Annotated in this window: 48 protein-coding genes and 1 tRNA gene; 27 read left to right on the top strand and 22 right to left on the bottom strand. The window is 40.5% G+C overall.

Annotated elements, in window-relative coordinates:
* The first annotated feature begins 137 nt into the window (after positions 1–137).
* Positions 138–449: an RNA-binding protein gene (locus RMZ95_RS14185; protein WP_322672219.1), complete on the top strand. Its 312-nt coding sequence runs from the start codon at positions 138–140 to the stop codon at positions 447–449.
* 84 nt (positions 450–533) lie between these two features.
* On the opposite strand, the gene RMZ95_RS14180 is transcribed toward RMZ95_RS14185, so the two are convergent.
* The 9 genes from RMZ95_RS14180 to RMZ95_RS14140 all read right to left on the bottom strand — a co-directional run bounded on the left by RMZ95_RS14180 (position 534) and on the right by RMZ95_RS14140 (position 7,417).
* Positions 534–935 carry a DUF4440 domain-containing protein gene (locus RMZ95_RS14180; protein WP_322684767.1) on the bottom strand — a complete coding sequence of 134 codons (402 nt, stop codon included), beginning with the start codon at positions 933–935 and terminating at the stop codon, positions 534–536.
* 193 nt (positions 936–1,128) lie between these two features.
* Positions 1,129–1,305: a hypothetical protein gene (locus RMZ95_RS14175; RefSeq protein WP_322672217.1), complete on the bottom strand. Its 177-nt coding sequence runs from the start codon at positions 1,303–1,305 to the stop codon at positions 1,129–1,131.
* Between the two features lie 314 nt (positions 1,306–1,619).
* The gene (locus tag RMZ95_RS14170) at positions 1,620–2,378 is read right to left on the bottom strand and encodes a YebC/PmpR family DNA-binding transcriptional regulator (RefSeq protein ID WP_322684768.1); all 759 of its coding nucleotides are present in this window, start codon (positions 2,376–2,378) and stop codon (positions 1,620–1,622) included.
* A 156-nt stretch (positions 2,379–2,534) separates the two neighbouring features.
* The gene (locus RMZ95_RS14165; RefSeq protein WP_322684769.1) at positions 2,535–4,103 is read right to left on the bottom strand and encodes a metallophosphoesterase; all 1,569 of its coding nucleotides are present in this window, start codon (positions 4,101–4,103) and stop codon (positions 2,535–2,537) included.
* 239 nt (positions 4,104–4,342) lie between these two features.
* Positions 4,343–4,768 (bottom strand): type II toxin-antitoxin system VapC family toxin, encoded by a 426-nt coding sequence (locus RMZ95_RS14160; protein WP_322684770.1) that lies wholly within the window; start codon positions 4,766–4,768, stop codon positions 4,343–4,345.
* Positions 4,769–4,775: 7 nt separating this feature from the next.
* Positions 4,776–4,991, bottom strand: a complete 216-nt coding sequence (locus RMZ95_RS14155) for a hypothetical protein (protein ID WP_322684771.1) — start codon at positions 4,989–4,991, stop codon at positions 4,776–4,778.
* Between the two features lie 127 nt (positions 4,992–5,118).
* Positions 5,119–6,333, bottom strand: a complete 1,215-nt coding sequence (locus RMZ95_RS14150) for a damage-control phosphatase ARMT1 family protein (protein WP_322684798.1) — start codon at positions 6,331–6,333, stop codon at positions 5,119–5,121.
* A gap of 203 nt (positions 6,334–6,536) precedes the next feature.
* Positions 6,537–6,938, bottom strand: coding sequence for a hypothetical protein (locus tag RMZ95_RS14145; RefSeq protein WP_322672212.1), 402 nt, complete (start codon positions 6,936–6,938; stop codon positions 6,537–6,539).
* A 254-nt stretch (positions 6,939–7,192) separates the two neighbouring features.
* Positions 7,193–7,417, bottom strand: coding sequence for a hypothetical protein (locus RMZ95_RS14140; protein WP_322672211.1), 225 nt, complete (start codon positions 7,415–7,417; stop codon positions 7,193–7,195).
* A gap of 579 nt (positions 7,418–7,996) precedes the next feature.
* Here RMZ95_RS14140 and RMZ95_RS14135 point away from each other — a divergent pair.
* Positions 7,997–8,281 (top strand): DUF427 domain-containing protein, encoded by a 285-nt coding sequence (locus tag RMZ95_RS14135; RefSeq protein ID WP_322672210.1) that lies wholly within the window; start codon positions 7,997–7,999, stop codon positions 8,279–8,281.
* A gap of 141 nt (positions 8,282–8,422) precedes the next feature.
* Here RMZ95_RS14135 and RMZ95_RS14130 read toward each other — a convergent pair whose 3' ends face one another.
* The 8 genes from RMZ95_RS14130 to alr all read right to left on the bottom strand — a co-directional run bounded on the left by RMZ95_RS14130 (position 8,423) and on the right by alr (position 20,271).
* Positions 8,423–9,352, bottom strand: coding sequence for a hypothetical protein (locus RMZ95_RS14130; protein WP_322684772.1), 930 nt, complete (start codon positions 9,350–9,352; stop codon positions 8,423–8,425).
* A 555-nt stretch (positions 9,353–9,907) separates the two neighbouring features.
* On the bottom strand, positions 9,908–12,928 hold the full coding sequence (locus RMZ95_RS14125) for a hybrid sensor histidine kinase/response regulator (protein WP_322684773.1): 3,021 nt from the start codon (positions 12,926–12,928) through the stop codon (positions 9,908–9,910).
* Between the two features lie 199 nt (positions 12,929–13,127).
* Positions 13,128–15,935 carry a methyl-accepting chemotaxis protein gene (locus tag RMZ95_RS14120; RefSeq protein ID WP_322684774.1) on the bottom strand — a complete coding sequence of 936 codons (2,808 nt, stop codon included), beginning with the start codon at positions 15,933–15,935 and terminating at the stop codon, positions 13,128–13,130.
* 61 nt (positions 15,936–15,996) lie between these two features.
* Positions 15,997–16,494, bottom strand: a complete 498-nt coding sequence (locus RMZ95_RS14115) for a chemotaxis protein CheW (RefSeq protein ID WP_322672204.1) — start codon at positions 16,492–16,494, stop codon at positions 15,997–15,999.
* On the bottom strand, positions 16,487–16,876 hold the full coding sequence (locus RMZ95_RS14110) for a response regulator (RefSeq protein WP_322672203.1): 390 nt from the start codon (positions 16,874–16,876) through the stop codon (positions 16,487–16,489). Before RMZ95_RS14110 ends, RMZ95_RS14115 begins: the two co-directional genes overlap by 8 nt.
* Before the next feature lie 62 nt (positions 16,877–16,938).
* On the bottom strand, positions 16,939–18,006 hold the full coding sequence (locus RMZ95_RS14105; RefSeq protein WP_322684775.1) for a response regulator: 1,068 nt from the start codon (positions 18,004–18,006) through the stop codon (positions 16,939–16,941).
* A gap of 882 nt (positions 18,007–18,888) precedes the next feature.
* Positions 18,889–18,970: transfer RNA gene (locus tag RMZ95_RS14100), tRNA-Leu, on the bottom strand.
* A 113-nt stretch (positions 18,971–19,083) separates the two neighbouring features.
* Positions 19,084–20,271, bottom strand: coding sequence for an alanine racemase (alr, locus tag RMZ95_RS14095; RefSeq protein WP_322684776.1), 1,188 nt, complete (start codon positions 20,269–20,271; stop codon positions 19,084–19,086).
* Between the two features lie 438 nt (positions 20,272–20,709).
* On the opposite strand from alr, the gene RMZ95_RS14090 reads away from it, so the two are divergent.
* The 13 genes from RMZ95_RS14090 (at position 20,710) to RMZ95_RS14030 (ending at position 31,622) form a co-directional block, all read left to right on the top strand.
* Positions 20,710–21,207 (top strand): HNH endonuclease, encoded by a 498-nt coding sequence (locus tag RMZ95_RS14090; protein WP_094349059.1) that lies wholly within the window; start codon positions 20,710–20,712, stop codon positions 21,205–21,207.
* A gap of 684 nt (positions 21,208–21,891) precedes the next feature.
* Complete coding sequence (locus RMZ95_RS14085; protein ID WP_322672200.1) at positions 21,892–23,175, top strand: bifunctional oligoribonuclease/PAP phosphatase NrnA; 1,284 nt, start codon at positions 21,892–21,894, stop codon at positions 23,173–23,175.
* 238 nt (positions 23,176–23,413) lie between these two features.
* A complete protein-coding gene (locus tag RMZ95_RS14080; RefSeq protein WP_322684777.1) occupies positions 23,414–23,884 on the top strand; it encodes a DUF29 domain-containing protein in 471 nt (156 codons plus the stop codon).
* A gap of 105 nt (positions 23,885–23,989) precedes the next feature.
* Complete coding sequence (locus RMZ95_RS14075) at positions 23,990–24,400, top strand: RusA family crossover junction endodeoxyribonuclease (RefSeq protein ID WP_322672198.1); 411 nt, start codon at positions 23,990–23,992, stop codon at positions 24,398–24,400.
* Positions 24,397–25,443 (top strand): hypothetical protein, encoded by a 1,047-nt coding sequence (locus tag RMZ95_RS14070; RefSeq protein ID WP_322684778.1) that lies wholly within the window; start codon positions 24,397–24,399, stop codon positions 25,441–25,443. Before RMZ95_RS14075 ends, RMZ95_RS14070 begins: the two co-directional genes overlap by 4 nt.
* Positions 25,440–25,700 carry a hypothetical protein gene (locus RMZ95_RS14065; protein WP_322672196.1) on the top strand — a complete coding sequence of 87 codons (261 nt, stop codon included), beginning with the start codon at positions 25,440–25,442 and terminating at the stop codon, positions 25,698–25,700. Before RMZ95_RS14070 ends, RMZ95_RS14065 begins: the two co-directional genes overlap by 4 nt.
* A gap of 53 nt (positions 25,701–25,753) precedes the next feature.
* Positions 25,754–26,248, top strand: coding sequence for a phosphohistidine phosphatase SixA (sixA, locus tag RMZ95_RS14060; protein ID WP_322684779.1), 495 nt, complete (start codon positions 25,754–25,756; stop codon positions 26,246–26,248).
* Positions 26,249–26,357: 109 nt separating this feature from the next.
* Positions 26,358–27,494: a citrate synthase gene (locus tag RMZ95_RS14055; protein WP_322672194.1), complete on the top strand. Its 1,137-nt coding sequence runs from the start codon at positions 26,358–26,360 to the stop codon at positions 27,492–27,494.
* 303 nt (positions 27,495–27,797) lie between these two features.
* Positions 27,798–28,916 (top strand): NADH-quinone oxidoreductase subunit NuoH, encoded by a 1,119-nt coding sequence (gene nuoH, locus RMZ95_RS14050; protein ID WP_194045704.1) that lies wholly within the window; start codon positions 27,798–27,800, stop codon positions 28,914–28,916.
* A gap of 102 nt (positions 28,917–29,018) precedes the next feature.
* Entirely contained in the window at positions 29,019–29,603 is a 585-nt protein-coding gene (gene ndhI, locus RMZ95_RS14045; RefSeq protein ID WP_322684780.1) for an NAD(P)H-quinone oxidoreductase subunit I, read from the top strand.
* Positions 29,604–29,714: 111 nt separating this feature from the next.
* Complete coding sequence (locus tag RMZ95_RS14040; protein ID WP_322672193.1) at positions 29,715–30,329, top strand: NADH-quinone oxidoreductase subunit J; 615 nt, start codon at positions 29,715–29,717, stop codon at positions 30,327–30,329.
* A 60-nt stretch (positions 30,330–30,389) separates the two neighbouring features.
* Entirely contained in the window at positions 30,390–30,695 is a 306-nt protein-coding gene (gene nuoK / locus RMZ95_RS14035; protein WP_006199065.1) for an NADH-quinone oxidoreductase subunit NuoK, read from the top strand.
* Positions 30,696–30,701: 6 nt separating this feature from the next.
* Positions 30,702–31,622 (top strand): NAD(+) kinase, encoded by a 921-nt coding sequence (locus RMZ95_RS14030; RefSeq protein ID WP_322672192.1) that lies wholly within the window; start codon positions 30,702–30,704, stop codon positions 31,620–31,622.
* Between the two features lie 180 nt (positions 31,623–31,802).
* Here the strand turns inward: RMZ95_RS14030 and RMZ95_RS14025 are convergent, their stop codons facing one another.
* Entirely contained in the window at positions 31,803–33,572 is a 1,770-nt protein-coding gene (locus RMZ95_RS14025; protein WP_322684781.1) for a pentapeptide repeat-containing protein, read from the bottom strand.
* 544 nt (positions 33,573–34,116) lie between these two features.
* Between RMZ95_RS14025 and RMZ95_RS14020 the strand changes: the two genes are divergently transcribed.
* The 3 genes from RMZ95_RS14020 to RMZ95_RS14010 all read left to right on the top strand — a co-directional run bounded on the left by RMZ95_RS14020 (position 34,117) and on the right by RMZ95_RS14010 (position 37,986).
* Positions 34,117–37,137 carry a zinc-dependent metalloprotease gene (locus RMZ95_RS14020; RefSeq protein WP_322684782.1) on the top strand — a complete coding sequence of 1,007 codons (3,021 nt, stop codon included), beginning with the start codon at positions 34,117–34,119 and terminating at the stop codon, positions 37,135–37,137.
* Positions 37,138–37,243: 106 nt separating this feature from the next.
* Positions 37,244–37,663, top strand: a complete 420-nt coding sequence (locus tag RMZ95_RS14015) for a XisH family protein (protein WP_322684783.1) — start codon at positions 37,244–37,246, stop codon at positions 37,661–37,663.
* Positions 37,651–37,986, top strand: coding sequence for a XisI protein (locus tag RMZ95_RS14010; RefSeq protein WP_322672188.1), 336 nt, complete (start codon positions 37,651–37,653; stop codon positions 37,984–37,986). The genes RMZ95_RS14015 and RMZ95_RS14010 overlap by 13 nt, the downstream gene beginning before the upstream one ends.
* Before the next feature lie 185 nt (positions 37,987–38,171).
* Here the strand turns inward: RMZ95_RS14010 and RMZ95_RS14005 are convergent, their stop codons facing one another.
* A complete protein-coding gene (locus RMZ95_RS14005; protein WP_322684784.1) occupies positions 38,172–38,906 on the bottom strand; it encodes a DUF1995 family protein in 735 nt (244 codons plus the stop codon).
* 296 nt (positions 38,907–39,202) lie between these two features.
* On the opposite strand from RMZ95_RS14005, the gene RMZ95_RS14000 reads away from it, so the two are divergent.
* The 5 genes from RMZ95_RS14000 to RMZ95_RS13980 all read left to right on the top strand — a co-directional run bounded on the left by RMZ95_RS14000 (position 39,203) and on the right by RMZ95_RS13980 (position 45,882).
* Positions 39,203–40,015 carry a DUF2382 domain-containing protein gene (locus RMZ95_RS14000; RefSeq protein WP_322684785.1) on the top strand — a complete coding sequence of 271 codons (813 nt, stop codon included), beginning with the start codon at positions 39,203–39,205 and terminating at the stop codon, positions 40,013–40,015.
* 430 nt (positions 40,016–40,445) lie between these two features.
* Positions 40,446–41,351 (top strand): DUF2382 domain-containing protein, encoded by a 906-nt coding sequence (locus RMZ95_RS13995; protein WP_322684786.1) that lies wholly within the window; start codon positions 40,446–40,448, stop codon positions 41,349–41,351.
* A gap of 370 nt (positions 41,352–41,721) precedes the next feature.
* Entirely contained in the window at positions 41,722–42,612 is an 891-nt protein-coding gene (locus RMZ95_RS13990) for a YsnF/AvaK domain-containing protein (protein ID WP_322684787.1), read from the top strand.
* A 181-nt stretch (positions 42,613–42,793) separates the two neighbouring features.
* Positions 42,794–43,708: an ion channel gene (locus RMZ95_RS13985; protein ID WP_322684788.1), complete on the top strand. Its 915-nt coding sequence runs from the start codon at positions 42,794–42,796 to the stop codon at positions 43,706–43,708.
* A 458-nt stretch (positions 43,709–44,166) separates the two neighbouring features.
* The gene (locus tag RMZ95_RS13980; RefSeq protein ID WP_322684789.1) at positions 44,167–45,882 is read left to right on the top strand and encodes an alpha/beta hydrolase; all 1,716 of its coding nucleotides are present in this window, start codon (positions 44,167–44,169) and stop codon (positions 45,880–45,882) included.
* 222 nt (positions 45,883–46,104) lie between these two features.
* On the opposite strand, the gene RMZ95_RS13975 is transcribed toward RMZ95_RS13980, so the two are convergent.
* Entirely contained in the window at positions 46,105–47,436 is a 1,332-nt protein-coding gene (locus tag RMZ95_RS13975; RefSeq protein WP_322684790.1) for an HlyD family efflux transporter periplasmic adaptor subunit, read from the bottom strand.
* Between the two features lie 1,171 nt (positions 47,437–48,607).
* On the opposite strand from RMZ95_RS13975, the gene RMZ95_RS13970 reads away from it, so the two are divergent.
* The gene (locus tag RMZ95_RS13970) at positions 48,608–48,793 is read left to right on the top strand and encodes a hypothetical protein (RefSeq protein ID WP_322684791.1); all 186 of its coding nucleotides are present in this window, start codon (positions 48,608–48,610) and stop codon (positions 48,791–48,793) included.
* 578 nt (positions 48,794–49,371) lie between these two features.
* The gene (locus tag RMZ95_RS13965) at positions 49,372–51,516 is read left to right on the top strand and encodes a peptidase domain-containing ABC transporter (RefSeq protein WP_322684792.1); all 2,145 of its coding nucleotides are present in this window, start codon (positions 49,372–49,374) and stop codon (positions 51,514–51,516) included.
* A gap of 128 nt (positions 51,517–51,644) precedes the next feature.
* On the opposite strand, the gene RMZ95_RS13960 is transcribed toward RMZ95_RS13965, so the two are convergent.
* Positions 51,645–51,911 carry a hypothetical protein gene (locus RMZ95_RS13960; protein WP_409882640.1) on the bottom strand — a complete coding sequence of 89 codons (267 nt, stop codon included), beginning with the start codon at positions 51,909–51,911 and terminating at the stop codon, positions 51,645–51,647.
* A 927-nt stretch (positions 51,912–52,838) separates the two neighbouring features.
* Here RMZ95_RS13960 and RMZ95_RS13955 point away from each other — a divergent pair.
* On the top strand, positions 52,839–53,660 hold the full coding sequence (locus RMZ95_RS13955; protein WP_322684794.1) for an SDR family NAD(P)-dependent oxidoreductase: 822 nt from the start codon (positions 52,839–52,841) through the stop codon (positions 53,658–53,660).
* Between the two features lie 196 nt (positions 53,661–53,856).
* On the opposite strand, the gene RMZ95_RS13950 is transcribed toward RMZ95_RS13955, so the two are convergent.
* Entirely contained in the window at positions 53,857–55,074 is a 1,218-nt protein-coding gene (locus RMZ95_RS13950; RefSeq protein ID WP_322684795.1) for a ScyD/ScyE family protein, read from the bottom strand.
* 437 nt (positions 55,075–55,511) lie between these two features.
* Here RMZ95_RS13950 and RMZ95_RS13945 point away from each other — a divergent pair, with 437 nt between their 5' ends.
* Complete coding sequence (locus tag RMZ95_RS13945) at positions 55,512–57,011, top strand: glycosyl hydrolase family 57 (protein ID WP_322684796.1); 1,500 nt, start codon at positions 55,512–55,514, stop codon at positions 57,009–57,011.
* Positions 57,012–57,671: the final 660 nt, after the last annotated feature.

Genomic DNA, 57,671 nt, shown 5'->3' with positions numbered 1-57,671 from the left:
GTCATCATGGCAAGTGAAATGAGAATTAATTCGGCGACAGTGTTTGTTTTTAGTATTGACAGGCTTTTTCCTTTTGGTATTACAGACTTCTCTCCGAAATCTAAATCTCTACAAACTTATGATTTTGGAGACATTTGATGTCAATTTACGTTGGTAACCTCTCCTATGATGTTACACAAGATGCGCTGAGTGCTGTATTTGCAGAATATGGTGCTGTAAAGCGCGTTCAACTACCCACTGACCGTGAAACAGGTCGTTTACGCGGCTTTGCTTTTGTGGAAATGAGTTCAGAAGATGAAGAAGCGAAAGCTATTGAAGCTCTTGATGGTGCTGAATGGCTTGGTCGCGACCTCAAAGTAAATAAAGCCAAGCCCAAAGAAGACAGAAGTGGTGGTTCCTTTGGGAACCGTGGTGGCGGCGGTTACAACCGTAGCAACAACCGCTACTAAGGTTAATTGAATTTAGAAAAGGCTCAGGCAGGAATGCTTGAGCCTTTTTTATGCAAAACTTTGACTCTAAATAATTTTGGCCAGTTACTCATCATACTGCACTGATGATTCTCTAACTAAAGTGCCTTGATGAAAGATCATTTTCCATCGATCGTTGTTTAATTTCCAGATGGAACTTCGCAACGAATGAACAGGTTGTTTCCCAGATATATGTCTGACTATACGATAAGTTACTAAAACAACCCCTGTGACTAAAACTAATGTTTTGAATTCTGTTATCAATCTTTGAGTCAGAGGTTGGATGGATTCATTCTGCAAGCTCTCGATAATTTGCTGTTTATTAAAAACACGCCCTGAGCTTCCGAATTCAATGAACTCGTCAGCAAGTAAATCCATGATATCTGTCGCTGACTTTCGGACATCGGGTTGAAGCAAACGCTCCTCCAACTCACGAAAAAGTGATTCTTCTAAATAATCTGCTTTCATATATGTTTTGAAGACTAAATTGAATGGTAGCAGATAGGATTAGGCGATCGCACCCTTGAGCAAGTTAATAAAAAAAAACCGCTGATTGGTAGGGATTCCAGCGGGGTTAAATAATACAGTTATCTTTTCAGAGAAATCAACACTAAACTTGATTACAGAACTACTAGAAACTTTTACGACTAATAGTAACTATTTATAAGTGTTTATGAACTAGTTTTTTAGCATGATGCTTGTGATGTTTAGTATGATGAACTTTAGCAGATTTTACGCTAGTATGATGGATAGTTTTAGCTTGAGCTTGAGATGCAAAAGCGGTTACAGGTGCAGCAAAAATTAGAGCCAAAAGTAAAGCTTTAGCGAACTTATTCACTTGAAAAATCCTCATTAGGTAATCAACAATTTAACTATCCAATAGAGGTATGTCATAAGTTTGTAATTGAGATGAACCTTTCATGTCTATTTTTACATTCGTCAAATGTAGGATTTACTCGGTTAAAGCAAGAGACGCGATGAATCGCCGTCTCTACAAGCTAGAATTTTCATCAAAAAAGCTTAATTGAATCCTATGGGCTGACATGGAATACTTAGCTAAAAAATACTTGCTGGTATTTCAATCTTAAATGTAACAATCTGGACATCATCCAAATAGCTGTAATTTAGCTATGATACTTGGATTAATTTTGATTAAGAAATGGTAATAGACATCAATTCTTCTGATATTTCAAAGTTAGCTGTGACATTTTGCACGTCATCCAAGCCTTCTAGAGTATCAATTAACTTGAAAAGCGATCGCGCCCGATCGGGATCGGTAACTTCTACACTATTACTAGGAATCCAGCGCAATTCGGCATCAGTTACTTTAAAGCCTTGATTTTTGAGTGTCTGACTAAGAGTTTCTAAATTTCCAATATCAGTAAACACCTCAGCCATCTCATCTTCAGTCATCTCATAAGACTGGGCACCGCCTTCGAGTGATGCTTCTAAAAGCTGTTCTTCGTCAAGTACACCCTGCACAACACAAACGCCTTTTTGTTCAAACATCCAGCTAACGCAACCTGTTTCACCAAGATTGCCACCATTTTTACTAAAAGCTACACGCAAGTCAGCAGCAGTGCGATTGCGATTATCTGTGAGGGCTTCGATTAAAATCGCTACACCACAAGGCCCATAACCTTCGTAGCGAATCGCTTCAAAAGTAGCACTATCGCCGCCAAAAGTGCCTGCACCTTTAGCGATCGCTCGTTCAATATTATCATTGGGAATACTCGCAGCCTTAGCCTTGTCAACTGCTGTGCGAAGTTGAAAATTTAGCGCCGGATCTGGGACGCCGCTTCTAGCCGCAACGATAATCGCCCTGGATAACTGAGTGAAGGTTTTTCCCTTTTTTGCATCTACTAACGCTTTCTGGCGCTTAATATTTGCCCATTTACTATGTCCTGCCATAATTTGAGACGATCGTAACTCTATTCAAGATTAGGATATACTTAGCTTTTATCTGAATGCAAAGGTGCATTTGGTAAAAGTTCGCTAAGATGCAGCGCTAAGATTTGATTTTCAAGTGAGATGAAAAATGTGTAGTTCAATTACTTCGCATCTCGTTTAGATCGCAAAGGGTTCCAGTTCCCTGTTATGCCACTCTTGTTCAAACCGTTCAGTAATCAACGGTCTGATGATAAACTTGGGCGGGCTACCATCTTGAACATCAATCCGCACACATGAATAAGGCAGTCGGTTCTGGAAATTGTAGTTATGACGGCCCACAAATAACGTTGAATCCGCAACTTTCCGAGTGGGTTTACCTGCAATCTCAGCAAAAGTTTCCATTAATTCAGTCCCTTCTCGCCGTTGATAGCGGGGACGATGACCGCTCCCACCAGAGATAATACAGTTAATATGCGAGTCTGCAAATCCGGTGTCAGTTGTGCAAAGATGCTCTAAACAGTGAGCGTGACCGTTTAAAATCAAATCGACTATGGGACGTTCTTTAATTAGAGTACCAAGAGTTTCTGCTACTTGTTCAAACACCCAGCGCAAACGATGACGAACCGCCAAGGTTTGTGCCTGATTCCACTTGGTAGCTTCTGTGACGTAGGGAGGATGGTGGAAAAAGATTACACGTCCGCGCACTTGGGAGTTATTCCAAGATTCGATTAGTCTGCTTCGCAACCATTCAAGTTGTTCAAAATCGATCGCAGGCATTTGATGAGATGCTAGTTGTTTTTCAATGTCGATTTTGATTTCGTTTATTTGGTCTAATTTGGCACTAAGGTCATCCAGTTGTTCCGCTTCGGTGGGTTTATCTGGGTTGAGGCGATTATATATTCCCAAAATCTCCAATTCTTCTCGATCTATTTCTTGGCGACGCTTTTGTAATTCCCGACGGTAAATTTCCCCCTCTTGAGTTGCAGGTAATGGTGATGGTGTATTAAAGGTATTAGAATCCAGTGCAAAAAAGTCAATCCCGCCGTAACGAAAGGTGTAATAGCGATTGGGTAAACGGGTAAATTGTCCAGGTTCATAACGCAAACAGCGCCCTGTGTCAGTCTTAGCTGTGTAGTGCCGATCTAAATGACGTTCTAACTCTGGTGGAGACATCGCCTGAGTGTAGTCCATAAATGCTCGTGCATAAGCATTACCTTGATACGATCCATGCCAGCCAATCTCGATGTCTTTGTAGCGGAACAGGCGACGCAGTGACGATGTTGTGCCAGTAAATAAACGGTACATCAACGGTACATCATAGTAATCATGATTACCAAGTACTGGCAAGAACGGCAGATTAAACACCATACGGTCATAAGGAATGCTTTTCGGGTTGTCACCACCAACAAGAAATTCCCGGTAAGGCTCAATAAAGTTTGTTGAATAATATTCTTGGGAACCCACCACATAGATGACATCGCCAGTGTGCAACACAAAGCTGCAATCATCGCGGTGAGTCAGCATCAGTTCGGCAACTTTTCGTTGGGGGTGTTGTCGATAATGGGATTGAGTACCGGAATCGCCGATAACCATAAAGGAAAATTCTGGATTATCTTGCCTGCGATCGTCAATAACTAGACTGGTTTGATCAATTCCCCGTTGCACAAAACTTGGATGCATCCACCGCACCCGTTCCTTCATCTTTTGAATTTTTACAGGAATCGGTGGATCGGAAATCAATTTCATGGCTGATAACTCTTGAATGCCTAACGCACACACCGATTGTAACGAAATATTTAATTGTCATTTGTTATTTGTCATTTGTCATTTGTCATTTGTCATTTGTGAATAACCAATGCCCTTAATGAGTGCTGAGTCTTGAGTGCTGTTAGCAGATAGCTATGGTTTAGCCCTTGCTGAGTGGGAATCTCACTTTTTTTACTCGCAACTTGGAACTGTTTTGCCCAATGCCCAATGCCCAATCTTTAAGGTAAATTTTCTCGTAATAATGCTCGAAAGCCTGCTTGTTGAAAATGCTCATCAGCGGTTAGTGCTTCAGTGATGCCGCTATATTGCATAACAATAAAAGATACGCAATCGATAAATCCCCATTCTTTCTCTGTTCGTTCGCGATATAGCTGAAAAGCACGTTCGTAGAGTTCTTGGGAAAGGGGAACAATTTCTACTTTGGAGTCTGCTACTAGAGAATTTAATAATATGATTGCCGCCTGACGATAAGGTTGTTGGGATAAGGCATTGCCAATTTCCAACATCACCGCCTGTGTTGTCACCAAACGAGTTTCTGCTGCTTGTAACATTTTAGCCAGATGTAAGGCTCGGTCATGCAAGCGATCGCTCGGTGCAGATAAGGCAATGGCAAATGATGTATCCAAAAAGACTTCAGAATGCATGAAAAGTTTATTTACTGTATAAATATTTATCTATATTGGCAGACCAGTCAGATGGCCCTTCGAGGTTGAGCGATCGCGCTGTTTGCAGAAATGATACCGTTTCATGTTCGCTTGGCGGTAAAATTTCAATACTGATTCGCACGCGGGTATTAATTGGCAGTGCGATCGGTTCAGCTGGATAAAACACTTTGCCATTAAACACAGCTGTGATTTTTTCTACCATTTTCCTTAGAAAGTTCTTTTAGTCTATCCTAAGCTGGTTGTAGTGATACGGGTAGGGTAGACGACCCCATAAGTAGTGAAGATACGTATACTTCTTTTACAAATTATCTCGATTTTTCAAAAATTGCCTAAACCACCAACTGAATTACACCCCACTGTCCATTTGTCAACCAAGAAGAGTCAGATTTTGCTACTTTCTCAATAACTTCTGGCTTTAAACCAACTGCTACTTCTGATTTTAGGGTGCGTAGAGCTACCATTGGCACGGGTAGGTAGCAGACTATATCTGCAATATCAGTGGTAAATTCCCAATGGCGATCGCCTAATAATCGGCGATAATTGGCATCTCCTTTGACTATAACCAAACTCGCATTGGCTAACTCATTTTTGAGGGAGTTGGGTATTTCCCAAAAGGCTAAAGGCGATGTCCAAAAGTAATCTTCAGATAGTACTAAACGCCCTGATGCAATATTGTCTCGGAGTCTTTGGCTAAAGAATATAAGTTGTTGATTTCCAGTAGCGGCTAAAAAACTTATTGTGTCATGTACATCCTTAATCATGGCATCAGATACAAAAGTCGGATGTGGCTTTAAGTGTAGGTAAATCCGATTAGCCAATCTGCTATTTAATAAAAAATCTACTAAACATAAATCACAAACGAGTTCAAAGCCAGCATTATCTACAACAAAATCAATCCGTCCCCCTTGAGAGTTGATTAATAATTCCGTGACTTGGGAGGCATCATTTACTAAAATGTGAGCTAGTTGGGTTTGAATATCAAAACGACTGCGATCGCTCTCAAATGCTGACCATAAACTCAAGTCAACTCGATTTCCCCACAAAGCAAAATATAACAGCGCTATTAAAGCTGTTTGATTGGATTCTCCCTTCAGTTGAGAATTATTTAACCAATTGTTAGACCGATCGCACAATAGAATAATCGAATCCAAAGATGCTTCTAAACTTTGAGACTTTTGTAACTCAAATGGATCGACACCTTGCCAGACACCAGAGCGAAAATAATTAGTAATTTCTAGAATCAACCGAAAAAAATAAGTTTCAGCAAAAAACCAAGGAACATTTAGCCAACGCTGACCTTTATATAATTCTAAATATGTATTCCAGGCTGAAAAATCTACAGCAGTCTTATCAAAAAGAGGTTGCACATATCCTGCGGGCAATTCTTTTGCCAGATTTTCTAAGCTGGTATTAGTTGCAGACGAGAAATTATTTTCAGCAATAACTTTGCGAGCGATCGCAGGCATTCGTTGAGTAACTGTAAACTCAGTAAAAGAACCAACTTCTGACCCCAAAAGAGACGGTGGTATGGGTAATTTGGGCATGTGGAATATATTCGCCACAAACTTTGATTTTCCTAATCTTTTCAGTTATTCTAACTCCGGATGCGACTTTCTTTCAAATCTAATCAACTCAAAAGCGGCATAAATCGCCGTCAAGACAAAGACTGATTATTGTCTTGACGGCGATTTATCGCGTCTAAAATTATAGTGAGATGCAAAGATTGATTCCAGCACCCCTAAATTGTCTATTGTGAATCATTAGTATCGCCAAATGATTTCATCTGTAACTCGACTGCGTTGACGTAACCTCGATCGTTCAAAACTTCCGCTGGTAACTTATTAGCCCTGATAGCAGCTTGAACCACATCTTTTGCAGTCAAGTATCCGGTTTGGTATCTGAATAACAAAGTGCCCCCACTGGGAATACCCTGCTCTCTTAAATAACCTTGATAAGCGAGAAAGGCAATATTGAAGGGTTGCAGATATTTAGCATCTGTAGGGTTTTTACGTAAAGTATTAGAGTTGACATCTGTATTTATTTGTTCACCGCCATTGTTAGTATTAACTGTTTGAGCGCCAGCAATTCCAGGTATAAAAGCGATAGAAGTAATGATCAGTGCAGAATTGAGCAAAGTTGTGAATTTCATGATTTTATTTTTAGTAGAGATTAATTAGTGTTTTCAATGAAAAAAGTCTTATTTCTTATGATTTTGAAGCTTTTATAATTAACCCATCATACTTGTTGATTTATTACTCACATATTTAAGTAAAATAATTTTCTAAGAATTTTAAAAAATCATTAAGAGAAGTATTACAAGTTAAAAATGGAGTATTTTGGGAACAAAACTGTAATTAATCAAACAATCGAAGCTACATCTCAAAAGCACAGAAGTAACTTAGCTCATTTAAAATTCCCAAAACCCATCATGTAATAGGCAATAGAAGCAGTATCAAAAGGTTTGAGATAATTGACATTTGTGGAATAGCTAAGAGAAATTTCAGAGTTGGCGGCTGTGTTTATTGATGGGCTATTGTGATTCTTGGCTCGATGAAAGCAAGTAATTTTAGGCATAGAATTAATCCAAGCAATAATATGTGCAGATTTTAGCAATTTTGTGAATTTCATAGAGTTATTCTCAATTAGAACCAAGTGTAATTGCAATCAGTATTTTCTAGTAATAGAGTCCACTGTTTTATTAATCTCAATCTTTTAGGTTCAGTTCATCTGATGGGTTAATTTGTTAATTACCCAAACGGATTAGTCAAATTCACCCAACTTGGATAAATTTAACATTCGAGAAAGTTTAGTGAGAACTGAAAAGAACCAAATATATGCTAAATAAAATCCTTAACTGACAAGTATTTATAGAATATGCGTTAGCGTAGTTTGCACTTCGACAAATCGCTTACTCACATATCTATAGATTTTTTAATTGATGCTATCAACCGAAGTCTAATTTTGTTTTGGCTAATAAACTTTCCATACCAATATGCTAGAAAATCTTGATGATGGAAGCAAATGCTTTTAATTCTCAATTTGATAAATAAAAGTGATTGCAATTAATTTCTAGAGGAAAATCCTGTAACTCATTGCCTATTCGTGACTTCTGAACTATTTTGTCAGCGTCACAGGTTCCATAAATTCACTACAAATAAGCTGATAGTGTAAAAATGTTATATGTATCGTTTATTTACAAAGTCATTTATGCCGAAAGCAATTTGGAATGGAGCTACTTTAGCCGAGAGTGATAATACTGTAGTTGTGGAAGGCAACCATTATTTTCCTGTTGACGCCATTAACAAGCAGTACTTTACTGAAAGCAACACCCACACTACTTGTGCTTGGAAAGGTGTTGCCAGTTACTACAGTATCGAAGTTGATGGGCAAGTCAACAAAGATGCTGCTTGGTATTATCCCAGCGCTAAGGAGAAGGCTAAGAATATTGAAGGTCATGTCGCCTTCTGGAAGGGTGTAAAAGTCGAGGCTTAATAAAGGTTCCTGGAAGTATTTTAGTTTCAGGGACATTAATATTACGTCTGGCTAATTGCCCATAAAATACTTAGCCCGCGCAGAGAGAAGTCTAAGCGGGCTTCGTATTTAAACTATTTGCAAATTTATTTTAATACGTAATTATACCTTCGCCTTGCGAAATGCTGCTTGCTTTGTCTTCGCCAGCCAAGCTAGACTACCAGCAAGTATAGTACCAGCGATCGCACTTGGTTCGGATACTGGTTTCGATATAGTAGCACCAGGATTCAATATCAAAGTATCAGAGTTGATAGTTATGTTGCCTGCTGCTCCTGAATTATGGCTACCACTGTTAATTTGCCCAGAATTGCCGTTGACTGTGCTGATAGGAATCGTTACCTGACTACCACTTATTACGACAACGTTATCGGTTGTAACAGTTAAACTACCTGCTGCTTCTGAATTATTGCTACTAGCCTTAATTCGCAGGCTACGAGTAGAGACAGTAAAAGTGCCGCTAGAACTAGTTAAATTGCCGCCGATGGTGATGCTATCAAGAGCTGTTACATTACTATCATCGATTCCCGTTAGTCCACCATCGATCGCCAAATTCTCGCTGTTGATAGTGCTATTGATAAGTGTTAGGTTACTATCTATATTCACATTGTCGCTGCTAATGGTGCTATTGCTAAACGTTAGATTACTAGAATTATAAGCGTTGATATTACCAGCGATCGCAAGCCCAGAAAGTGTAACATTCGCGGCGTTAATCTCAAACACGGGTAAGTGATTATTGCTACTAATGGTAAGTAAGTTAGCACCTGGGCCATTAATAGTGAGATTTTTGGCAATCGCAAGTGCCCCACTTGTCAGGGTAATTGTACTAGGATTACTGCCTAATAAAAACTCTACCACGTCATTGTTACTTGCAATGTCGATCGTATCTCGCAACGAGCCAACGCCACTATCATTGAGATTATTAACCACCAAGGTAGCAGCTTGTGCTGATTCCACTTGCATTATCACCAAACTCAAAGCAACGGCTGTAGAAATAGCTTGAGCAATAGCCTTTTTTTTATTGTTTTTTGTCACCGAAAACTCCTCAGATTAATTTTTCAAAATTAAAAAAAATCTCGGATATTAATCTTGTTTCTGGTAGTTTGAGGAACTCTGCTAAAAAGATTGATTTGTGCAGCGTGGTTGTCATAGCTGTGCAAATGCCATATTTTATTGGAATCTTAGCATTTTCTGTCCTGGGATTTTAGGTAGTGAGTCTAAACTCCACTAATGTTGCTGCTTACCTGAAAATAGCTGTAAGCTTTGCTTAGGACTTGTATTGATAAGTTTTGCTTAAGCTGTGGTAGCGATCGCATAAGTGTTTGCCACAAATAGATCGGCTTTGGTAACGAAACAGATTGTAGTGGTGAGGAACGGACAAGTTGTCTTACCAACGGATAAGCATTCGTAACGAAACAAGTTGTGTTAGTAACGAACGCATAAGTTATCTTATCAACGGATAAGCATTCGTAACACAACAAGTTGTGTTGGTAACGAAGAGACAAGCTTGGAAAAGATAACAAAGTGCATTAGCCTTTGGCATAACGCACCTAAGAAAATATCTAAAACCTAATTATGAATTAACAATTTTTAATTAGAAGCTGCCTGTTCTGCAACCGAATGAATTATTTCCTCCAGCGTTTGCAATAACTCTTGCTCATTATAAGGTTTAGAAAAGTAAGCCCGCGCCCCCAATTGCATAGCTAGTTGCCGATGTTTATTACTGCTACGAGAAGTCAGCATTGCCACTGGAATATTTTTTGTATCCACGTCTGAATTTACCTTACCTAAAAAGCCATAACCATCAAGGCGAGGCATTTCAATATCACAAATTACTGCCTCCACTTTTAATCCACTATGGAGTTTTTCTAAGGCATCTTGACCATCTTTAGCTTGTTCTACTTGATACCCTCCTTTTTCAAGAGTCAGAGCTAAAAAGCGACGTACATTAATCGAATCATCTACGATTAAAATTGTGCCTTTCTGCTTAATAGATGCTGCTGATATTTTCTCTTCATCAAATATCAGGAACGGTGTTTTTAACCTTGCTGATGGTAATTGAGTTCCTCTCGGTGTCTTTTTATTTGTAGCAATCCAATACAGCAACTCATTAACATTAACTAATGGTACTACTCGACCATCACCGAGAATTGTACAATTGCTGAAGCCTTCAGGTAAGGGTATATTTCCTTCAACTTGGCGAATTGCAACTTCTTGTTCGCCCCAGCAACGATCTATTTGGATTGCGACTGGCTGATTATTACCTTTGACTACTAACACACTGTTAGTACTAATGGCTGCCGGAATTTCTAACTCTGCGCTATCGTAGCGTAGGCAATTAAACTCTAAATAACGAGTTAAGCGAATCAGTGGCAGCATGGTTCCTTGCCAATTTAAAACTTCGCTACCAGCCATTTCAAAAACTCGCTCATCTTGGAGTAAAGATATTTCTGAAATCACATCTGTAGGAAATGCTAATAGAATTTTGTTGATTTCTACCAGCAAAACTCGCGCAACGGAAAGTGTAAACGGTACTGATAAAGTGAAGGTAGTACCAACTCCTGGTTCTGTATCAACTTTCACATCTCCTCGAATTAGTTTGAGGTTGTTGCGAACCACATCCATACCGACACCGCGGCCAGATAATGCTGTAACTTGCTCGGAGGTGGTAAAACCTGGTTCAAAAATTAGTGATAATAGTTCTTCATCACTAGCATTAGCGAGTAAAGAAGCATCTAATCCCATAGTTAGGGCGCGGGTGCGAATTTTCTCCAGAGAAATGCCCCAACCATCATCACGGATGGTGATGATGGTGCGATTACTGCGGTGAGTAGCTGTAATTTCAATTAATCCTTGTTCTGGTTTTCCTAAAAGGCGACGCGTGGCAGAGTCTTCGATACCATGATCGAAAGCGTTCCTTAATAGGTGCATTAAAGGTTCGTTTAAAGCTTCTAAAATGCTGCGTTCAATTAAAGTGTTGCCACCTTCGATTTTTAACTGAACATTTTTGCCATACTCGACATTTAAATCGCGTAAAGCTCTGGGAAAACGTTCGATTAAATCAGACAGCGGTCGCATTCGGATGTGATTTAGCTTTGTTTGTAACTGTTTCGATGTTTTGTTTAGTTTACGAGCAATATGGTCTGTATCATCTACACTGAGTTGCACATCTGTTGTGACTTCCTGTACCTGAACAATGGTTTCCATAACTTCCTGCGATCGCAGGTTTAATTCGTTATAGCGATCCATTTCTAAAGCATCAAATTCTGTGTTTGTACCTTCTAATTGGTGGCTATTTTCAGCTTGTATCTGTGCCCCATTAAACATCGTAGCTTGAGTGGAAATCTTATCGGAGACTATGCGTAATTCCTGGTTTTCGCGGTCGAGAACTTGAACTCGCTGGTTGAGGTTCCGAACGAGTTTGCGTAATCTTTCTAGTTGCGAGTTTAAGCCATTTCGCTGAACAATCAGTTCGCCAAATAAATCATTAATTTGCTCTAGCTGTTTGCTAGGAACTCGGACGCTATTTTCATGAGTTTCTCGTTCTTTAGCAACGGCAACTGGCTCTCCTTTACCTTCGCTAAATTTACCATCTGGGGGATTCTCTTCTTTAGCAAATATTGTATTGTGTTCAGGTACATTGACAGCATTTACATCCTCAGCAAATTCTGCATCTACAAATGTAAAATTGGCTGCGATCGCTTCATCTTTCACCCAAGTTTCTGGAGTTATCTCTGCTTGCCAAACAGCTGTTGACGCTACTTCTGTGTCGATGACATCTGTGGGGAGAAGCTGTGGTATCACTTCTGCTGGTAATAGCGGCAGAGATTGCGAACTAACTAAGTCAATGGCTGTAGGTAAATTATCTAGCTGATTTGTCAACACCAAAGCTTGCGATCGCCGCCATGCTTGCAATGCTAACTGGGCAATTTCGGGAATGCGTTCTCTATTAACAGTTTCCAAATGCTGCGTTACCGACTCACAAAGCTTGCTAAAAGCTTGCAACTGGAGCATTTCTCCCAAACCGCCTAATTCAGCTGCCAGGATCGCAATATTTTCATGCAATCCGGCTTGTTCGCTATCTGCCAATATAGATTCTAGACGTTGCAAACACTCTTCTACTTCTGTGGCAAATAGCAAAGGAATAACGTCTTGCCCGTCCTCTGGGGATAGCATAGTTGAGGCATCTTCTGGGGTGGGGTCGCCCAAGCGATCGTGCAACTCATCGAAGATGGGATAACAAAAAGTTGCTAACCACTGATCTTCGACAACATTCCCTTCTGCAAGCAATTCTACAATTTGACGCAGCCAGTCAACTCCAGATAGCAATAAACTTTGCAACTGAGTATCGATTTCTAAAGAATTTTTTTTAGTTTTTAAAACTTTAAAGGAATCTTCCAGACGGTGAGATAAATCACTTAGCGATTTAAATCCCATCATTCCCGCACCACCTTTAATAGAATGAGTGGCCCGGAGTGCAGCATTGATTTTATCCAAATCGATACGGTTACTAGTATCGATTTCCAGCAATACCCCTTCTAAGGTATTTAAGTAATCCGTTGCTTCTTCCAGAAACTGCATCTGGATTTCTAATTCTTTGTCTTGTAGCATGGTTTTTGTCCTTAGTCATTGGTCATTGGTCATTGGTCATTGGTCATTAGTCATTAGTCATTAGTCATTAGTAAAAGGACAAAGGACAAATGACAACAGACAAATAACAAAAGTCATTCATCACTTGTACTGAGCGTAGTCGAAGTATTCATCACTAGCAAATCGCAAAGGACAAAGGACAAATGACAAATGACAAACATTAACTAACTTTGAAAGCCTCGACAGTCTCTTGCAACTGTTGGGAAATATCCACAGTTTGTTGCAGAGATTCAGAAACTTGGCGAGAAGAATCGCTGCTACGTTGTGATATAGCAGCGATATCTTTCATCAATTGGCTAACACTTTGGGATGTTTCAACCTGAGATGCAGTCGCGGTAGAAATCGACTGCACTAAGGAGTCAATTTGAGAAGATACATCCAAAATTTCACTCAAACTTTGTTTAGCCTCCTCCACAATTCGAGTACCTTCTACCACTTGGGTAGTGCCTATTTCCATTGCTTGCACTACTTCACTGGTTTCTCGTTGAATATTTTCAACAATTTGTTCAATTTCTTGGGTTGCGGCGGCACTCCTAACTGCTAGTTCGCCTACTTCTTCAGCCACTACAGCAAAACCTTGACCTTCTTCACCCGCACGTGCTGCTTCAATACCGGCGTTAATGGCAAGCAAGTTGGTTTGAATCGCAATTTGGTTAATCAAGGAAACCACGCGAGAAATTTGTTGCGAAGACTCTCCCAAACGTTTCACTTTCTTAGCAGTTTCACCCACAGTTTCCCGCAAAGAGAGGATATTTTGTACTGTCAAATCCATCGCGTGTCCACTATTGGTGGCGGTGTGAGCAGCATGGTTAGCAATGAAGGCAGCTTTTTCGGCACTTTCAGCTACGGCTTTCATGGATTGGGTCATTTGGTCAACAGCATCAAGGGTGCGGTTGATTTCGGCAGCTTGGGTTAGCGCTTCTTCTGCTAGGTGGCGGATGGCTCCTTCGTTAGAGCCAATGGCACTATTTACATGGATGGCAGCTTGTTTAACTTGGGTAACAATATCTCGGAGGCTTTCCACAATGGAGTTGAAGAAGTCGGCAACAGTACCGATTTCCCCAGCAGTTACGTCTGCACGCACTGTTAAATCGCCTCTGGCTGCACCTTCTACGTCGTTGAGTAGTTGTAAAAGTTGTTGTTGCAGTGTTTCGTCTGACCCACTTATAGTTACATTTCTGACTTTTTCTATCTCTTCTAATAACTTAGCTTGTTCTAAGGCATAGCCGACTTGAGTTGCTATCTGTTGAAACAAATCAATTTCCGGCTGTTGCCAAACACGAGGAGTTTCGCAATGATGAGCAATTAATAATCCTAAAAGTTTTTCTTGGGCAAGAATCGGTACAATTAAATGACTTTTGACAGCAAATTTTTCCAACAGTTGGATGTAACTGTCGGCATTTTTCAGGCTTTGGTCTTGATGAATATCGGCAACTGCTTGCACTTGTTCATCATGATAAGTTTCTAGATAATGTTCCCGAAAATAAGGGTCGTCAATTTGCACTCCCAGCATTTTGGGCCAATTATCAGTTCCCGATTCCGCAACGACAACGCCAGTCGAAGTTCCTGGATTCAGACTATAAATGATTACCCGGTCTGTTTTGAGGATTTGCTGAACTTCTTTGACTGCTGCGTGATAAATATCTTCAGTTTTAAGAACTTTCCGAATCCGTAGGGTAATATCTGCTAGTAATTTTGTCCCTTCAACGTCTAGTTCCTGCTGCTGTTCTTTAACTAAGACCTGTAATTGTTCGGCCATCAGGTTGATATTTGCACTCAATACCCCTAATTCGTCTTCTCTTTCAATTTCCAGACGGGTATTAAATTTACCTTGACCTAACTTTGCTAATGCCGCAGTTGCATTGAGAATTGGTAGTGTAGTCAGTTTGGCTAACCGAGATGCGATCGCACCCACAATCAGTGCTGTCACTGCTGTACCGATGGCTATAGTCCACAACAATTGTCTTTGCGGCTCAAATACAGTTGCAGTATCTGTAGCTAAAAGTACCTGCCAATTTAGATCGGGTAAGCCATCTAAGGTACTAGCTGGTACATAACTGACTAGTTCTTGTTTTTTCTGAGTTTTCGGAACTTCTATAAAACTATTTACCTTTCTAGCTGCTAACAGTTTAGGTAAATTAGAATACTCTGCCTTGGCCTCTTTCCCCAATAATTCCTTTTGGGGACTCAAGAAAACTGTTCCCGCAGCATCAAGCAAATAGTATTGTTGTCCGTTGGCTGCGTAGTTTTTGGTAACTTCCTCTAAAGATTTTACGGGCATACGTGCTTGTACCACGCCAATAGTTTGACCCGTTCTTGTCTCTTTCACAGGTGCGGCTAGATAAATATTCACGACACCAGTATTTGCTGCTTCCGGTTTGCTGATGACAGGAGTATCTTTTTGTAAAGCGTCTTGAAAAAAGGTGCGGTCTTTTTGATTTTCCAGGGGTTCGCCTGTAGACTGGACAATCAAGTTACCTTGGCGATCGAAAACAGCAATACTGTCATAAGCTTTGTAGGCTTCGACAACCCGATCTAAAACTGCTTGCTTTTCTTGAGTACTAATACTAGCTTGAGAATTTGTCAAAAATAGTAAGTTTGATATTACTTGAATATCACCGTAGCGTCCCAGCATAAAGCGGTTAACTTTATCACTCAATCCAGTGGCTTCAGCTTGTTGAGATTGGGTAATTTGCTTAGTAATGGATTTGTTGGCCAAACCAAAAGCGATCGCACCGATGCCCAAAACTGGTATTGTACCAATTGCGATCGCTAAAATAGTCGCTTTCTTAACCAATCCCAGCCTGGTAAAATAGGCAATCCCCTGATTCCAAGAAGAATTATTAGCACTTTCAGTAGTCAGCTTAGTTGGTAGCTTTACTACAGTTCCAATGGCTTTTTGAGATGAAATCAGCGATGCTCGATTTTGAGCGTTATTACCTTGATTCGTGTTAGTTTTATTAAACATAAAAGTAGTTCTCCTAAGTATGTGAATAAGAACACTAAAAAGCTGTTTTTAGTAGTAAAACCTAATCACTGCGGAGAATAGAAGATTGTACAATCGCCTGTGCATCTAATACCAGTAATATTTCTTCCTGTTGCACAACGCACCCACATAAATAAGGAACTAAACTGGATGTCACTTGTCCGATAGGAGAATGAATATCATCAACTATGAACTTGGTTGTACCTTTTATTTCTTGTACAACTAATCCCAACACCAATGATTCCACTTGGATAACGATCGCATTGTATTGTCGCAGTCGATAATCTAGGGATTCTAAATTGAGCATTCTTGGTAAATCAACTACCCAAATTATCCGACTCCGCCAATTCATTAATCCTAATATGCAGGATGGCATATTCGGTATTGACGTAATAGATTCAACAGGCACAAGAATTGCTTCTTGCGTATGCTTCATTGATAAAACAGCAGTAGTTTGTTGATTTAGCTGAAACTTCAGATAACTATCTGCTAAATTATTTGGCGTTGGTTTTGAAGAAAGAATAATGTTTGTACTAGTCATTGATTAAAATTACCACTGATTTAATAGTACGTAGGAGATGTTCGCGGGTGTAAGGTTTAGTTATATAGGCATCTGCACCTTGTCTCATCGCCCACAAACGATCAATTTCTTGATTTTTAGAACTACAAACCACAATCGGTACTTTTGCAGTAATTGGATTTCTTCTCAGAGAACGACACAATTCAAATCCACTCATTTCTGGCATTACTACATCAGTAACGATTGCATCTGGTTTTTCTAACACAGCTTTTTCTAAACCCTCTTTTGCACCACTTGCTTTAATTACGTTGTAACCACTCTCTTTAAGATAATGGCTCATTAATTCCAATTCGCTGGGAGAATCTTCTACAATCAAAATTGTGCCAAGCAAAGTCAGGCTCACTATCAAATCTCCTAAAAAAATAAATTAAACATATTTTGTTATTTTTATTTGCCTTATTTCAATCAACCAAGATGCTTAAAAACCATTTTTAGCAATTCTGATTGTGTAAAAGGCTTAGTCAAATATCCTGACGATCTGACCATTTTAGCCTTTGCCCTGTCGATAAATCCTGTTCTACCAGTCACCATAACGATCGGTGTATTTTTAAAGGCTGAATGTTTACGTAATAATGAACATAGTTCATAGCCATCTAAACTTGGCATTTCAACATCTAGCAAAATCAGATCGGGCTTACTCCGTAGAATTTGCATTAAAGCTTTTACCGGATCGTTGATCGTTACAACTGAAAATGTGTTTTCATCTAAAAAGTGCTTAATAGAATTCAAAACAGTTTGGCTATCATCAATGCAGGCAATTGTATATAGTTTTTTGCCAACAGGTGGCTGAGTAATTGTCTGATTCTCAGGAATATCAAAATTGATTGGTATTGGTAAATTTTGCCCAATCTTGATTTGCAGATGTGGCTGAACTTGAGACGATTGTGTTGTAGAAAAAACTTGCGAACTCCCACCAGCCGGAATTGATGACTGAATATTTTGCCGATTTCGTAACTGTTTTTGACAGTGTTCAACAAGCAATCTTAAATCCAGGTGACAGAACTTTGGTAGTTCATCCAAAGAGCTTTCTGGACTGAATTCATAGCTACCTTCTTTTAAACACAGAAATGATTCCATTACTTCTTTTGCTAATTCGTCTATCAGGCTTCCTGCTTGCACAGAGGTAATATAGTCCTGATTTACTAACCAACAAATAGCTTGGTAATCCGCATTTGGTATTGATTGATGTTCATTCTTCGTCTCAAACATCAGCCGCATCTGTACGCGAGTGGCGCTGTTGAGAGCAGGAATTTGCTGACTCAAGCGCCGTAAGTGACTGTCAAGGCGCTCAAATAGTTTATCTGAATAGGAGGCATAAGTAAGTTTACCGTCCTCTAGATAGATTGACCAAGAAACTATCCCGGTAAATACGCTTAAGCAACCCGTAGCACGCCGACTTGTTAATTGTGCCAACAGAGATAGCGGATGTAGTTTCTGGAACAACCTGTAGCTACCTATAGGAGTTGTGCTCATTTTGCTTTTACTTCAGCTAAAATTCGATACGTGTAAGCTAAATTCGTGTAAAGTTATTCCACAATCAAAATCAAGTAAAAAGCATTAAACTTTTGCATTTTAAAGTACATCAGTTTACATCTAGGTTTGTGGTGAAACTCAACGAGAGTAGCGTTATTTTCAGATGAGCAAATCTTAGTAAATTCGTAAATTGTGATTAATCTACTTAGTGTTACTGAGATTTATCAACATCTTTCGAGAAATAAGACATAAAAATGTCAAGACTAGATGAAGCCACTTTCCATTGAGTAACCCCAATCTGACCACAGGAATAATACTGATTTTATTAATGGCGATCTCTTTGAGCTTCTGTATTTACACTTAGTTAAAATTTATTTTTTAAACAAGTAAGGACTGAATGAAGCTACTTTGCATCGAGTAACTTCAAATTGACCACAGTAATAACACTTATTTATTGAAAGCAATAAATGTATTTTTTATTATTTGTATTTAATAATTTAGATGAAACAGAATGCAAAACTTATTTTTTGCAGAGTGTTTTACCGCCGAGAATAGGTACTGAAAGTTCTCAGAATGGTACGTTATGTCCCTAACACATCTTACCTACGAAAATTGTAGGTTATTAAATCTATTAGGACTTATGCACTTTGACACATTTACTATCATTTGGAGAACAGACTTATTAAGTTAAAAGTCTTTCCCTGTCTTGTTCACAGGCGCATTTTACCACAAACAAATTTTCAAATATCCTATTGTATTTGAAGCTATGCTGGCGAAACATATTTTTATTTAAGCGATATTTAAATAGGCTGGTGACTATTCTTGAACTTTTAACTCAAGTATAAGTACCAGCCTAGATAAGGCAATTTAATTTATCAAAAGTGCGGATGAAAGGACTTGAACCTTCACTCCTTTCGGAACTAGAACCTAAATCTAGCGCGTCTGCCAATTCCGCCACATCCGCATCAGTTTATTATCATACCATAAGAAATTATTTTTGGGAATAGGGAATGGGGACTGGCAAGCTGAAAAAGAATAACAATGCCCCATGCCCCATGCCCCATGCCCCATGCCCAATTACATAACTGCAACACGAGGCAGACGATGCTTGAATCCACAGAGAATTTCCCAAGAAATAGTGTTTAATTGTTTTGCCCAGTCATCCGCTGAAATTTGTTCTTTTCCCTGTTCTCCTAATAAGGTGACTACTTCTCCTTCTTGGATATTGGGTATGGCACTTACATCCAGCATTAACTGATCCATTGTAATTGTCCCAATTTGTGACACGCGCTGACCGCGAATTAACACCTGCATTTTGTTGGAAAGACTGCGAGGAACACCGTCAGCATAGCCAATTCCCACAACAGCAAGGCGAAGTTCGCGCGGGGCAATAAATTTATGACCATAGCTAACAGCTGTTCCTGCGGCAATTGTTTTAACTTGGGTAACTCTTGCCTTAAGTTGCAAAACAGGCTTGAGATCGATCGCATTTTGTAAATGCGGTGCTGGATAGAGTCCGTAAACAGCTAAACCTACACGCACCATGTCGTAGTGCAATGCTGGATTTGTAAGTGCGGCGGCTGAGTTTGCCAAGTGCAAGCAAGGCGGTTCAATTCCCATTGCTTTGATTTGAGCGATCGCATCCTCAAATCGTTTATGCTGTTCTTGCATTACCGTGGTATCGGGATCGTCTGCTGTCGCTAAATGAGAATAAATGCTGGCAATATCAAGATGTGGTAAGCGCTGCACTAATTGCACAAATTCGCCAGCTTGCCGCCAATCAGTCCCCAATCTAGACATTCCCGTGTCTAATTTAATATGTACGGGCACTGGAGAACCATGATTCATCGATTCTAAGGTATCAGAAAATACTAAAGCTTGTTTAGGGCTACAAAGCGTAGGCTGAAGTTTCCATTGGGCGATCGCATGAATCTGCTCTAGTGTATGAGTTGCCCCTAAAATCAAAATGGGAGCTTGAATCCCGCCTTCTCGCAATTGAATAGCTTCTGGAACTGTAGCCACTCCCAGGCAACTAGCTCCCGATTGGATAGCAATTTGGGCAACTGTTACTGCTCCATGTCCATAGGCATCAGCTTTTACTACTGCCATTAACTGGGTACGGGGCGATAAAAACTGCACCAGTTGCTTTACATTGTATGACAACGCCTCTAAATCAATTTCTACCCAAGCTCGTTGCGAAAACCACGCGTAGGTATCGCACTGCTGATTAGGAACTACACCAGGGATTTGTTTACGACTTAACATTTGTACTGACTCCTATCCCGCCACGGCTAAACTTTCAAGTTATCTATCTATACACGCTCCTAAAAGCGAGATCAGATTAAATAGGAAGTTTAACCTTCAGATTGGAACTGATACAAGATGTTACGGCGCTAAAGTAAAAGTTATGAGTTATGAGTTATAAGTTATGAGTTATGAGTTAGAAGTAAATCTTACGGCTCAACTTTTCACTTTGTTCTTGTCTACGAGACGCTGCGCGATTGCGTCAGTCTAAGTAATAATTTTGATGAAGTAATAAATTTGACTTTTCAACTCCTAACTCCTCACTCTTCACTCCTAACTCTTGACCCTTTACTCATAACTTAATTTTCAAATTCTTCCGAAAGTATAATTTCTTCTCATCTCCCTAGCAGGGTGTATTTGTGTTAATATATTGTAAAACTCATACCCTGAGCGCAAATAATGGGGAAGGTTTTAGTCTTAAACGCCTCTTACGAACCTCTCAATATAACGAGTTGGCGTCGTGCTGTAGTTCTTTTAATCAAGGGCAAAGCAGAACGCGTGGAACACAACGGTAAATTTCTGTACACGGATTTCCCGTTGCCGACCGTGATCCGGTTGCGTCATTATGTACGCGTTCCTTATAAAGAAATCCCTTTAACTCGCCGAAATATATTGCACCGTGATGGTCATGCTTGTCAATACTGTGGTTACACAGGGGATGAATTGACACTAGACCATGTAATACCGCGATCGCGCGGCGGAGGCGATACTTGGGAGAATATTGTTACCGCTTGTGTCCGTTGCAATGTCAAAAAAGGGAGTCGGACTCCCCACGAAGCTCACATGCCTTTGCGTCATCCCCCGCGCCAACCTTATAGCAGTCTCTATTTCGAGGTCAGTAAACATCTTAAGAGTGGACTGCATACAGAGTGGCAAAAGTATGTTATAGGTCTTTGAGCAAAAAACAGAGGAGCAAAGAAAAAAGGAGAAATACCCTCTTTCTTTAGTAGATAACCAATAACTAAAGTTATTGGAGTTTTAAAAAATTGGTAGCTATAGGCTTGCAACAAAGATGATTGCATCAACTATCAAGCTTTGAAATTTGTTGTATGTATTTTGTTGTATGTATATAGAGTTTCCCTTTTGCTCTTTACTCCCCCTGTCTTTTGCCCTTTTCCATTGGACTTTACTCTAAATTTGCAGAAGCAGAATTTTCAAAGGGGATACAAAACAGACGTTATTCATCAAAAATAATTGTTAATTGCTCAATAGTCACAATAATGAGAATATTAAGCATAAGAATATTTCAAATATCAAGGACTAATTCTAAAGGATAAGATAGAAAGTATACCCTAAGTTAGATAAAAATCTCCCTGATTGAATTTACGAAAGAGAACAAAACTCCTAAAACATATTTATGCTGCCAGATACAGCCTGATATCCTAAACTTCCTTGCTGTATGCCCTTTAGTGGAAGTTAGTTGATGTTGAGCGGTGTTACTGACAAGAAATATACTTAGATGTATAGTGCAATGTCTTGATATTTTTGCGAAGATCGTAATTAATGTGGCTAAATTCAGTGAATTGCTGCTCGTAAGTATTTCTGAATTAAAGGAGCCTCACACTTTAAAAAAAGTTCCCTATGTACTTTAATTCTCCCGTTACTCAGTTTGAGAGTTTGTCATTGACCACAGAGCCAAACCCAGAGGAACCTGAAATCGAGAAAGCGCCAGTGGAAGTTGCATTTAAGAGTCCGTCATTACCGCCATCGGTAGGTGATGGAGCTATATATCTCAGTAACCGTGGTAACTCTCTGGCACAACAAAAGTCAGAAGAATTGCAAAGAACCCTTTTGGCACACCGACACGATCGCCAACTAGTAATTCTGCAAGATTTTCCTGACCCTGATGCCCTTTCCTGCGCTTGGGCTTATCAGTTAATTGCCCAGCAATATGATATCAAATGTGAAATCATTTATGCTGGTGCATTGAGCCATCAAGAAAATATTGCCTTGGTAAGACTGACTAATTTACCTATCCAACGCTGGACAACGCAAACCTTGAAAACTAAAGATTTGTCATCTTATCAAGGTTTTGTATTAATTGACAACCAGGGAACCACTTCACAGCTACTGTCAGCAGTGCAGCAGGCTGGAATTCCTTTAGTGGTACTAGTCGACCATCACAGCATCCAAGGCGATCTGCAATCAGAGTTTGAAGATATCCGTCCTTACGTAAGAGCGACGGCAACAATTTTTACTCAATACCTCCAAACAGGATTATTAGCATTAGATAGCAGCATAAATCAACACGTCAAATGCGCTACTGCTTTGATGCATGGCTTGCGATCGGATACAGATCGGTTAATGCAAGCGCAAGAAGAAGATTTTATGGCAGCGGCGTATTTAAGCCGATTTTATGACGCTCAACTGCTAAATGCCATTTTACAGGCGAACCGTTCCAAGCGGGTAATGGATGTGATCGAGCGATCGCTGAAAAACCGCATCGTCCAAAATAACTTTTCCATTGCTGGTGTTGGCTACTTACGCTACGAAGACCGTGACGCCATCCCCCAAGCGGCTGATTTTCTCGTTACCGAAGAAAACGTCCACACCGCCGTAGTTTACGGCATTGTTCACGATGAAGACGAAGAACTGGAAATAGTCATCGGCTCCCTGAGAACTAGCAAACTTACCCTTGACCCTGATGAATTCATCAAAGAAGCTTTTGGGCAAGATAGCACAGGGCGCTTTTTCGGCGGTGGAAGGACAAGCGCAGGCGGCTTTGAAATTCCAATGGGCTTCTTATCTGGCAGCAACGAAAATTCCGCTTATGCGAAAATGAAATGGGAAGTATTCGATGCTCAAATTAAGCAAAAACTGTTGAGGTTAGTTAATCCTAGAGACAACCCGATCCAGTCGGAGTAGGGAGAAAAGGAGATGGGGAAAACTCCTAACTCATGCAGCAGTGAAAGGGTTTGGTTAGATAGTATCTGTAAATCATTCGTGATAAACATATTTCCCGACTTTTCTAAAAAGTCGGGAATTTTGGTCTTTTCACAGACGCTGAACTGATTGAGGATGTAGTTCGTGCTTAATGTTAAGTAGGTAGGCACAAATAAAATTAACTCGCGCCTACCTATTTTATTTACGAACAAGGAGCGCCATGAAGTCTATAGAACTGCAAATGTTACAAACTCTGTATGAACAAGATTTTTGTGCGTGGGTAGAGCGGACAGCAGAGCTTTTGCGATCGCACCAGTGGGACACGCTGGATTTAGAACACTTAATTGAGGAAGTGGTGGACTTGGGTAAAAGTCAACAACGGGCGTTGCAAAGTGCGTTGCGGTTGGTGTTATCACATTTGCTGAAGTGGAAGTATCAACCTGAACGCCGCAGTCGCAGTTGGCAAGTGACCATTACTTATGAGCGACTAAATATAGATGAATTACTGCAAGAAAGTCCTAGCTTGCAGCGTTTTTTAAATGATGCCGAGTGGATTAATACTATTTATCAAAGAGCGCGGCGAGAGGCAATGGTGGAAACTGGTTTATCAGAAGATAATTTTGCGATCGCTTGTCCCTTTTCTGTCGATGAGATTTTAGACTTAGACTTTTATCCTAACGCTGACAAATAACCATGTAGAATTTTTGTATAAATGTAGATATGTTCAATATGATGAGTAATCATCTGTGAAAATTGCTGTAACTTTGTTAATTAATTATAAAGATATGCACTTGGGATGCGAATAATACCTTTTGAATTTCTCATTCCCAGACGACCTGTTTCGTTACAGACAAAGAAAAAAGAAAACCTTCAGGCATGGAAAAATTTTGTACGCGTTGAAGCTCAAAAACTTTGGAAAGATCGCAGCGTCATTAAACAAGGTGATCTACAACTAACGCTAGTTTACCTTTGTGATGAGTTCCCGGCTGACACTGATAACATTATCAAGCCAATTCAGGATGCACTTGTAAACTTAGTTTTTGAAGATGATAATTTAGTATCAGATGTAGATAGTCATCGTAGATTTATATCTGACCCGATTGATATTAGAAATCTACCTTCATTATTACAGCGTGCTGTAATCACAGGTAAAGAGTGTGTTTATGTAAAAGTGAGTGAATCTCAACCACTGGAAAAATACTTATGATTAACAATACTAAAACTCTATATGATGAAAAAGTAAAATCTCTGGCAGAGAAGTACGAAAGCCAAGGATTTCGTGTTTCCATTGAACCTAAAACAGATGAATTACCATTCGAGTTGGGTAACTACCAGCCAGATATGATTGCTATTAAAGACGACTCAGGTTTGGTAATTGAAGTAAAAACCAGCCTCAGCCGAATGTCAGTCGATCGTTTACAGGCTTTAGCAGAGGAAGTGAGTAAACATCCAGGCTGGCGTTTTTTATTGCTAACACTTGAAGACATAGAAGCTAAGTCATTACCTGGAACATCCGAACAATTTCCTTCATGGCAAGAGCTAACCCATCGGCTTATCCAAGCACATAAGCTTATTGAAAATGATGAAATTGAGCCTGCTTTTCTTTTGATGTGGAGTATATTTGAGGGGGCTTTAAGAAAGCGAGCAGTCGATGTTTCAATTCCTATTGAACGTTTCCCAGTTATAGGATTACTAAGACATCTGTACTCTTTGGGAGAGTTATCAATCTCTCAATTCGAGCTTGCTCAAGCTTGTTTTGAAGTTTGGAATCGGCTTGCTCACGGATATATTGAAAACCTAAATTTGCCAGTTGTACATAATTTTGACAATTTGGTTCGTGAATTATCAGGAAAATGGACAGTCGAACTCGCTATTAGTCAACTTTCATCAGAGGAGCTAGCTGCTTTTCGTGCCTGGTTTGCGGAATTCGATGCAACATCCTTGGATAAACGAGAAGAATTAAGGAGAAATTTAATCAATCAGACAAGCCTTCTTTTAGCGCAAGAATTAATAATAAATGAGAAACTAAAGAAAGAATTAAACGTAAACGACGAAGAGGTTATAAACGTCGAATTCGCTGTTAGTCTACTTTCACCAGAGGATCTCGCCGCATTTCGTACCTGGTTTGCAGAATTCGATGCAGCATCCTGGGATAAACAGATTGAAGAAGATGTCGCTGCTGGTCGGTTAGATGCATTGGCAAAAAAAGCACTCAAACATCTCCGAGAAGGGCGTTGCACCGATCTGTGAAACATCGAGCAACCCCTGATTTTTGGTATTACTATCGCCAGTTACCAATTGATATCCAACAGCTTGCTGACCGATGTTATGAGTTGCTTCGGGAAGATCCTAAGTATCCATCATTGCATTTCAAAAAAGTCGGTCAGTTTTGGTCAGTGCGTATTGGTATATATTATCGGGCGCTTGCTGTAAAAGAAGATGAAAATTTTGTATGGTTTTGGATTGGATCGCATCCAGAGTATGACAGATTGCTAAGTGGTGGATAGCGTTCTAACATTAGCCTAAGAGCAGCCTAACTGAATCGCTCACAATACAAAGTATGGAACTATACTTAATTCGTCATGGCATCGCCGAAGACAAGGGATTAGGCATCAAAGATGAGGAGCGCAACCTAACCAAAGAAGGAAGGCAAAAAACTGAGAAAGTTGCCCATAAACTTGTTAAATTAGGTTTAAACTTTGATTTAATTCTCACCAGTCCCTTAGTGCGGGCGCGCCAAACGGCTGAAATCCTGATAGCAGAAAAACTAAGCTCCCAGTTAGAGGAATCTAGCCACCTCGCCCACGACGGTCAAATTTCTAGTTGGCTAAAAGAGTGGTTAGAGCCAAGAAATTATTCCCAAAATACACAACTGGCGCTGGTTGGACACGAACCTGATTTAACCAATTGGGCAGAAATTCTCCTGTGGGGAGAAGTCAAAGAAAGTTTTGTCTTGAAAAAAGCAGGTATGATTGGGATAAAACTACCAGAAACAGGTTCTCCTCTGGGTCGGAGTCAGATGTTTTGGTTGACACCACCCAAGTACCTGCTGTAACAGTTTTTCAACATTTTCGATTGTTGTTAGAACGGCTACTGTTATGGCGACAATAAATTTCTGGTAATGTTACCTCCAGCAGATATTTCAAAAAGCAAATGGTGTTGCCATGATGGTGTGCGAATACAAGCCTGGTCTAGAAGGCATTCCCGCCGCTCAATCAAGTATCAGCTATGTTGATGGGCAAAAGGGAATACTAGAATATCGTGGCATTAGGATTGAGGAATTAGCAGAAAAAAGTACATTCCTAGAAACTGCTTATCTCTTAATCTGGGGTAAACTGCCAAGCAAAGAAGAACTGGAAACATTTGAGCATGAAGTTCGTTACCACCGGCGGATAAAGTACCGCATTCGGGACATGATGAAATGCTTTCCAGAAAGCGGCCACCCAATGGATGCCTTGCAAGCCTCCGCTGCGGCTTTAGGCTTGTTTTATTCGCTTCGGGATTTACATAATCCTGTCTACATTCGAGATTCAGTAGTGCGCCTGATAGCAACCATTCCTACAATGGTGGCGGCGTTCCAACTGATGCGAAAAGGCAACGATCCCGTGCGTCCCCGTGATGACTTAGACTACTCCGCCAACTTTCTATACATGCTTGATGAGAAAGAACCCGATCCTCTGATGGCGCGAGTTTTTGATATCTGCTTGATACTTCAAGTTGAGCATACAATGAATGCTTCTACTTTCAGTGCCAGGGTGACAGCTTCCACCTTAACCGATCCTTACGCTGTAGTTGCTAGTGCTGTGGGAACTTTGGGCGGGCCTCTGCATGGTGGAGCCAATGAAGAAGTAATTCAGATGTTGGAAAAAATTGGCTCTGTGGAAAATGTCCGTCCCTACATAGAGCATTGTCTGGAAACTAAATCTAAGATTATGGGCTTTGGACATCGTGTGTATAAAGTGAAAGACCCACGAGCCATAATTTTACAAGGACTAGCAGAGCAATTGTTTGAAAAGTTTGGGCATGACAAGTTCTATGACATTGCTCAAGAAATGGAACGAGTGGTAGAGGAAAAACTCGGTAGCAAGGGGATTTATCCAAATATTGACTTTTATTCTGGTTTGGTATATAGGAAGATGGGGATTCCTACCGACTTGTTTACACCAATATTTGCGATCGCTCGCGTTGCCGGTTGGCTAGCCCATTGGAAAGAACAACTAGCAGAAAACCGGATTTTCCGTCCTACCCAGGTTTACAACGGTCTGCACGAAGTTACTTATACTCCCATTGAGCAGCGGTAACTGGGCATGGGGCATGGGGCATGGGGCATGGGGCATGGGGCATGGGGCATTGAGCAGATTATTCCCCTTGTCCCCTTGTCCCTGCGCTCCCTGAATAGCCAATCTTAATGCCAACCATAAGTAGAATTCTCATCTCGCTTCAGGGTGGTCAAACCATCCAACGATATACTAGGCATGGGAATTGGCAACAAATCTTCAATCGGTCATCATCACAGCAAAAATTAAAAATGGGTGAATTTACAGGTATTAATTTAACTAATAGTTGTAACTCACCATGACTCTATGTCTTAAATAGCACCAAACATGAATTCAGGAATTGACCTCCAAGGAACTTTTATTGAATCCCTCCGGGATTTAGGTATACCAGCAGGAACAGCCAAAGCGATTTGGATGCCGCTGCCAATGATACTGATGCTGATTGGGGCAACAGTGGGGGTATTAGTTGCTACTTGGCTAGAACGGAAAATTTCTGCCTCCGCACAGCAGCGAATTGGGCCAGAATACCAGGGGCCTTTTGGGTTGCTGGTGCCTGTAGCGGATGGTCTGAAGCTGGTATTTAAAGAAGATATAGTACCAGCCAAGTCTGACCCCTGGCTATTTACCCTCGGGCCCATTATTGTTGTAATTCCGGTGTTTCTGTCGTTCCTGATTGTGCCCTTTGGACAGAATATCGTAATTAGCAATGTGGGCATGGGCGTATTCTTGTGGATTGCCCTATCAAGCATTCAACCCATTGGCTTGCTGATGGCTGGCTATGCATCTAATAACAAATACTCCCTCTTAGGGGGGTTGCGGGCAGCAGCGCAATCTATTAGTTATGAAATTCCTTTGGCGCTGGCGGTATTAGCGATCGCTATGATGTCTAATAGCCTCGACACCGTTGATATTGTCAATCAGCAGTCTGGCTACGGCATTCTGGGCTGGAACATTTGGCGACAACCAATTGGTTTTCTGATCTTTTGGATAGCTGCCCTCGCTGAATGCGAACGATTACCCTTTGACTTACCCGAAGCGGAAGAAGAAATCGTCGCAGGCTATCAGACTGAATACTCAGGCATGAAATTTGGTCTGTTCTACCTGGGTTCATACGTTAACTTAATCCTTTCTTCCTTACTAGTAGCAATTCTCTACCTGGGCGGTTGGGACTTTCCTATTCCCCTCAACCTCATCGCTGGTTGGCTGGGAGTTAGTGAATTAAATCCCGTGTTCCAGATAGTAACTGCGGCTTTGGGTATCACCATGACTGTGTTCAAAGCTTATTTACTAGTGTTTGTCGCCATCCTGTTGCGCTGGACAGTGCCACGGGTACGGATCGACCAACTGTTAGATTTAGGATGGAAGTTTTTGTTACCAGTTGGTTTGGTTAATCTTCTATTAACCGCCGCCCTGAAACTAGCCTTTCCCTTCGCTTTTGGTGGTTAGTCATTAGTCATTAGCATACACAAATGACTAATGACAAAAGACCAAGGACGAAGGACAAGGGACAAATAACGCTGATAGCTTAAAAAGAGAGAGTGAAGCACAATGCTAAAGTTCCTAAAACAAGTTGGCGATTACGCCAAAGAAACAGTACAAGCTGCGCGTTACATTGGTCAGGGTCTTTCTGTTACCTTCGACCACATGCGGCGGCGTCCAATTACTGTACAGTACCCTTACGAAAAACTAATTCCTGGCGAACGGTTTCGCGGTAGGATTCATTTTGAATTTGATAAGTGCATCGCTTGCGAAGTTTGCGTTCGCGTTTGTCCAATTAACCTACCTGTAGTAGATTGGGAATTCGACAAAGCCAGCAAAAAGAAAAAACTCAACCACTACAGCATTGACTTTGGAGTTTGTATCTTTTGCGGTAATTGTGTGGAATTTTGCCCCACTAACTGTCTATCGATGACAGAAGAATATGAGCTTTCCACTTACGATCGCCATGAATTGAACTATGACAACGTAGCGCTAGGTCGTCTGCCGTATAAAGTAACAGATAACCCAATGGTGACACCACTGCGCGAACTAGTTTACCTACCCAAAGGCGTCCTCGAACCACATGGACTGCCCGCAGATGCGCCACGTGCAGGTGCGCGTCCAGAAGACTTGGTAGAACAAACAGAAAAATAAATGTCATTTGTCCATTGTCATTTGTCCTTTGTTATTTGACTAATAACTAATGACCAATGACTAATGACCAATGACCAATGACCAATGACAATTGACTAAGGACAAAAAACAGTGAATCTAGCAGAAGGAGTACAGTTAGTATCACTTGGCATACTGGGCGTGATGATGATTGGGGCAGCCATTGGTGTGGTGCTGTTCTCCAACATCGTCTATTCTGCCTTTTTGCTGGGGGGTGTGTTTATCAGCATAGCGGGAATGTACCTGTTGCTAAATGCTGATTTTGTTGCGGCTGCACAAATACTAATTTACGTTGGGGCGGTTAACGTACTGATTTTGTTTGCCATTATGTTGGTGAACAAACGGCAGAATTTTGTAGCATTTCCTAACTCTTGGGTGCGGAAAGCACTTACGGGTGTAGTCAGTGTAGGATTGTTTGGTCTTTTAAGTACGATGGTGCTGGCTACTCCTTGGGCTTACTCAGCTGCTCCTGTGGCAGGTGGCGAAAGTTCTATAGTTTTAATTGGAGAACATTTCTTCACTGACTTTTTACTACCTTTTGAACTAGCTTCCATTTTGCTGCTGATAGCAATGGTAGGAGCAATTATTTTGGCACGCCGCGAGTATTTGCCAGACCTGTTGACACCATCCAAACTGGGGCAAACTGTTTTGACTTTGCAAGAACGCCCCAGAGAACTAGTATCAACAACTAGCGAAACAAAAGAGTAATATTTGCAACCTGAGCCGCAGATAAACAGCCAGATTTTTTCAGGAGGGATACCCAGATTCATGCAACTCCAGTACTTTTTATTACTAGCAGCAGCTTTATTCTGCATTGGCATCTACGGTTTAATTACTAGCCGCAACGCTGTGCGGGTGCTGATGTCAATTGAATTACTGCTCAATGCTGTTAATCTGAATTTAATGGCATTTTCCAACTTCCTCGACTCAACATTAATTAAGGGTCAGGTTTTCACAGTATTTGTGATTACCGTGGCCGCAGCCGAGGCGGCGGTGGGTTTAGCGATCGTGCTGGCCATTTATCGCAACCGCGATACCGTCGATATGGAGCAGTTTAATCTCCTGAAGTGGTAATTGTGCGTGCAACTCAAGCAGGTAATCATTGCTTATAAAGCGCGGGATGCCCGGAGTAAACAATGGGCAGAAATCTGTGCTAAACAACTAGAAAGTCGCGAGTGCCATGTGTTGATGGGGCCTAGCGGGCCGAAAGACAACCCCTATCCAGTCTTTTTGGCTTCAGCAGCTCAACCAATCGATCTCGCTTTGGTACTCGGTGGCGATGGTACTGTTTTAACTGGTGCCAGACATTTAGCCCCAGCTGGCATCCCAATTCTGGGAGTGAATGTAGGAGGCCATCTGGGGTTTTTAACTGAGTCAGTGGAAGAGTTTCAGGATACGGAGAAAGTTTGGGATCGGCTGTTTGAGGATCGCTATGCTATCCAACGACGGATGATGTTACAAGCTGCTGTGTATGAGGGTCATGGATCTAATTTAGAACCAGTGAGCGAACGTTACCTGGCTTTGAATGAATTCTGTGTCAAACCTGCTTCCGCTGACCGAATGATCACCTCAATTCTAGAAATGGAAATCGATGGTGAGGTAGTCGATCAATATGTTGGGGACGGGTTGATTATTTCCACTCCCACAGGTTCCACTGGTTACACCGTTTCTGCGAATGGGCCAATTATGCATGATGGTATGGAGGCGCTTACCATCACTCCCATTTGTGCAATGAGCCTTTCTAGTCGTCCTCTCGTTTTACCCCCTGGTTCTGTGGTGAGTATTTGGCCTTTGGGGGATTACGATTTGAGTACTAAGCTGTGGACAGATGGGGTTTTGGGAACTTCAATTTGGCCTGGACACCGTGTTGATGTGCGGATGGCAGAGTGTCGGGCTAAATTTATTATTTTGCGCGAGAACAATTCCTACTATCAGACGCTACGGGAGAAGTTGCTTTGGGCTGGTACAAGGGTTCACTACAGCAATAATCACCGTAATTAATTAAGTATTTGAGAGTGCATTTACCGCAGATTGCGATCGCCTATTGTTGTTATGCGATCGCAACCAAAATTACCAGCCCCTGGATTCATCTAGGGGCTTTCTAGTGGGGGCGAGAAACTTATACATACCTATAGATAAATGTATTGGCTCTTTAAAGTTTAGTATAAAATCTTGCTCATCTCAATTTAGTCCCAGTTCTTCCTTCAACGCCTCCGGTACATTAACTGCCGTTTCTAATCCTCGCACGCCTTCCCATTGCTGCTTTTTACCCCAAATCATCTCTTCTAGATTAGCGTCGCTAAGGTCTGCACCACCCAGAATGGCGTAACTGAGGTTGCTATGGCTGAGATCCGCGCCGTTGAGGATAGCACCACTGAGGTTACTACCACTGAGGTTAGCATTGTTAAGGTTGGCATAGCTGAAGTCTGTGCCAAACAGGATCGCGTCGGTGAGGTCAGCACCACTGAGGTCGGCGTCGTTGAGAATCACACCGCTAAGGTCAGCTTCATTGAGAATCACCCGACTCAGGTCTACACCGCTGAGGTCGGCACCTAAGAACATTGCACCGTTAAGTCTGGCATTGTTAAGTTTGGCACCATTAAGTTTGGCATAGCTGAGGTCTGCGGCAACCAGGATAGCATTGCTGAGGTTGGTACTGAAAAGAATTGTGTCACTCAGGTTAGTACCGTTGAGGATGGCGTGACTCAAATCAGCACCACTGAGGTCGGCGCGGCAAAGGTCGGCATGGCTAAGGCTGACGCTATTAAGGTTGGCTTCACTCAGATTTGCACCGAAAAGGATGGCGTTATTTAGGTCAGCATGGCTGAGGTTAGTGCTGCTAAGGTCGGCGCGGTTGAGGTCGGCGCGGCTAAGGTCGGCGCGGCTAAGGTTGGTATTGCTAAGGTCGGCGCGGTTGAGGTCAGCGCTGTTAAGATTGGCACAGCTAAGGTTAGCACCACTGAGGTTGGTGCTACTGAGGTCGGCACCGCTGAGATTGGCACCGCTGAGGTTGGCACCGCTGAGGTTGGCATCGCCGAGGTTGGCACCGCTAAGGTTGGCACCGCTAAAGTTTACGCCAGTTAAGTTGGCATCGCCGAGATAAGCAAGGCTAAGGTCGGCACCGCTAAAGTCTGCCCCGGTAAGGTTGGCATCGCCGAGGTAAGCACCCCTAAAGTTGCCGCCTTTGAGGAATTGTCCAACTATACTGCTAAAGTTGCCAATTTCCAGGGCATCGCTATAATTGATAATCCGTAGCAGTTGGGATGTGAAAAAATTGTCTGTGTCCGGTTGGGCAGATGGGTAGAATTTGATTTTTTGTTTGAGTTCATCTTGCCCTTGGGCGTAACGGTGTAACTCTAGTAATAAAATCAGTACGTTCAGCCCTGTATATATGTCTACCTGTCTCAACCCGATCGCAATATTTTGTGCCGCTAGCTTTAACTTTGTTTTCTGAGGCAGGTTATCATCTGGTGTGCCATCGATAAATTCTCCCTGACACCAGCGACGATAAAAATCTTCTAGCCGCCCAAAAAGCAATTCTGGACGAATTTTTTGACCACTCACAACCAATTCCATTAGTTGCTTGACTATCTCAGGTTTCAGGGCAGCATTGCCCAATAAATCATAAATCTCTTCATGCATCTGGCGATCGCATACTTTAAAGCAAAACTCAGTGGATAAAGTGCCCAATGTGCGATCGTCCATCTGAGAAGTCAAACCGTGCTTTGGTACTGTCCATTTTTCTAAGCTTTTTTGCAGTCTTGGAGAGTATAAATATTCCTGCAAATTATCTTGAGCTAATCTAACACTTTTGTCTGGTTCTTTAATATTTTTTCCTAGAGGTAAAACTGCTTCAGTTTCTAGGGATGTGGCCTTTGGCATCTCTTGTAAGCTTGTACCCCTAACATAATTTCTCAGCAGCTGCCAAACTTGAGATAAATATGTTGACATTTTTGTTTCCGTTGTTACATTTAAATAACTGTTTTTGATAATCCTGAATTAAAAACTTTTCTATGCCAGTTTGCTTTGCATTCCCAATAATCAATAGTATAAATAAATACTATAGTAAAAAAATCATGAGTTGACGATATTTAGGGCAGGCTACTTCTGATGAATTTGCCAACGGCGTTTCTGGATGGCGACTTCTTGCTCACCTGTAGTAGCCTTAAGCTTCCTCTCATAATGTAAATGAAGTGTTAACTTCAAAATTCTTTCTCAGTTCAACTAATTCTATGATTTAGCTAATTTGTGATACTTTTTCTCCAAGAAATTTCCTAGTCTGATGTAAAAATCATACTTACTGTTTGTAGAAGATGCAATTGTTAGAAAAAATCCTACATTAAAACAGCACAACAAAGCTAAAAAATGGCAATTAAAATTTAAGCTGAAAGTTTATTGCTTAATATAAAGCAGCTAAGATAATCGCCATAGGGCGGCTATATGGCTTTGCAAAAGTTAAAAAATAACGAGAGATAGTTATCAGGTAATGAATGCGATGAACAGATTAACCTTTTACATGATTTTGTTACATAGTTTATTTTTAGGGATAGCGACAGCTAGCGCTAAGTCACCGTTTGTTAACAATGTTGATACAGCCAAGCAGATTGTTGAAGAAAATGTGGTTACAGTCAGAAGTGGAGAGAAGTTCAATAGTCAGTTATCTACAGAAGCTTCTTCAACGAAAATCTCAGCCTTATCATCAAATAATATTAATATTCCTCAGAAACAGAGGCTACCGTCAAATCAAGTTTGGGTAGTTAATCAAAATAAACACGCACAGCCTCAACCGTTTATTTGGATAGTAAAAAACCTAAAACAAGCAAGTCAGCAACCATTTTTACAAGTTGCAAACCCCGCAGAGAAAGCAAATGCAAAGCCTAGTACTACCGCAAAACCAGCAGCAAAGGATGATTTAGAGCCATTTAACGAAGTAATTAAAAACACCCAAAAATCTGGGGGGTTGTTCACCCTTTATCGTAATAAAGAAAAGAATAAGATTTATCTAGAAATTAAGCCAGAACAACTTAATAAAAATTACCTAGCTACGGCAACCCTAGAATCGGGTATTGGCGAACGAGGTATTTACAGTGGTATGCCTCTGCAAGATTTTTTATTTTATTTCAAACGGGTAGATGATAAATTACACTTTGTCATCCGCAATGTGAATTTTCGCACTCGTGAGGGAGATCCCCAAGTGCGATCGCTGACGCGATCGTTTAGTGATTCTGTTCTCTACACCATTCCCATTAAAAGCATTCATCCAGAACGCAAAACTATTCTCATTGACTTAGAAGATTTGTTACTCACAGACTTAGCTGGATTATCTGTAGGTTTAGGAGTTCCAAAAAGCACAAGCCAGTCCTATTTTGGTACTGCTAAAGCCTTTCCTCAAAACTTAGAAGTCGAATCAATTTTGAATTACTCTGATAGTGCTGAATCCAACAGTGAAGCGGCAAACTTTGGGTCGCTAGCTGACAGCCGTGGCTTTACCCTGCGCGTTCACTACAGTCTCTCCCAACTACCCGATCTAGATTATCGACCGCGCCTTGCTGACGATCGCGTTGGCTATTTCATCACCGCCTATCAAGATTTATCCAAAGACGACGATCGCGGCGATTCTTTTGTCCGCTACATCAATCGCTGGCATTTAGAAAAACAAGACCCGAAAGCAGTCATTTCTCATCCCAAAAAACCGATTGTTTTCTGGATTGATAACGCTGTACCCTTAGAATACCGCGATGCTATGAAAGAAGGCGTTCTCATGTGGAACAAAGCCTTTCTCAAAGCCGGATTCAAGGATGCAATTGAAGTCCGCCAAATGCCAGATGATGCTACCTGGGACCCGGCAGATATTCGTTACAACACGATTCGCTGGATTAATACAGTCGATGGCTACTTTGCAATGGGGCCATCTCGCGTTAACCCATTGACAGGGGAAATTTTGGATGCAGACATTCTTGTAGATGCTAGCTTTATCCGGGCACTCAAGGGTGAATATCGCAAAATTGTCCAACCCAGCCAAACAGAAAATCGCACGACTTTATCAGCTTTGATGCAAAATCGTTTACTTTGCGCCAATGGTTTAGATGGGAAAAACAATGGTGTCCCCCAGAAGATGCAAGGACAACAGGGGTTGTTGAATCGTTTATCGAAAATGGCAGGCGAGTACGATTTATGCTATGGCATGGAAGCTGCTAACCAGTTTGCCTTTGGTTCGCTGGCAATGTCTCTGCTGCCTGATCCTATGGCTACTCCAGACAAGGTAAAAGCATATATTAATCAATATTTACGTTTAATCATCGCTCACGAAGTTGGACATACTCTTGGTTTACGTCATAACTTCCGTGGTAGTACGCTGCTACCACCACAGGAGATGAATAATACGGAAATTACCAAAAATAAAGGTCTGACAACTTCTGTCATGGACTATATTCCCCCAAATATTGCCCCTCAAGGTACAAAACAAGGAGATTATTTTCCGAGTATGGTGGGGCCTTATGATGAATGGGCAATTAAGTACGGCTACACAACAATTCAAACATCAACTCCTCTAGCAGAAAAGCCAATTTTGGAGGAAATTGCTGCACAATCTTATAAGCCAGAATTGAGTTATTCCACAGATGAAGATGTGTATGACCTTGACCCCACAGCTGATGCTTGGGATAACAGCGGTAATGTACTACTTTATTCTCAGTGGCAGTTAAATAATTCGCGGGTGATGTGGGAACGTCTGGATAAACGTTTTCCAATGGCTGGTGATAGTTACAGCGATGTCAGCGAACGTTTTAGTACAGTATTGGGTAACTATTTTCAGCAAATATATTACACCACAAAATACATCGGGGGACAATCTTTCTATCGCATTCACCCCAGTGAGATACCTGCTGAGAAAGTCTCTGGAGTCACCCAACACCGTTTACCATTTGTACCAGTACCCGTTGAAGAACAACGGCAAGCTTTAGAAACGCTACAAAAATATGTATTTGCAGAAGATGCACTCAATTTTTCACCAGAATTACTGAATAAATTAGCACCTTCTCGTTGGCGACATTGGGGTAGTTCTCCACAAGTTGGTCGTTTGGATTTTCCCATTCATGACTTGGTGCTACTAATGCAGGGTTCTGTGTTGCGAGATTTACTCTCAAGCGATCGCCTCTCTCGTCTTAAGGATATTGAACTCAAAACTCCCGAAGGAAAAGCACTGACTCTACCAGAACTATTTGACACTTTACAATCAGATATTTGGACGGAAGTCATCAAACCAAAAGGTAAACCGATGAAGATTACCAGTTTGCGGCGAGGCTTGCAGCGTCAGTATTTGGACATTTTAACTAGTATGGTATTGCGAAAAGAAAATGTTCCAGAAGATGCTCGTACTTTAGCATGGTATAAATTAAAACAGCTTGATGAGAAGCTCAAGGGTGTTAATTCCGAGGATGAATATACCAAAGCGCACTTATTAGAAACGCGCGATCGCATCGAGAAAGTTTTAAACGCCCCATTGCAAACAAATTAAAAAAGATAGAAGTAAGGAATTAATAGTAAAATTCCTCACTTCTCTTCTTTTCCCTAATTTTGGCAAAATATATTTAAAATGCTCATACAGGCTGAAAAAATAGTTTATGTCAGCTAGAGATAAATTTCACAATGTTGTGAAATCGGCATTACAAAAGGACGGATGGCGAATTACTCATGACCCTTTACTAATTCGCATAGAAAATGTTACCGATATGTACATCGATTTGGGAGCAGAGAGAATTATTGCGGCAGAAAGAGAAGGACAAATAATAGCGGTTGAAATTAAAAGTTTCATCGGCACTTCAACTATTTCTGAGTTTCATACTGCGGTGGGACAGTTTATTAATTATCGATATGCATTAGAAGAGATAGATTCAGAGCGAGTTTTATATTTAGCAGTGCCCTTAAACACTTATAACGATTTTTTAAATAAACCATTTATTAAAAGTATTATCCAGCGAAGTCAAATCAATCTGATAGTTTATGATGTGGAAACGGAGGAAATTATCCGATGGCAGATTTAGATAAATATCGAGAGTGTATTCGGCAATTACTTACAGAATATGCTCAACGCGCCTCCTGTAATAATGAAATTGAAGCTCAAACAATTTTTGACGTAGAACAAGACCATTACCAACTGATATATATTGGTTGGCAAAATAGACGTAGGGTTTTTGGCCCTGTAATGCATTTTGATATCAAAAACAGCAAAATTTGGATTCAGTGGAATGGTACAGAAGAGGATGTAGGTGAGCAACTTACAGCAATGGGAATACCAAAACACGATATTGTCGTTGGGTTTCACCCGCCTTATATACGGCAGTATACAGATTATGCTGTGAGTTAAAGGCTTGTTGCTAAACTACTTGTAAAAATATCATTTGCTCTACGTGTGTTGCACCCTTGATAAACTGTACGCAATACATATCTGGATTGCTCAGTTTTTTCCATTCAGCATAACGAATGCGATGTATAAAAACTCAAAATGAGGCAGCAGATAAGAAAGTTTCCTTCTGCTACCTCTGCATTATCTTAACTACTCAATGCTTTTAAAAATCGTTGCAAACTCTTAAATACACTGGGCTTTCTCGCAGGTGTCGCATCTGTTGTTGTTTGCGGTTGTCCTTTTAAAACAATGAGATCCAAATCATCACCAGATGGTTTTGTAGGTAATTCGGCAATTCTTTGATATTCGCCGTCAGTTTCCAGCCAAACTTCCCATTGTCCTGGGTAGCAGCGATATAGGGCACTTTCATCGTCTATGGGGCGCACGTAATACGCGGATTCAATGGTACTGATAAAACGATCGCGAATTTTTCTCGCTGTATAACCAATGCCCACGGTTCCAGCATCTTCTAAGCGAGGATTTAACAAGACTAAAGGGCGATCGCCTATTACTTCACACAGCTTTTCCAACTGCGGCACTTCTACGGATGTGGGGGCGATGAATAAGAAAATTTCATCCTCTGGCTGAATTTTTGTCTGCAAGGAAGCAGCCCTACCCGTACCAATATCCAAAATTTGAAATGGTGCATCTGCCCAATCACGTCGGGCTAGGGCCGCAGCGCCAGCGTCAGCAAAGAAAATTTTCAAACGGGAATCATAATCTGTAAATGCCGGCAGAAATTGTTCCGCCACTGGCATAAACTTCAGTTCTGGGAACAGGAAGTCAACTTGTAAGCGAGTACAGCCATCTGCAAGGGCAGCTTGAACGGCTGTACGAGATTGGGCGATCGCATCTTCAAGACTATTTGGAAGTTCACTCATAATCTGCATGGTTCTGTAGTGTCTATTCCCATTGTTTCAGTATTGGCTCTTAATTAACGTGAGTTCGACGAGTGCTATTTTGACCTCTCCCCCAGCCCCTCTCCTACGTCCCTTGCGCGTCTCGAACGCGAGTGCGTCTCTGAAAGAGAAGAGAGGAGAAGGGCGGCAAGTAAATAAATTAGACTTTTCAAACAACCTCAAATATCTCCATTGAACTCAGTCGCCAGCAGGAGGATACTTAGCTCAATATTTTTTACCCTAGTACATAGACCTTATAAACAATTTAGGAATAGTGTATGCCTCTTCATAAACTTGAACATTTTGACCAAAATTATCGAGATACTTTTGGTGGAGACGATCTGAAAGCGTTGGATCTCTATACTGAGGGTGGGGACAGAGTTGGCTCAGTTGCTGACGTTTTAGTTGATGATGATGGTCATTTCCGCTATTTAATTATTGATATAAGCTTAGATTTTGTTAGCAAGAAAATCTTACTACCAACTAGTCTTTGCCGGATCAGTTATCTAGAAAAACGCGTCTATGTTGATGGGTTAAGCAGACAGCAAATAGAAGGTTTACCCGATCATACAGAAGACGCGATCGTTAATAATGATTACGAAGAAAAGGTACGTAGTGTATTTCGTTCTCCAACTAGCGGTGTGACTTCCGATCGCGATACATACAATTACCAAGAAAATCCCGATTTCTATGGGTTGAATGAGCAATCTCATCAAACTTTTAAACTCTATGAAGAACGATTAATTGCCAATAAACAACGCATCAAAACCGGAGAAGTAACGGTTGGTAAGCATATTGAAACAGAAACTGTAAGCGTTACAGTACCCGTTCAAAAAGAACGAGTTTTGATTGAGCGAGTTACGCCAACAGAAGCAGGAAAGGTTGTAAATCCCAATGAACTTAAGTTTCAAGAAGGAGAAGTAGCACGCATAGAAGTGTACGAAGAAACGCCTGAGATACAGAAAGAAGCGTTTGTGCGTGAAGAAGTCCGGGTGAAAAAAATAGTAGAGCAGGACATTGTGGAAGCACAAGACACCATTCGTCGAGAAGAATTAGATATTGATACTGCGGGTAATTTAGATGTGCAATAATCTGGTGTTACTGCATATAAAGCTATTTAATTAGCTGGTTTAGAAATTTGTTTGATAGATTTCTCTAAAAGTTATCATACAGGCAAAGTTAATTTTATCTTTGCCTGTATTTTTTATTCAATAACCAGATTCTCAACTTTCTCAAAAGTAGGGAATCTTAATATTCAAAAAATTATATTTTGAGAAATCATCTACAGATCCAAGGATACAAAATACAAAACTTTGCATTTAAAATAGACATATCTTTACAAGAGTCAAGTGAGATGCTCCTAATTTCATGTCTCTAGTTAGCCATATCGCTCAAAACTATCTATAACTTTCGATTATTTAACTATGGAAATAATTCATTCGGCAGAAGGATGTACAAAAATAAATAAATGTCTACTTTAGTCATTAAGAGATGACAAAAAAATATTTGAGGTTAAACATAATGGTTCTTTACAAATTAGAAGATTTTGAGCCTAGCTATCAAGAGAGTTTTGATGGTCATGACCTGAAAGGGCTGGGTGTCTATACACAGGGAACTGATGAAAAAGTTGGTACTGTGAGCGATGTTTTAGTTGATGAAGAAGGTCATTTTCGCTATCTAGTTGTTGACTTAGGCTTCTGGATTTTTGGTAAAAAAGTATTACTACCAATTGCCCGCGCCCGTATCGACTATAACGTCGATCGCGTTTACACAATTGGTTTGACTAGAGAGCAAGCTGAAGATTTGCCTGAGTTCGACGAACGTCAAACCCTTGATTACGACTATGAAGAACGGGTGCGTGGAGTATATCGCCAACCCACAGACTACAACCCTCGTGTAGAAGCTGCAACACCATTAGAGCCTTTAGCAGGATTAGATCCTTTAGGAACGCCTGTAGCACCATTGGGTACAACTCCCACTTATGCCCGTGATAGCTACACTTACGAAAATGAGCCTGCTTTATACGGTTTAAACGAGCAAGATCATCAAACTCTGAGATTGTACGAAGAACGGCTAATTGCCAGCAAACGACGCCAAAAAACTGGAGAAGTAACGATTGGCAAGCATGTTGAAACTGATACCGCACGGATTGCAGTGCCAGTAGAAAGAGAACGAGTCGTTATTGAACGTGTAACTCCAGCAGATGCAGGTACGGCTGTTTCTGGGCGCGAAGCAGACTTCCGTGAAGGCGAAGTTGCTCGCATTGAAATCCATGAAGAAACTCCTGATGTTCGCAAAGAAGCATTTTTGCGTGAAGAAGTCAGAGTTAGAAAAGTGGTCGATCAAGACACAGTTGAAACTCAAGAAACTGTGCGTCGCGAAGAGTTAGATGTGAATTCTGGTAATCTTCCGATTGAAGAACGCTAACTATAGATAGTCATTAGTTACTAGCTAATGACTAATAATTAATTCTACACAGTACAGGTGAAGCAGTTGAATTGGCTTTACCTGTCCTTACGCTGATACCACTTATAATACTTTTCGGATAAACCTAACAATCTCTCTTTTGGTCTGGGGAAAGGTTAAAGGGAAAGGGGTAAAGGTAAATTAAAATCGTCACCCTTTCCCCTTTCCCGCTTAAGCGAAAAGTATTGATACTACTTAGGATTTTTGATTGCAAATATTACTCTGGATATGAGTTGGATAAATCCATCGATCGCAAATACTTTCTAAATGGTATCCAGATGATTAATACATTTAATTTAGTTAATTAGAAAGCAGTTAGTAAATTTTCCAGATGAATAGCCAAACTATGGCAAAAAACACTTTACAGGCAAAGGGTAATTCTCGCACTATCTCCTCGCTGGCAGATTTAAGAAAGAAGGTGAACAATTTTGCTGTATTTGATAATCAAGGTCAGCAAGTAGGAGTAGTTCATGATTTAATTGTGGATGGTAATCGTCGGCTAAACCTCGTTATATCCAACCAGGCTAATCAAAAAACTGCTGAATCTAGCCAACAGTTAGCTGATAAACATCCTTCTTTATTTCAGTTGCAGAGCCAGAGAATCAAAAAAATAGACAAGCCGACTCAATCTGTTTTCATAGACTTAAACAAATCAGAAATTGAATATATGCCTGAATATTTAGAATCAGAAACACCAGGCGATTTTAACTCAACTGAGCAAGTAGCTAACAATCAAACGACAAGTAGCTCAGTTGAGTCATTAAATAATTTAGAACAGATTCCTGAAGAACAGATTATTCGTCTACTAGAAGAGCGACTAGTTGTTGAAAGCAGTAAGCGTAAAGTTGGTGAGGTAATTGTTCGCAAAGTAATTGAAACTCGGATTGTACAAGTTCCTGTCCGGCGTGAAAAGCTGATTGTGGAACAAATTAGCCCAGAACACAAACAACTCGCAGAAATTGATTTAGGACAAGGAGAAATATCTAGCGTTGATTTGACCGAAGTAGAAAGACTCGAAGTTACACATGACAACGGTTTAACGGTAAGCGGCGAGTTTAGCTCACCTAAAATTGCTAATTTATTATTGAATGCGATCGCACTAGAGCGAAATAACGGTTGCAAGCAGGTGCGTGTTACCATTGCTGTTGAAGATGAATCGCACCAGAAAAAATACCAGGAGTGGTTTGACCGCTGTTCTAAAGGTCAATCACTAAAGCCATAATAACAAGTTTTTCATAAGTTTCTAGCAGATAAATTAGTAGGGTGGGCATTGCACACCCTATTTTTTTGCTGATTTAAGAAAAGAAAGTCTAAATTTCCACTACCTAATTGTCTAGAGTGAATGTCTCTAAAGCAACTTAATTTACAATACTAAGTAGTTGCCGTTCTTTTGGCTACTTGCAATGAAATTTCGACTGAAGAGACTTTCACCCAAGAAACGACAGCGTTCGATCCCACCGATTAAGATTCAAGTTCAAGATGGAAAATTTGAAATTATAGGTATGGGTGCATGGCATTCCTACTGGCGCGATCCCTATCATCTGCTGTTAACGATTCCTTGGATTGGCTTTCTGCTGCTAATTTGTACTTTCTATATAACGATTAATGCTCTATTTGCCCTAGCTTACTTGATCGGAGGAGATTGTATTGCCAACGCCCAACCTGGCTCTTTTTTAGATGTCTTTTTCTTTAGCGTCCAAACCCTAGCTTCTATCGGCTATGGGGCAATGTATCCGAAAACAACTTACGCCAACATTATTGTCACTATTGAAGCAATGATCGGTTTGGTGGGAATTGCAGTGATGACAGGACTAGCCTTTGCTCGGTTCTCTCGACCTACAGCCCGTGTACTCTTTAGCCGTGTTGCTGTCATTACAGCTCATAATGCGATGCCGACTCTGATATTTCGCAGCGCTAATAAGCGTCGCAATACGATTCTGGAAGCGCAGATGCGAGTCTACTTGATGCGCGACGAAGTAACCCTAGAAGGACAGTTCATACGTCGGTTCCACGATCTTAAACTGGTGAGGAACCAAACACCTAGCTTCACGTTAAGCTGGTCAGTGATGCATGTCATTGATGAGTTTAGTCCTTTGTATGGGATGACACCAGAATCGTTAACCCAGACAAATACTATGCTGATTGTCTCTTTGAGTGGCATTGATGAAACGGTTGCCCAGGTTGTTCATGCCCGTCATAGCTATGGTGCTAACGAGATTTTGTGGAACAATCAATTTGTCGATATCTTTTACCACACACCCGATGGACATCGCTACATTGATTACAACCGCTTCCACGATGTTTTACCTTTAGAGTGAAGGAGGGAAATTTCTGAAAGTTACTCCGAAGTCTGATTGAGTGGTGGGTGTAAGGGTTTAACGACCACCCGGCCATTTTCAATTACAGTACAACTTTTAACCGTGCTCTTACTGTCGTTAACTGGCACATCCTGGCACTGGTTTTGGTGGGAGATATTTTGCTCTTGTTGTTGGTTGAGGACGACAACACAACAGGCGCAGGAAGCAAAGGACATATAACTTAATTTTGATCTCTATATCTATTATCGCGCTACTGATGCTATTTGACTGAAAAATTTGCTACTCATGTATTTTGATTGTTCAAAACTCCTGTCAAATTTATCGTAAGTACTTGCTTTATTGTGCTTGTAGCCTGTTTGATATATCTAAACCAATTCAACAGGAAAGCGGTTATAGATCCCGCCCCGCTTTCCTCCCTGTCCAAGTTGTTTGCCAGGGTTAGATAGTGGGTTTTTCTAATGAAAAAATTTTTGAGATATCTGGGTTTAGGTTTGCTATCTACGTTCTTGACTGCTACTCCCGGATTGGGAGCTGAACGCATTAGCTTTTATTATCCTCCCTTCGGCGAATTTTCTTTATCCGTAGACTCGCTGGAAACCTTTGCAAAAGTTGGCAAAATCGATCAAGATTTGTCATTTTATGCTAGCCGTGCAACTCCTGAACAACTTGCCCAACTGCGGGATCTACTCCAGCAGCGCTTTAATCTCACTCCTACACTAGTATCTCAAGTTACCTACTCACCGATAGGCGAGCAGTTGGTGCAACAACTGGGAAAATTACTGCTCACTGAGTCTCGAAAGAATGGCTTCTATGCCATACGTGCCTCTTTAATTTTGTCTGCTGCCGATCAGAAAGAGGGGTTAACAGTGGTGAATTTACTGCGGAAATTTCCTAGCGATACTATCCGGGTAAATTTCACAGAGGGATTAAGGATAGTCGATGACTTGTCTCAATTGATTAAAAAAAAGGATGAAGTTTTTGCCTCTCTGCAAAAAGAAGCGATCGCTCAAGCAGCCACTTCAAAAATTGATTTCTCCCAAAAACCAGATTTGCGATCGCCAGGAAAATTCACCTGGCAGAAAAAAAGCCTAGAGTTAAATGACATTTCTCGTTCGCGCCGTCTACCTGTAGATATCTATTTGCCATCAGCAGGTTCACAAAAAACTGGAGATTTACTCTCACCACCCTTTCCCCTGATTGTAATTTCTCACGGACTGGCTTCAGATCGCTCTACCTTTGTCTACCTGGCTGAACATCTAGCATCCTATGGTTTTGCTGTTGCTGTACTGGAACACCCTGGTAGTAATGCCGAACGCTTTCAACAATATTTTGCAGGTTTGGCAGGGCCTCCAGATGCAGCAGAATTTATCAACCGACCTTTGGATATCAAATATCTACTAAATGAATTACAGCGTTTAGATAAATCCGATCCTACCCTCCAAGGAAAACTCAATTTTCAACAAGTTGGGGCGATCGGTCAGTCTTTTGGTGGTTATACTGTTTTGACTTTAGCAGGAGCCAATATTAACTTTGAGCAACTCAGGCAAGATTGCAATCCCGATAATTCATCCTTTAATTTGTCGGTGTTTTTGCAGTGTCAAGCAAACGATTTACCTCCAAAGAATTACGAACTCAAAGACGATCGCATCAAGGCGATCGTTGCAATTAATCCCATTGACAGTTCAGTTTTAGGTCAGGGGGGAATCAGTCAAATTAAAATTCCCATCATGCTGGTAGCAGGTAGTCAAGATGTTTTCGCACCACCCGTATCTGAGCAAATTCGCCCCTTTACCTGGCTTTCTGACTCCAATAAGTACCTGGCTTTGATTGAAAATGCCACCCACTTTTCAGCGATCGCTGAACCTACTCCTCAAAACGATGTCTTACCTGTACCACCTGCCTTACTGGGCCCCGATCGTGCTGCTGTTTATTCTTATCTCAACGCCCTCAGCGTCGCTTTTTTAGAAACCCATCTCCTTAACCGTCCTGAATACCGTTCCTATTTGCAGCCTTCCTACGCCACATTTATCAGCAAAGAGCCGCTTAATCTTAGTATTTTACAGTCGTTGTCGGTAGCTCAGTTCGATCGAGTTTGGAGTGGGTCAACTCCCCAGTCTACCAAACCATCAAATCCTCAATCTACTTCCACCACTTATCAACCTTTGAGACAATGAAATAGCCCTGTTGGTTTTGCAGGGGGTTGGAGGGATCAAAAGCCCTCATCCTAAATCCCTCTCCCAAAGGAGAGGGACTTTGAAATGGACTTTAAAATTGGCTCCCCTTCTCCCACACTTGAGAAAAGGGGTTGGGGAATGAGGGCTAGTTTTACATTCGTGCAAGAGGTCTAATGCGTAAATCCTAAGTGGTTCTCAATGGCGTGGAATACAAGAAAAAGCCTACAAATCTGTTAGCAACCTTGCTTTTCTCAAAATAAATGTCATTACGGTTTCTTTTTTGGAAATGATATCAGCTGTAACTTCCATCCCCGGTTGAATGGGATAGGATTTATCGCCCTTTTTTAAATAAGGTCTCTCTGCCTCAATTGTCACCTCATAGTAAGGTGCAATTGGATTGCCGTTAACTTGAGATGTAATAGCGTCGGCGGTTATGGCTCTAACAGCTCCTTTGAGGATGCCGTAATCTGGGTAGGGATAGGCAGAAAGCCGCATTTGTACTTCCCCTTGTGAACATTTTGTTACTTGTACGGCTTTACACACTTGTACTTTGCTAATATCAGAAGCGGCAACACGGGCTTTGATGACCAGAGGTGCTTTGCTAGGAGCAATTTGAGCGATCGCATCCCCAGCACGAACAACTTGCCCAGGATTTCTTAATTCTAGTTTCAGGATAGTACCTGCCTCTGAAGCCTGAATTACAGTTTTTTGCAGTTCTGTTGAAAGTTGTTTTAGCTCTTCTTGAGCGCTACTGATTTGATTTTGAATTTCTACTTGACGCCCAATAAGTTCTTGTCTTTCTTTGTTCAATGCCGCCAGCATAGACTCACCCTTTGCCCGTTCTTGGGCAATGCGTTCTTGGGCGATCTCCACATTTGCGCTAGTGGGATTGAGTCCAGTTTTGATCCGTTCTAATCTGGCAAGTACAGCCTTAAAAGCTTGTTCTTTTTCCTTAATCTGTAAAGTTGCGATCGCTCCAGTCTCTGCTAACTGCTGATATCGCTTCAGTTCTTCCCTTGCTAACTCTACAGAGGCTTCTACTTCATCCACTTCTGCCTTACTGGTAATTCGTTTGTCTCCATAATCCCGTTGATTACGACTAAGATCGGCTTGCGCGGAGATAATCGCCTGTCCCATCGAATTGGATTCAGCTGTGATTTGAGTCTGTAGCGCTCTTAGTTGTGCATCGATTTGGGTTCTTTGTAAATGATTCTGCCGAATATTGCCGGCAATTTGGCTTTTTTTACTTTGTAATTGGGCGTCATAGAGCAGTGCAATCTCATCTCCTCTTTTCACAACTTGATTTTCTTTCACCCTAATGCTTCTAACTGTTCCCTCTACTGCTGCTTGCACTAACCGTATTTCCCCCGTTGGACGGACAGTACCATCCGCTCTCACGACTATATTGTATTGAATGACACTTGCAAGGCCGAAGGCAGCGCCAACACTTCCAATTAAAAATATCCCTCCCAGCCATGTCCAACTGCTAATTGGCGGAAGATATTCGTCGCTTTCAACTGGGCGGAGAAAGTCCGGTTGGGGGTCAATAAGCATAGAAGTTAAAAAACATTTTGGTTGTGCAAACAATCTAGCAAATAGCTAGTTAGTGTAAGAAGGTAATCGTTATGAACTTCGTACACTACCAACTATGAAAATGCGGAGCGACATTACATCTATATATATAGATATTTATTGAACGAGCATTTTCAAGTTAGGAGCCTCCTTTCTCACTCTGAGAGGTTGTTTGAAAAGTATTATTGCTAACATTCAAGCCTTAGATATCTAACGTCCCTAACCCCCTTTTCTTCTAGAAAAGGGGGATTTCAAAGCCTCTCCACCTTTGGAGAGAGGTTTGGAAAGGGTTTTATAGTATACTTTGCGACTTTTCAAACATCCTCTGAAAGCTTAGTCTTCTTAGCCTCTTCCCTTGGGAGAAGATAAGCCGCTTGTCTTAGAGGTTTCTGCATCAGCAATAGCTAAAAAGTAATCCATAGCCTAAGTCTATATAACAATTAGTGCCTTTTAGTAAAAAGACCAAATCTTTATAATTTTCTTTTAAAATTTTACCTTTTCTTTATTTACTTGTAAAAATTTTTATAATAGAGAGAAAAACTTTTCTTTTCTCTTCTAATTAATAAGTAGTTAAGCTAGTTTAAAACCGTTGTTATCACAATCTTTTATACTATTTTCAATAGTCTCTGTATAATCAAAATAAAAAAAAGCAATACTTACGTGACAATACGTAAATTTCAAAATCAAGTAAAATTTTTGAAGTTCTCCAAATTGCTTTTTTATAATTTTGTATAACAAAATACTATTTAACTGATTTGATACTCTTTACTTTAAGGTTTTGTGCCTCAATAACAGTATTAATACGTTAATTATCTTGTCTATTTTAGTCTTAAATTAGACATTATTGTTAATAAAATCTTTATACGCATATATATTTTTGCCATCCAATTAAATCCAGAATATTTATCTATTTAAAGAGAATAAAATTCATGGTTTTTTCAGAAAACAGTGAAAATAGTATAAATATTAGCCAAGTAGTATCTTTGTTAAGAGCTTGTAATACATATTTCTTAAGGAAATAGTTGTTTTATTACACTAGTTTCACCCATATAATTTCCTTAACAACACAAAAACATTCATAAATGCGCTGTTTGCATTGATGAATTTAGTGTGATGTTATCTAAAACCCAACAATCAAGTGAGAACTAAAACTATGGAAAGCACTTTGTTTACCGCATTAAGCACCAACGAAGAAGCCAATCTGTCTGGTGGTTTCTTTTCCGCGCCCAAAATTAATGTAAATGTAGTAAAAACAAACCAATATGCTAATGCTAAAGCATATGGTTTTAACGCAACTGCATATGCTAGCAACTCCAACACCGTTTATATCGACAATTAGGGCAATAGGCAATTTGTATGAAGTTCAGTAGAAGGGAAATAATAAACGTAAAGACACGATTAACGTGTCTCTACTCAGGATAAAGGTTCACGTTTCAAGTAATTTACACTGTTGACGCAGGTTAAATTAATTTTGCGTGCGGCTTAATTGCTAATTGACTTAATCCTAGTAGCCATTAGCTGTTTCTCTATGGCAGTCATCCTAACATACGTTTATTCCTAGCCATCTACTTTTCTTTAAAAAAGTTAACAACGTGTTATTGATAATTGCTAGTGGTAATTATCAATAACACTTTACATAGGCTTTTCGCTCACAATATCCATAACCTTTGATCGATCTTAAAAACAGGTAAGAATAGTAAAAACTAATACATTTTGGATCAGCTTTTATTTAACAAAGTGAATTTAAGATAACTAACATGAGTTGCTGTTTACAGCCCTCTGAGCATCAAAATACAGTATTTTGTCTAAGTATTAAAACTATAGTGCGACTAAACTATAGGTTAAATTTTTAACCATGCAGGGATAAGACCCTGCTATTTTTTTGGTTTTGTCACGATATAAATACTGGAGTGCGAAATGAAATACCAAGTTGTTGCACAACATAGTGAAGAAGATTGTGGAGCGGCTTGTCTTGCTTCCATTGCGAAACATTATCGGCGTAACTTTACACTAAATCGCATCAGGGAAGCGGTAGGTACTGGGCAATTAGGAACAACATTGTTGGGATTGAGGCGGGGAGCCGAAGCACTTGGTTTCAATGCGCGCTCGGTCAGAGCATCAAATGAAATATTAGACAAGATGAACCAAGCGCCACTGCCAGCAATCATTCACTGGAGAGGCTACCACTGGGTTGTTTTGTATGGCCAAAAAGGCAAGAAATATATAGTTGCCGACCCAGCAGCTAACATCCGTTATGTCTCTAAAAAAGAATTAACAGAGGCTTGGTCAGATAAAGTGATGCTTTTACTAGAGCCAGATTCGGTTCGCTTTTATGCTCAACCCGATGATAAAATAGGCGGTTTTGGGCGCTTTGTGCGGCGTGTATTGCCTTATGGAAACATACTATTCGAGGCTTTTCTCTGCGCTTTAATTATTGGTCTGCTTTCATTAGCTTCTCCCATCCTGCTTCAAATTCTGACGGATGATGTACTAGTTCGGGGTGATACCCAACTTCTTGCTGCTGTAATTATTGCCGTTGTGGTGATGAATCTTGTGTCAAGTAGTTTAAAACTAGTTCAATATAACCTAATTGCCCATTTTGCCCAACGGCTGGAGTTAGGATTAATTTTAGAATTTGCCAGGACAATCCTGCGGTTGCCTTTGACTTACTATGAATCGCGTCGCAGTGGCGAGATTGTCAGCAGATTGCAAGATATTCAACAAATTAATCAATTAATTTCTCAAGCAGTTATTAGTCTGCCAAGCCAATTATTGATTGCAGCAGTTTCTTTAAGTTTCATGCTGTTCTATAGCTGGAAACTTACCTTAGTTGGTGTGATTATTGCGATTATAATGAGTTTGTCTACCATTGTTTTTCTGCCTACACTTCAACAAAAAATCAGAAGTGTCTTAGTCTTAGATGCAGAAAACCAAGGTGTTCTTGTTGAAAGCTTTAAAGGCGCTCTGACACTCAAAACTACTACCGCCGCTCCCCAGTTTTGGGAAGAATTTCAGAACCGATTTGGTCGTTTAGCAAATCAAACATTTCGCACAGTTCAGATTGGAATTATTAACGGTATCTTTTCTAGTTTAGTTTCTAGTATTGGCAGCATTAGTCTGATTGGTTTCGGCAGCATTCTGGTTATTAACAAGGAACTTAGCATCGGTCAACTGCTAGCATTTAACGGTATGAATGGTAATTTTTTAGCATTCATTAGTACTATGCTCAACTTTATAGATGAATTCACTCGTGCAAAAACTGCTACGCAGCGCTTAACAGAAGTTATCGATTCCACACCTGAAAATCAAGGCGATACTAAAAAACCTTTTACGAAGATTCCTAGCAAGGCTGATATTATTTGCACAAATCTCAACTTTCACTATCCTGGGAGGCTAGAGTTACTGCAAGATTTCTCCCTAACTATTCCTGGCGGTAAAGTTATTTCCTTAATTGGTACATCCGGCTGTGGTAAAAGTTCTCTTGCTAAAATGATTGCAGGATTATATACACCTAATTCTGGTAACATTCGCATTGGTATTTATAATCTACAAGATTTAGCCCTTGATTGTTTGCGGCAACAAGTAGTCCTGGTTCCGCAAGATGCTCATTTTTGGAGTCGTTCAATTATTGAAAACTTTCGGTTAGGTTCTCCTCACGTCACTTTTGAGCAAATTGTCAGCGCTTGCCAAATTGCTGAGGCAGACGATTTTATTAGTAAACTACCTGAAAAATATCAAACTGTATTAGGTGAATTTGGCTCAAATATTTCTGGTGGACAACGGCAAAGATTGGCTATAGCAAGAGCCATTATCAACGATCCACCAGTCTTAATTTTAGATGAATCAACGGCCGGACTAGATCCTGTGAGTGAAGTTAAAGTTTTGAATCAGCTGTTGTTGCATCGCCAAGGCAAAACTACGATTCTGATTAGCCACCGTCCGAGAGTAATTGCCCGTGCTGATTGGATTGTGTTATTAAATCAAGGCAAATTACAAATCCAGGGAACTGTGGAAGATTTGCGTGCCCAACCAGGAAACCATTTAGACTTTTTAACTCCTTAATTAAGCTGATGGACTTTATAGCATTTTTCAGGCATTTAGGCCACAACTTAGACGGGGAATAGAGAGTGGTGTCAATACTGGGTAGGTTTTGCCTAAAAAATAGAAATGTGTAGCGACTGTTTTAAAACTCAAGCTACGCCTACGCACCTGTGTACTCTATCGCGCTGCGACAAAGTTTGAAGTACCTCAAAACGACTTTGAAGTACCTCAAAACGACTTTGAAGTACCTCAAAACGACTTTGGAGTACCTCAACACGACTTTGGAGTACCTCAAAACGACTTTGGAGTACCTCAAAACGACTTTGAAGTACCTCAACACGACTTTGGAGTACCTCAACACGACTTCGAGGTATCTGTTTTACAAATATTCTTAACCGAGCAGTATTGATATCCATCCTTGCTGCGAGTAAGTCGATTTAAGCGTGGGGTAGTAATTTCTAATTACGTAAATTTACGGGATACGACTTTAGGCAGAATCATCAATTAGGAATCATGTTGACTTACAGTTAGATCCCCGACTTCTCTAAAAAGTCGAGGATCTTATTATTCATGAATGATTGAAGTTGGTTATAGACAAAGCAAGTCTCAAGCATTACTTTGATGAACTCAAAGCTAAACCTAAATAAATTACTATTTATCCTAAAATTTTGGCAGATAATTTTAGACAACAATCTAGCCATTTTTGATTATTTTCAATCAATAAAGGTCATCAATCTTTATTTTCAATAAAACAGGAAATATGCAGTAAATATACTGATGTAATTTTGTGAGTTAAAAACTCTAACTATTGCAACCATCAGCCAAAATCCTATATGTCTTTTTTGTTTCTAAACCATGAATTAGATATAGCAATTTCCTAAAACAGGGCTATTTGTCAGGAAAATGAGATATTTATGCTGAGGGATTCATAAAAACTTATTTAATAAAATCTTTTGTATATATATATTTGTCGTTAAAAAGTATTAAGAAATTCTTATTAAAGAATATTGCAATAGCTTGATTTAATTGCTAACGTGTGTATGACAGCGATGCTGATGAACGCTCGGATCTAGGAGAAATAAAATCTATGAGCTATACCCATTCAGCCAAGTGTGTTAGGCTTTGACGGGTTCAAAACGAGAAATTTCTGCCTCGTATAGACAATTATGAGGGATTGCAGATTAACCAAGAAATATCTTGTTGCTAAAGGCTTAGTTTCAGTTTGATTTGAATTGTGATTAATTATTTGTCTTACTTTGTGCCGACAAGTAAGTAGCTCTTGCTTGTGTGTATCGGCAATAACGAGGAGTTTGGTAAGACTTAAATTTTGGAGAATAAAACTAATGGAGATTCAAGGTAAAGTTGCCCTAATTACAGGGGCTTCGCGTGGAATTGGACGAGCGATCGCCATCGAATTAGCGCAACAAGGCATCAAGCGGATGATATTGATAGCACGCGATCGCCGCAAGTTAGTGGAGGTAGCCAACGAAATCGAGGCGATGGGTACAGAAGCTGCGATCGTGGCTTTAGATTTGACGCAGACAATTGAAGTAAATATCGCTGTTGCCCAACTCTGGCGCAATTACGGACAGATTCACCTGCTGGTTAATTGTGCGGGAGTCGCATATCAAAGTTCGTTTTTGCAATCTAAAATGCCCCAAGTTCAAGAAGAAATTTCGGTGAACTTGTTAGGGATGTACAACCTCACTAGTTTGATTGCTCGACGCATGGCCAGTCAAAGACAAGGGACAATTGTCAATGTATCGAGCTTGATGGGGAAAGTTGCAGCACCAACGATGGCGACATACTCAGCAACCAAGTTTGCCATCTTAGGATTTACCCAAGCCTTGCGCCAAGAATTAGCCGAACACAATATCCGCGTGATTGCATTACTGCCTTCCCTGACAGACACAGACATGGTGCGCGACTTAAAATTATTCCGCTGGGTAATCCCCATGACTCCCCAGCAAGTGGCTAAAGCACTCGTCACCGGAATGCAGAATGATTCATCAGAAATTTTAGTCGGATGGCAAAGTCATTTAGCCGTGTTGTGTCAACGCCTCGCCCCTTGGTTGTTAGAGCTAATTTTACGAATAGCAACACCACCAGCACCAAGAAGACAACGGCTGATTGAAAAACTTACCCCTTCCCGTAGCGTCTCGTAGAGAAGGGGAGACACCGAGGGCGATCGCTGACTCAACACTCAGCATTTCTGAATAAATTTCTCCGAAATCTTCAGTCTTTGGGGATTTCCAAAAATTAAATTATTCAATTTTGGGAGCGAAGACGATCGTTAGATTCTTCCTCCCCTGCTTCCCCTGCGCCCACAGCTTCCCCTGCTCACCAAAGCAATGGGATTATTTATTTAGTTAGAAGTCCCTTGGCTTTACCCTTGTGCAAAAAAGTAAGGCTCGCAGTGCCAAGAAATGCTAATAAGCTGAAAGTAGAAGTAGATTCAGGAACAGACTTGGAATTCTCAATTTTGATAACTTGTCCAAGTCCAGGGCCATCGCCTCGGTTTGTCACGTAGATAGCATCATCAGCACCAATAGTCAAAGCAGTAGGAGACTCTAATCCATTGCCACTAAGAATAGTTGTGCGAGTCCCATCCTTGGCTATTTTAATTACAGAACCATCTAGATTACCTTTCCAGAGTGACTGATTAGCGTACTGCAAAGCATATAAATTACCCTGACTATCAAAATCTAAGTCAGTAAGTTGGGTAAAGCCATCGGTATAAACTATTGGTTTACCATCAGCACCAACTCGGTAGATTTTTGCTTCACCTTCTGGAAAAGGAAAACCAGTTAATTGACTAATATAATAAGCGCCATCTGGGCCTTTGGCGATATTTGTGGGTACTGCTTGGATTTCAAATGGCGATGACGATGCACCAGAGGGAAAAATTGGATTAGTTAATGTTTGGCGGGGAATTGTGGCGATCGCTTTCAAATTACTTCCATCAGTCCCGACACTGAGTAACTCATTAGCACCAGTATCAACTGCAACAATCTTATTTCCATCTAAAAGAAGAGAGAAGGGATTGCTAATTAGATCGCCACCATCGGGATTATTTGCAAGTTCATAATTAGCTAAATCAGCCACACTAGTCCAAGAATTTGTATTGAAATTAGCAGTAATGATTTTTCCTAAGTCAGTGTTACCTAATGTGGCGCGAAATGTGGGATCGGAAGCATACCCAACTGCAATATAAGGCTTGCCAGTAGCATCAAATTTGATATCTTGAGGCCCACTACTATCAGTACCATTTGGTAATGCTAAAGAAGGAAGTCCTGTAAGTATACGCTCTTGTGTACCATTTCTAATTTTGGTGACTGCACCAGTTGTGCCATAACATAAAGATTGACCTGCGGCACTCGGTGAAGGAACACAAGCTCCACTTCCACCTGTTCCTGCCTCTGTGACATAGAGACTGCCGTCAGGGCCAAAACTTAGACCCCGTGGACTATTAAGATCGTCGGCAATTACTGAAAATGATGCCGCTTCTGCTGCTTTTATTCCTGAAAAAGCAGCAATACAAACGCTCAAAAATGTAATTCCAAATTGTTTTAGTTTCATTAGACTCCTCCTAAAATTAAATTTGCGTAAAGCATAGAATAGAAAATTTTATATTGATAAAAAATAATATTTAATGTTTATAGTTTCTGTGGATTTTAGAGCTTATTTAAAAGAGGGAAACAGATTCAAGCCCAGAAAGCCAGATGAAATCTGAATTTCTGAATTTTGAGTTGTATCATACCATTTTCAAAAATATTTGCAACATAATGAATCGGCTATAGGGAGGTACAAATGTACGCTTATAGCAACAAAATTAAATAGAATTACTGTATATTTTTTAGCGTTTTTTATACAAGTGCGATATCAAAACTGTTGAACAACACAGATATTGCGGGACTATTGAGACGATCGCAGTTTGCATCAATAAATAAAGTTGCAGTTCAGAAATTGCTGGGCGATCGCATAATTAGACATACCTTGTTTCGGAGCAATCAGAAATGCTTTCCTTCCCCACAACCCTGACTCCTTTGCCCGAAATCATTGATGGCTTGCCGAATATTTCTGGTTGGGAAACAGAGGTTCTCTCTGTGGTTAACCAAGATCGACCAGTATTTTTACCAACCACGAATATCCGCTTAGAAGATGTAAATGCTGTGTTTGCGATCGCTTTGCACATGCACCAGCCAACTATACCTGCTGGAAATGGCGGTACGCTCATCAGCAATCTGCAATATATGTTTGAACATCCCCATGAAGGGGATAACCACAATGCAGATCCTTTTGCCCATTGTTACAGCCGCATGGGTGACTTGATCCCCGAACTTGTCAATCAAGGTTGCAATCCGCGTGTGATGTTGGATTACTCTGGTAATCTTCTGTGGGGACTGCGGCAAATGGGACGCGGTGATGTTCTCGATAATCTTAAACGGATCACTTGCGATCGCACCTACCAACCTTATGTAGAATGGCTGGGTACAATGTGGGGTCATGCAGTTATTCCTTCCACACCCATAGCAGATATTAAATTACATATCGTTGCATGGCAACATCACTTTGCAGCAATTTTTGGCTGGGAAGCACTAGCGCGAGTCAAAGGATTTTCGCCCCCAGAAATGCACCTACCCAATCACCCTGATGCTCTCTATGAATTTGTGAAAGCGCTGAAAGAATGTGGATATCGCTGGTTACTTGTTCAAGAACATTCTGTAGAAACCCTTACTGGTCAATCTCTCACTTATAAACATTTACCACATCGTCTAATTGCCCGGAATTCTCAAGGTGAAACAATTAGCATCACAGCTTTAATTAAAACCCAAGGTTCTGATACTAAATTAGTTGCTCAGATGCAGCCTTATTATGAAGCTAAAACATTATCCAAACAACAACTTGGTAGTGTGTCTATACCACCAATAGTTAGCCAAATTGGCGATGGGGAAAATGGCGGCGTGATGATGAATGAATTTCCTAGCGCTTTTAAACAAGCTTGGTGGGATATGGTAAATAATGGGGGAGGAAAATCAGGTGTTGTTGGTGTGTGTGGTACAGAATATTTAGAATTAATCGAAGCAGCAGGATGCAAACCTGAAGATTATCCAACTTGTCAGCCAGTGGGACAATATCAGATTTGGGAGCGAATTTCACTAGATAATATTCAACCGAAAGCTGTAGAGAATGCCATTCAAGAATTAAAGCAAACAAACTCTAATTTTCATCTGGATGGAGCCTCGTGGACAAATCATATCAGTTGGGTAAAAGGATATGAAAATGTCTTGTCTCCCATGTATCAATTAAGCAGTTTATTTCATCAAAAGATCGATCCATTACTGCAAACTGACTCAGCAGAACCGATTGCTAGACAATCTCAATACCGTAACGTTCTTCTACATAACCTTTTGCTGCAAACCAGTTGTTTTCGTTATTGGGGACAAGGCGCTTGGACTGATCACGCACGGGAAATTTATCAACGTGGCGAAAGCTTGCTGCAAAAGACATTTTAATTAATTGCTGTTCTAGCCGTAACGCACTGCATTTCGTGGTGCGTTACGCCTGTTTTAACGCACCCTACAATTTAATGCTTGCTGAATCTACCAAAATAAATACGCGATATACCGAAATGAAAAAGTAATCAAGCATTTTGAGAAAGCAATATGCCTTTTTGTTTGCTGAATCTACTGAAATGAGAAAGCATTTAAGCATTTTGAGAAAGCAATATACCTTTTTGCTTGCTAAATTTACCGAAATGAGAAAGCATTTAGGCGTTTTGAGAAAGCAATCAAGCATTTCGAGAAAGCATTTAAGCATTTTCCTTAATGAATTTTGTCAACAGATGAAGTTGAGGTGAAGTTACTGAAAGTATTCTTTATAATTTCGATGCCAAAGTAAATATTGAGTTTTATCTTTGAACACAATTTACAAATAAATAGACAAACAAGGAGCTTAGAACCTATAGCGCTTCTCGGTTGAGTCTAAGAGCTAATTTGTAAACTAAAGTAAAGTACTTGTCTAATAAGGGTTTCAGTAATTTAAATCAATACAGCATTTATTCGCTGAAATTCAGACCTAGTAATGAGTTGAGTACCCTTAAGATTTTCTTTACGAATCAGCTCTAAGCTCGACTTTATCCATTTTTAATTCAATCAAGCAGCGTAAACAGCAAT

This window comes from Nostoc sp. DedQUE07 (genome assembly GCF_034530975.2).
Lineage (GTDB): Bacteria > Cyanobacteriota > Cyanobacteriia > Cyanobacteriales > Nostocaceae > Nostoc.
Note: the sequence above shows the minus strand (reverse complement) of the source record. Positions and strands in the feature narration are given on the sequence as shown.

Excerpts from the sequence above, each read along its gene's own strand:
- nuoK (WP_006199065.1), top strand. The coding sequence starts at position 30,390 with ATGCAACTCCAGTACTTTTTATTACTAGCAGCAGCTTTATTCTGCATT.
- RMZ95_RS14115 (WP_322672204.1), bottom strand. The coding sequence starts at position 16,494 with ATGACTAGTACAAACATTATTCTTTCTTCAAAACCAACGCCAAATAAT.
- RMZ95_RS13990 (WP_322684787.1), top strand. The coding sequence starts at position 41,722 with ATGAATAGCCAAACTATGGCAAAAAACACTTTACAGGCAAAGGGTAAT.
- RMZ95_RS14125 (WP_322684773.1), bottom strand. The coding sequence starts at position 12,928 with ATGCTACAAGACAAAGAATTAGAAATCCAGATGCAGTTTCTGGAAGAA.
- RMZ95_RS13985 (WP_322684788.1), top strand. The coding sequence starts at position 42,794 with ATGAAATTTCGACTGAAGAGACTTTCACCCAAGAAACGACAGCGTTCG.
- RMZ95_RS14090 (WP_094349059.1), top strand. The coding sequence starts at position 20,710 with ATGGGGAAGGTTTTAGTCTTAAACGCCTCTTACGAACCTCTCAATATA.
- RMZ95_RS14105 (WP_322684775.1), bottom strand. The coding sequence starts at position 18,006 with ATGAGCACAACTCCTATAGGTAGCTACAGGTTGTTCCAGAAACTACAT.
- RMZ95_RS14025 (WP_322684781.1), bottom strand. The coding sequence starts at position 33,572 with ATGTCAACATATTTATCTCAAGTTTGGCAGCTGCTGAGAAATTATGTT.
- RMZ95_RS13970 (WP_322684791.1), top strand. The coding sequence starts at position 48,608 with ATGGAAAGCACTTTGTTTACCGCATTAAGCACCAACGAAGAAGCCAAT.
- RMZ95_RS13945 (WP_322684796.1), top strand. The coding sequence starts at position 55,512 with ATGCTTTCCTTCCCCACAACCCTGACTCCTTTGCCCGAAATCATTGAT.
- RMZ95_RS13980 (WP_322684789.1), top strand. The coding sequence starts at position 44,167 with ATGAAAAAATTTTTGAGATATCTGGGTTTAGGTTTGCTATCTACGTTC.
- RMZ95_RS14185 (WP_322672219.1), top strand. The coding sequence starts at position 138 with ATGTCAATTTACGTTGGTAACCTCTCCTATGATGTTACACAAGATGCG.
- RMZ95_RS13975 (WP_322684790.1), bottom strand. The coding sequence starts at position 47,436 with ATGCTTATTGACCCCCAACCGGACTTTCTCCGCCCAGTTGAAAGCGAC.
- RMZ95_RS14140 (WP_322672211.1), bottom strand. The coding sequence starts at position 7,417 with ATGAAATTCACAAAATTGCTAAAATCTGCACATATTATTGCTTGGATT.
- RMZ95_RS14165 (WP_322684769.1), bottom strand. The coding sequence starts at position 4,103 with ATGAAATTGATTTCCGATCCACCGATTCCTGTAAAAATTCAAAAGATG.
- RMZ95_RS14155 (WP_322684771.1), bottom strand. The coding sequence starts at position 4,991 with ATGGTAGAAAAAATCACAGCTGTGTTTAATGGCAAAGTGTTTTATCCA.
- nuoH (WP_194045704.1), top strand. The coding sequence starts at position 27,798 with ATGAATTCAGGAATTGACCTCCAAGGAACTTTTATTGAATCCCTCCGG.
- RMZ95_RS14075 (WP_322672198.1), top strand. The coding sequence starts at position 23,990 with ATGCGAATAATACCTTTTGAATTTCTCATTCCCAGACGACCTGTTTCG.
- RMZ95_RS14005 (WP_322684784.1), bottom strand. The coding sequence starts at position 38,906 with ATGAGTGAACTTCCAAATAGTCTTGAAGATGCGATCGCCCAATCTCGT.
- RMZ95_RS14180 (WP_322684767.1), bottom strand. The coding sequence starts at position 935 with ATGAAAGCAGATTATTTAGAAGAATCACTTTTTCGTGAGTTGGAGGAG.
- sixA (WP_322684779.1), top strand. The coding sequence starts at position 25,754 with ATGGAACTATACTTAATTCGTCATGGCATCGCCGAAGACAAGGGATTA.
- RMZ95_RS14145 (WP_322672212.1), bottom strand. The coding sequence starts at position 6,938 with ATGAAATTCACAACTTTGCTCAATTCTGCACTGATCATTACTTCTATC.
- RMZ95_RS14170 (WP_322684768.1), bottom strand. The coding sequence starts at position 2,378 with ATGGCAGGACATAGTAAATGGGCAAATATTAAGCGCCAGAAAGCGTTA.
- RMZ95_RS14055 (WP_322672194.1), top strand. The coding sequence starts at position 26,358 with ATGATGGTGTGCGAATACAAGCCTGGTCTAGAAGGCATTCCCGCCGCT.
- RMZ95_RS14070 (WP_322684778.1), top strand. The coding sequence starts at position 24,397 with ATGATTAACAATACTAAAACTCTATATGATGAAAAAGTAAAATCTCTG.
- RMZ95_RS14080 (WP_322684777.1), top strand. The coding sequence starts at position 23,414 with ATGAAGTCTATAGAACTGCAAATGTTACAAACTCTGTATGAACAAGAT.
- RMZ95_RS14160 (WP_322684770.1), bottom strand. The coding sequence starts at position 4,768 with ATGCATTCTGAAGTCTTTTTGGATACATCATTTGCCATTGCCTTATCT.
- RMZ95_RS13960 (WP_409882640.1), bottom strand. The coding sequence starts at position 51,911 with ATGGATATCAATACTGCTCGGTTAAGAATATTTGTAAAACAGATACCT.
- RMZ95_RS14010 (WP_322672188.1), top strand. The coding sequence starts at position 37,651 with ATGGCAGATTTAGATAAATATCGAGAGTGTATTCGGCAATTACTTACA.
- RMZ95_RS13965 (WP_322684792.1), top strand. The coding sequence starts at position 49,372 with ATGAAATACCAAGTTGTTGCACAACATAGTGAAGAAGATTGTGGAGCG.
- alr (WP_322684776.1), bottom strand. The coding sequence starts at position 20,271 with ATGTTAAGTCGTAAACAAATCCCTGGTGTAGTTCCTAATCAGCAGTGC.
- RMZ95_RS13950 (WP_322684795.1), bottom strand. The coding sequence starts at position 55,074 with ATGAAACTAAAACAATTTGGAATTACATTTTTGAGCGTTTGTATTGCT.
- RMZ95_RS14000 (WP_322684785.1), top strand. The coding sequence starts at position 39,203 with ATGCCTCTTCATAAACTTGAACATTTTGACCAAAATTATCGAGATACT.
- RMZ95_RS14120 (WP_322684774.1), bottom strand. The coding sequence starts at position 15,935 with ATGTTTAATAAAACTAACACGAATCAAGGTAATAACGCTCAAAATCGA.
- RMZ95_RS13995 (WP_322684786.1), top strand. The coding sequence starts at position 40,446 with ATGGTTCTTTACAAATTAGAAGATTTTGAGCCTAGCTATCAAGAGAGT.
- RMZ95_RS14015 (WP_322684783.1), top strand. The coding sequence starts at position 37,244 with ATGTCAGCTAGAGATAAATTTCACAATGTTGTGAAATCGGCATTACAA.
- RMZ95_RS14150 (WP_322684798.1), bottom strand. The coding sequence starts at position 6,333 with ATGCCCAAATTACCCATACCACCGTCTCTTTTGGGGTCAGAAGTTGGT.
- RMZ95_RS14020 (WP_322684782.1), top strand. The coding sequence starts at position 34,117 with ATGAACAGATTAACCTTTTACATGATTTTGTTACATAGTTTATTTTTA.
- RMZ95_RS14085 (WP_322672200.1), top strand. The coding sequence starts at position 21,892 with ATGTACTTTAATTCTCCCGTTACTCAGTTTGAGAGTTTGTCATTGACC.
- RMZ95_RS13955 (WP_322684794.1), top strand. The coding sequence starts at position 52,839 with ATGGAGATTCAAGGTAAAGTTGCCCTAATTACAGGGGCTTCGCGTGGA.
- ndhI (WP_322684780.1), top strand. The coding sequence starts at position 29,019 with ATGCTAAAGTTCCTAAAACAAGTTGGCGATTACGCCAAAGAAACAGTA.
- RMZ95_RS14135 (WP_322672210.1), top strand. The coding sequence starts at position 7,997 with ATGCCGAAAGCAATTTGGAATGGAGCTACTTTAGCCGAGAGTGATAAT.